Origin of the sequence: Mycobacterium sp. NPDC048908, assembly GCF_043197955.1 — a bacterium.
Classification (GTDB): Bacteria; Actinomycetota; Actinomycetes; order Mycobacteriales; family Mycobacteriaceae; genus Mycobacterium.
Map to the genome: position 1 here is coordinate 224716 of NZ_JBICUE010000008.1, position 56477 is coordinate 281192.

Annotated in this window: 52 protein-coding genes and 2 pseudogenes (2 of these 54 only partly in view); 30 read left to right on the forward strand and 24 right to left on the reverse strand. The window is 66.5% G+C overall.

Translation table 11 applies throughout. The features are described from left to right. The 3 genes in view from ACGFK1_RS21625 to ACGFK1_RS21635 are tightly spaced (at most 41 nt apart) and all read right to left on the reverse strand, a layout consistent with a single transcriptional unit that may run on beyond the window. Nucleotides 1-362, reverse strand: partial view of a phosphatidylserine decarboxylase gene (locus ACGFK1_RS21625; protein WP_393433855.1) — the 5' portion only. The gene continues 337 nt to the left of window position 1, outside the view; the window shows 362 of its 699 coding nt (coding positions 1-362); its start codon is at nt 360-362; its stop codon lies off the left edge, out of view. Nucleotides 363-403: 41 nt separating this feature from the next. Beyond that, complete coding sequence (glp, locus tag ACGFK1_RS21630; protein ID WP_393433858.1) at nt 404-1627, reverse strand: gephyrin-like molybdotransferase Glp; 1224 nt, start codon at nt 1625-1627, stop codon at nt 404-406. Then, complete coding sequence (locus ACGFK1_RS21635; protein WP_393433860.1) at nt 1627-2547, reverse strand: SDR family NAD(P)-dependent oxidoreductase; 921 nt, start codon at nt 2545-2547, stop codon at nt 1627-1629. Before ACGFK1_RS21635 ends, glp begins: the two co-directional genes overlap by 1 nt. A 47-nt stretch (nt 2548-2594) precedes the next feature. Between ACGFK1_RS21635 and ACGFK1_RS21640 the strand changes: the two genes are divergently transcribed. The 3 genes from ACGFK1_RS21640 to ACGFK1_RS21650 are packed head-to-tail and all read left to right on the forward strand — an operon-like array spanning nt 2595 to nt 4986. After that, nucleotides 2595-3068 carry a nitroreductase family deazaflavin-dependent oxidoreductase gene (locus ACGFK1_RS21640; RefSeq protein ID WP_393434106.1) on the forward strand — a complete coding sequence of 158 codons (474 nt, stop codon included), beginning with the start codon at nt 2595-2597 and terminating at the stop codon, nt 3066-3068. Continuing rightward, nucleotides 3065-3547: a PH domain-containing protein gene (locus tag ACGFK1_RS21645; protein WP_393433863.1), complete on the forward strand. Its 483-nt coding sequence runs from the start codon at nt 3065-3067 to the stop codon at nt 3545-3547. Before ACGFK1_RS21640 ends, ACGFK1_RS21645 begins: the two co-directional genes overlap by 4 nt. Beyond that, the gene (locus ACGFK1_RS21650) at nt 3544-4986 is read left to right on the forward strand and encodes a PH domain-containing protein (protein WP_393433865.1); all 1443 of its coding nucleotides are present in this window, start codon (nt 3544-3546) and stop codon (nt 4984-4986) included. Before ACGFK1_RS21645 ends, ACGFK1_RS21650 begins: the two co-directional genes overlap by 4 nt. Here ACGFK1_RS21650 and ACGFK1_RS21655 read toward each other — a convergent pair. Continuing rightward, a complete protein-coding gene (locus tag ACGFK1_RS21655; protein ID WP_393433868.1) occupies nt 4893-6323 on the reverse strand; it encodes an FAD-dependent oxidoreductase in 1431 nt (476 codons plus the stop codon). The genes ACGFK1_RS21650 and ACGFK1_RS21655 overlap by 94 nt on opposite strands. Before the next feature lie 146 nt (nt 6324-6469). Here ACGFK1_RS21655 and ACGFK1_RS21660 point away from each other — a divergent pair, with 146 nt between their 5' ends. Both ACGFK1_RS21660 and ACGFK1_RS21665 read left to right on the forward strand, forming a co-directional pair. Then, nucleotides 6470-7285 carry an HAD-IIA family hydrolase gene (locus tag ACGFK1_RS21660; protein WP_393433871.1) on the forward strand — a complete coding sequence of 272 codons (816 nt, stop codon included), beginning with the start codon at nt 6470-6472 and terminating at the stop codon, nt 7283-7285. A 48-nt stretch (nt 7286-7333) separates the two neighbouring features. Next, complete coding sequence (locus ACGFK1_RS21665; RefSeq protein ID WP_393433874.1) at nt 7334-7813, forward strand: SRPBCC family protein; 480 nt, start codon at nt 7334-7336, stop codon at nt 7811-7813. On the opposite strand, the gene ACGFK1_RS21670 is transcribed toward ACGFK1_RS21665, so the two are convergent. Further along, the gene (locus ACGFK1_RS21670) at nt 7810-9750 is read right to left on the reverse strand and encodes an Hsp70 family protein (protein ID WP_393433877.1); all 1941 of its coding nucleotides are present in this window, start codon (nt 9748-9750) and stop codon (nt 7810-7812) included. The genes ACGFK1_RS21665 and ACGFK1_RS21670 overlap by 4 nt on opposite strands. Nucleotides 9751-9874: 124 nt before the next feature. Here ACGFK1_RS21670 and ACGFK1_RS21675 point away from each other — a divergent pair, with 124 nt between their 5' ends. Genes ACGFK1_RS21675 through ACGFK1_RS21685 form a run of 3 tightly spaced genes read left to right on the forward strand, consistent with a single transcriptional unit; the run spans nt 9875 to nt 13937 of the window. Next, the gene (locus tag ACGFK1_RS21675) at nt 9875-10933 is read left to right on the forward strand and encodes an IniB N-terminal domain-containing protein (protein WP_393433880.1); all 1059 of its coding nucleotides are present in this window, start codon (nt 9875-9877) and stop codon (nt 10931-10933) included. A 27-nt stretch (nt 10934-10960) separates the two neighbouring features. Then, on the forward strand, nt 10961-12844 hold the full coding sequence (locus ACGFK1_RS21680) for a dynamin family protein (protein WP_393433883.1): 1884 nt from the start codon (nt 10961-10963) through the stop codon (nt 12842-12844). Nucleotides 12845-12875: 31 nt separating this feature from the next. After that, entirely contained in the window at nt 12876-13937 is a 1062-nt protein-coding gene (locus ACGFK1_RS21685; protein ID WP_393433886.1) for a hypothetical protein, read from the forward strand. Here ACGFK1_RS21685 and ACGFK1_RS21690 read toward each other — a convergent pair. Together ACGFK1_RS21690 and ACGFK1_RS21695 are read right to left on the reverse strand one after the other, a co-directional pair. Beyond that, the gene (locus ACGFK1_RS21690; protein ID WP_393433888.1) at nt 13934-15616 is read right to left on the reverse strand and encodes a DEAD/DEAH box helicase; all 1683 of its coding nucleotides are present in this window, start codon (nt 15614-15616) and stop codon (nt 13934-13936) included. The two genes, ACGFK1_RS21685 and ACGFK1_RS21690, sit on opposite strands and share 4 nt — an antisense overlap. Nucleotides 15617-15695: 79 nt before the next feature. Next, complete coding sequence (locus tag ACGFK1_RS21695; RefSeq protein ID WP_393433891.1) at nt 15696-16193, reverse strand: cupin domain-containing protein; 498 nt, start codon at nt 16191-16193, stop codon at nt 15696-15698. A gap of 85 nt (nt 16194-16278) precedes the next feature. On the opposite strand from ACGFK1_RS21695, the gene ACGFK1_RS21700 reads away from it, so the two are divergent. Both ACGFK1_RS21700 and ACGFK1_RS21705 read left to right on the forward strand, forming a co-directional pair. Next, nucleotides 16279-17151 carry a cytochrome c oxidase assembly protein gene (locus tag ACGFK1_RS21700; protein WP_393433894.1) on the forward strand — a complete coding sequence of 291 codons (873 nt, stop codon included), beginning with the start codon at nt 16279-16281 and terminating at the stop codon, nt 17149-17151. Further along, nucleotides 17148-18155, forward strand: coding sequence for a VWA domain-containing protein (locus tag ACGFK1_RS21705; RefSeq protein WP_393433897.1), 1008 nt, complete (start codon nt 17148-17150; stop codon nt 18153-18155). The genes ACGFK1_RS21700 and ACGFK1_RS21705 overlap by 4 nt, the downstream gene beginning before the upstream one ends. Here ACGFK1_RS21705 and ACGFK1_RS21710 read toward each other — a convergent pair. Together ACGFK1_RS21710 and ACGFK1_RS21715 are read right to left on the reverse strand one after the other, a co-directional pair. Further along, nucleotides 18152-19147 (reverse strand): VWA domain-containing protein, encoded by a 996-nt coding sequence (locus ACGFK1_RS21710; protein WP_393433900.1) that lies wholly within the window; start codon nt 19145-19147, stop codon nt 18152-18154. The genes ACGFK1_RS21705 and ACGFK1_RS21710 overlap by 4 nt on opposite strands. Before the next feature lie 50 nt (nt 19148-19197). Continuing rightward, nucleotides 19198-20109, reverse strand: coding sequence for an SDR family NAD(P)-dependent oxidoreductase (locus ACGFK1_RS21715; protein WP_393433903.1), 912 nt, complete (start codon nt 20107-20109; stop codon nt 19198-19200). Between the two features lie 97 nt (nt 20110-20206). On the opposite strand from ACGFK1_RS21715, the gene ACGFK1_RS21720 reads away from it, so the two are divergent. The 3 genes and pseudogenes from ACGFK1_RS21720 to groL all read left to right on the forward strand — a co-directional run bounded on the left by ACGFK1_RS21720 (nt 20207) and on the right by groL (nt 23609). After that, nucleotides 20207-20767: a TetR/AcrR family transcriptional regulator gene (locus tag ACGFK1_RS21720; protein WP_393433905.1), complete on the forward strand. Its 561-nt coding sequence runs from the start codon at nt 20207-20209 to the stop codon at nt 20765-20767. Between the two features lie 69 nt (nt 20768-20836). Beyond that, a pseudogene (locus ACGFK1_RS21725) lies at nt 20837-21806 on the forward strand (PE-PPE domain-containing protein). A 177-nt stretch (nt 21807-21983) separates the two neighbouring features. Further along, entirely contained in the window at nt 21984-23609 is a 1626-nt protein-coding gene (gene groL, locus ACGFK1_RS21730) for a chaperonin GroEL (protein ID WP_393433908.1), read from the forward strand. Here groL and ACGFK1_RS21735 read toward each other — a convergent pair. Further along, a complete protein-coding gene (locus ACGFK1_RS21735) occupies nt 23606-24517 on the reverse strand; it encodes a class I SAM-dependent methyltransferase (protein WP_393433910.1) in 912 nt (303 codons plus the stop codon). The genes groL and ACGFK1_RS21735 overlap by 4 nt on opposite strands. Nucleotides 24518-24906: 389 nt before the next feature. Between ACGFK1_RS21735 and ACGFK1_RS21740 the strand changes: the two genes are divergently transcribed. Further along, nucleotides 24907-25671, forward strand: a complete 765-nt coding sequence (locus ACGFK1_RS21740) for a hypothetical protein (protein WP_393433913.1) — start codon at nt 24907-24909, stop codon at nt 25669-25671. Between the two features lie 76 nt (nt 25672-25747). Here the strand turns inward: ACGFK1_RS21740 and ACGFK1_RS21745 are convergent, their stop codons facing one another. Together ACGFK1_RS21745 and ACGFK1_RS21750 are read right to left on the reverse strand one after the other, a co-directional pair. Further along, nucleotides 25748-26122, reverse strand: a complete 375-nt coding sequence (locus ACGFK1_RS21745) for a pyridoxamine 5'-phosphate oxidase family protein (RefSeq protein ID WP_393433915.1) — start codon at nt 26120-26122, stop codon at nt 25748-25750. Continuing rightward, a complete protein-coding gene (locus tag ACGFK1_RS21750; protein ID WP_393433918.1) occupies nt 26119-27879 on the reverse strand; it encodes an amidohydrolase family protein in 1761 nt (586 codons plus the stop codon). The genes ACGFK1_RS21745 and ACGFK1_RS21750 overlap by 4 nt, the downstream gene beginning before the upstream one ends. 63 nt (nt 27880-27942) lie before the next feature. On the opposite strand from ACGFK1_RS21750, the gene ACGFK1_RS21755 reads away from it, so the two are divergent. The 6 genes from ACGFK1_RS21755 to ACGFK1_RS21780 all read left to right on the forward strand — a co-directional run bounded on the left by ACGFK1_RS21755 (nt 27943) and on the right by ACGFK1_RS21780 (nt 33246). Further along, a complete protein-coding gene (locus tag ACGFK1_RS21755) occupies nt 27943-28761 on the forward strand; it encodes an enoyl-CoA hydratase/isomerase family protein (protein WP_393433921.1) in 819 nt (272 codons plus the stop codon). A gap of 36 nt (nt 28762-28797) precedes the next feature. Continuing rightward, complete coding sequence (locus ACGFK1_RS21760; protein ID WP_393433924.1) at nt 28798-29187, forward strand: VOC family protein; 390 nt, start codon at nt 28798-28800, stop codon at nt 29185-29187. A gap of 18 nt (nt 29188-29205) precedes the next feature. Beyond that, nucleotides 29206-29721, forward strand: a complete 516-nt coding sequence (locus ACGFK1_RS21765; protein WP_393433927.1) for a mycothiol transferase — start codon at nt 29206-29208, stop codon at nt 29719-29721. A 210-nt stretch (nt 29722-29931) separates the two neighbouring features. Beyond that, on the forward strand, nt 29932-31449 hold the full coding sequence (locus ACGFK1_RS21770; protein WP_393433930.1) for an aldehyde dehydrogenase family protein: 1518 nt from the start codon (nt 29932-29934) through the stop codon (nt 31447-31449). A gap of 58 nt (nt 31450-31507) precedes the next feature. Beyond that, nucleotides 31508-32362, forward strand: coding sequence for a polyphosphate kinase 2 (gene ppk2 / locus ACGFK1_RS21775; protein ID WP_393433933.1), 855 nt, complete (start codon nt 31508-31510; stop codon nt 32360-32362). Nucleotides 32363-32394: 32 nt separating this feature from the next. Further along, entirely contained in the window at nt 32395-33246 is an 852-nt protein-coding gene (locus ACGFK1_RS21780; protein ID WP_393433935.1) for a hypothetical protein, read from the forward strand. Nucleotides 33247-33250: 4 nt separating this feature from the next. On the opposite strand, the pseudogene ACGFK1_RS21785 reads toward ACGFK1_RS21780, so the two are convergent. Next, nucleotides 33251-34150: pseudogene (locus ACGFK1_RS21785) on the reverse strand (crotonase/enoyl-CoA hydratase family protein). A gap of 41 nt (nt 34151-34191) precedes the next feature. Here ACGFK1_RS21785 and ACGFK1_RS21790 point away from each other — a divergent pair. Next, nucleotides 34192-35523: a cytochrome P450 gene (locus ACGFK1_RS21790; RefSeq protein ID WP_393433938.1), complete on the forward strand. Its 1332-nt coding sequence runs from the start codon at nt 34192-34194 to the stop codon at nt 35521-35523. Between the two features lie 104 nt (nt 35524-35627). Beyond that, nucleotides 35628-37043 carry a purine-cytosine permease family protein gene (locus ACGFK1_RS21795; RefSeq protein ID WP_393433941.1) on the forward strand — a complete coding sequence of 472 codons (1416 nt, stop codon included), beginning with the start codon at nt 35628-35630 and terminating at the stop codon, nt 37041-37043. Here ACGFK1_RS21795 and ACGFK1_RS21800 read toward each other — a convergent pair. Both ACGFK1_RS21800 and ACGFK1_RS21805 read right to left on the reverse strand, forming a co-directional pair. Continuing rightward, nucleotides 37001-39046, reverse strand: a complete 2046-nt coding sequence (locus ACGFK1_RS21800; protein ID WP_393433944.1) for a prolyl oligopeptidase family protein — start codon at nt 39044-39046, stop codon at nt 37001-37003. The two genes, ACGFK1_RS21795 and ACGFK1_RS21800, sit on opposite strands and share 43 nt — an antisense overlap. A 25-nt stretch (nt 39047-39071) precedes the next feature. Next, nucleotides 39072-40886 carry a flavin-containing monooxygenase gene (locus tag ACGFK1_RS21805; protein WP_393433947.1) on the reverse strand — a complete coding sequence of 605 codons (1815 nt, stop codon included), beginning with the start codon at nt 40884-40886 and terminating at the stop codon, nt 39072-39074. 105 nt (nt 40887-40991) lie between these two features. Between ACGFK1_RS21805 and ACGFK1_RS21810 the strand changes: the two genes are divergently transcribed. Beyond that, nucleotides 40992-42281 (forward strand): GAF domain-containing protein, encoded by a 1290-nt coding sequence (locus ACGFK1_RS21810; RefSeq protein WP_393433950.1) that lies wholly within the window; start codon nt 40992-40994, stop codon nt 42279-42281. On the opposite strand, the gene ACGFK1_RS21815 is transcribed toward ACGFK1_RS21810, so the two are convergent. The 6 genes from ACGFK1_RS21815 to ACGFK1_RS21840 all read right to left on the reverse strand — a co-directional run bounded on the left by ACGFK1_RS21815 (nt 42273) and on the right by ACGFK1_RS21840 (nt 48639). Beyond that, nucleotides 42273-42887 (reverse strand): SRPBCC family protein, encoded by a 615-nt coding sequence (locus ACGFK1_RS21815; protein WP_393433953.1) that lies wholly within the window; start codon nt 42885-42887, stop codon nt 42273-42275. The genes ACGFK1_RS21810 and ACGFK1_RS21815 overlap by 9 nt on opposite strands. Nucleotides 42888-42889: 2 nt before the next feature. After that, nucleotides 42890-43744 (reverse strand): FAD binding domain-containing protein, encoded by an 855-nt coding sequence (locus ACGFK1_RS21820; protein ID WP_393433956.1) that lies wholly within the window; start codon nt 43742-43744, stop codon nt 42890-42892. After that, nucleotides 43741-46104 carry a xanthine dehydrogenase family protein molybdopterin-binding subunit gene (locus ACGFK1_RS21825; protein WP_393433958.1) on the reverse strand — a complete coding sequence of 788 codons (2364 nt, stop codon included), beginning with the start codon at nt 46102-46104 and terminating at the stop codon, nt 43741-43743. The genes ACGFK1_RS21820 and ACGFK1_RS21825 overlap by 4 nt, the downstream gene beginning before the upstream one ends. Further along, on the reverse strand, nt 46101-46607 hold the full coding sequence (locus ACGFK1_RS21830; RefSeq protein ID WP_393433960.1) for a 2Fe-2S iron-sulfur cluster-binding protein: 507 nt from the start codon (nt 46605-46607) through the stop codon (nt 46101-46103). The genes ACGFK1_RS21825 and ACGFK1_RS21830 overlap by 4 nt, the downstream gene beginning before the upstream one ends. 69 nt (nt 46608-46676) lie before the next feature. Beyond that, nucleotides 46677-47762 (reverse strand): VWA domain-containing protein, encoded by a 1086-nt coding sequence (locus ACGFK1_RS21835; protein ID WP_393433963.1) that lies wholly within the window; start codon nt 47760-47762, stop codon nt 46677-46679. Between the two features lies 1 nt (nt 47763). Beyond that, nucleotides 47764-48639, reverse strand: coding sequence for an AAA family ATPase (locus tag ACGFK1_RS21840; protein WP_393434110.1), 876 nt, complete (start codon nt 48637-48639; stop codon nt 47764-47766). Between the two features lie 115 nt (nt 48640-48754). Here ACGFK1_RS21840 and ACGFK1_RS21845 point away from each other — a divergent pair, with 115 nt between their 5' ends. The 5 genes from ACGFK1_RS21845 (at nt 48755) to ACGFK1_RS21865 (ending at nt 51627) form a co-directional block, all read left to right on the forward strand. Continuing rightward, on the forward strand, nt 48755-49033 hold the full coding sequence (locus ACGFK1_RS21845) for a putative holin (RefSeq protein ID WP_393433966.1): 279 nt from the start codon (nt 48755-48757) through the stop codon (nt 49031-49033). Continuing rightward, the gene (locus tag ACGFK1_RS21850; RefSeq protein ID WP_393433969.1) at nt 49026-49544 is read left to right on the forward strand and encodes a hypothetical protein; all 519 of its coding nucleotides are present in this window, start codon (nt 49026-49028) and stop codon (nt 49542-49544) included. The genes ACGFK1_RS21845 and ACGFK1_RS21850 overlap by 8 nt, the downstream gene beginning before the upstream one ends. A gap of 10 nt (nt 49545-49554) precedes the next feature. Then, nucleotides 49555-50949: a dihydrolipoyl dehydrogenase gene (gene lpdA / locus ACGFK1_RS21855; protein ID WP_393433972.1), complete on the forward strand. Its 1395-nt coding sequence runs from the start codon at nt 49555-49557 to the stop codon at nt 50947-50949. 32 nt (nt 50950-50981) lie between these two features. Next, nucleotides 50982-51242: a hypothetical protein gene (locus tag ACGFK1_RS21860; protein WP_393434113.1), complete on the forward strand. Its 261-nt coding sequence runs from the start codon at nt 50982-50984 to the stop codon at nt 51240-51242. Between the two features lie 130 nt (nt 51243-51372). Continuing rightward, entirely contained in the window at nt 51373-51627 is a 255-nt protein-coding gene (locus ACGFK1_RS21865) for a hypothetical protein (protein WP_393433975.1), read from the forward strand. An 85-nt stretch (nt 51628-51712) separates the two neighbouring features. Here the strand turns inward: ACGFK1_RS21865 and ACGFK1_RS21870 are convergent, their stop codons facing one another. The 3 genes from ACGFK1_RS21870 to ramB form a co-directional block, all read right to left on the reverse strand. Then, entirely contained in the window at nt 51713-52009 is a 297-nt protein-coding gene (locus ACGFK1_RS21870) for a DUF4193 domain-containing protein (protein ID WP_393433977.1), read from the reverse strand. Nucleotides 52010-52077: 68 nt separating this feature from the next. Beyond that, nucleotides 52078-52653, reverse strand: a complete 576-nt coding sequence (locus ACGFK1_RS21875) for a carboxymuconolactone decarboxylase family protein (RefSeq protein WP_393433980.1) — start codon at nt 52651-52653, stop codon at nt 52078-52080. Beyond that, the gene (ramB, locus tag ACGFK1_RS21880; protein WP_393433983.1) at nt 52650-54065 is read right to left on the reverse strand and encodes an acetate metabolism transcriptional regulator RamB; all 1416 of its coding nucleotides are present in this window, start codon (nt 54063-54065) and stop codon (nt 52650-52652) included. Before ramB ends, ACGFK1_RS21875 begins: the two co-directional genes overlap by 4 nt. Before the next feature lie 101 nt (nt 54066-54166). Here ramB and ACGFK1_RS21885 point away from each other — a divergent pair, with 101 nt between their 5' ends. Then, a complete protein-coding gene (locus ACGFK1_RS21885; protein ID WP_393433986.1) occupies nt 54167-54997 on the forward strand; it encodes an acyl-ACP thioesterase domain-containing protein in 831 nt (276 codons plus the stop codon). 250 nt (nt 54998-55247) lie between these two features. Beyond that, on the forward strand, nt 55248-56477 hold the 5' portion of the coding sequence (gene aceA, locus ACGFK1_RS21890; protein WP_393433989.1) for an isocitrate lyase. It continues 57 nt past the right edge of the window; only the first 1230 of its 1287 coding nucleotides appear in the window; the start codon lies at nt 55248-55250; the stop codon falls past the right edge of the window.

Genomic DNA, 56477 nt, shown 5'->3' on the forward strand with positions numbered 1-56477 from the left:
CGCTGCACGTGTGCGTCGAAGATCGAAAGAAAGATGCTGATGCGTGGCAATGGCGTTGCGGGCAGGCCGAGTTCGGCCGGCGGTGCGGCCTCCTCGATGAGGCAGATCAGGCCATCCGCAGGTGCGACGATGACGCCGGGCCGGGTGGGTGGCACCCGAGGCGGATGCCGGAAGAACGCCGCGTTGGCGGCGGCCGACGCCAGACCGGCACGGCGCAGCCATCGCCGGTTGCGGCCAACCGCGGCGAGCGCAAGGCTGGCGCCGACGAACGGAAGGCCCGCCGAGTGCATCGGCGGAATGGTGGTGCGCACCAGCGCCGCGAGCCGCTCGGGGCCGGATCTGAGGTCGGGGCGTCTGGCCATCGTGCGCCGATTCTACGGGCGTGCTCTTTCGCCGATAGGCCTTAGGCCAAGTCCCACACGTGCACCGGCGAACCCGCGGACAACTCGGTGACGTCCTCGTCGATCTCGAGCAGGCAGTCCGCCGACGCCAGCCAGCGCAGATGGTGCGAGGCCGGTGGACCGTAGCTGGTGACCGTGCCCGTGTCGCGGTCCAGCACGCCGCGCCGGAACTGACGCTTGCCCGCAGGTGACGTCAGGTCCTCGGCGAGCACCGCGGTGCGGCGCGGCCGGTCTGGATGCGGCAGCCCCATTGCGGTGCGCAGGGGCGTCCTGACGAACACCTCGAACGACACGAGCGCGCTGACCGGGTTGCCCGGCAGTGTGATGATCGGCGTGCCGTTCACCGCGCCCGCGCCTTGCGGCATCCCGGGTTGCATGGCCACCTTGACGAACTCGACCTCACCGCCCTGGCTGGATGTCGCCTGCCTTCCGGCTCCGAGCGAATCCTTGACGACCTCGTACGCCCCTGCGCTGACGCCGCCGGTGGTGATGATCAGGTCGGCGTCGCGGCTGTGAGCTGTCAATGCCTCCCGAAACGCCGCGACGTCGTCACCGACCATCGGCGCGGCCACCACCACGGCCCCCGCATCGCGCACGGCCGCCGCGAGCATCACCGCATTGGACTCGTAGATCTGGCCCGGCTGCAATGGTGTGCCCGGCGCGACCAGCTCAGTGCCCGTCGACATCACCAGAACACGTTGACGTGGAAGCACTTTCAGCTCACCGAGCCCCAAGGCGGCCGCCAAACCGAGCGCGGCGGGGGTGAGTACCTGACCGGCGCGCAGCACCGTCGTGCCCGCGGTGACGTCCTCACCGGCACGGCGAACGTGTTGGCCCGACCGCGCGCTCGCGCGGATGGACACGGTGTCGGTGGCACCATCGGTGGCCTCGACCGGCACCACCGCAGTAGCTCCCGCAGGCAGCGGCGCACCGGTCATGATGCGATGTGCGGTACCGGGTTTCAGCGTGAGCGGGTCGGTGCGGCCCGCCGGGATGTCCTCGGCGACGGGCAGCATGACAGGTTGCTCCTGCGATGCGCTTGCGATGTCGTCGGCCAGCACGGCGTAGCCGTCCATCGCCGAGTTGTCGAAGCCAGGCAGCGACAAGGGCGCCACCACGTCGGAGGCAAGCACCAGGCCGAGCGCCTCGGCGAGCGGCAGCGCGACGGACGGCTTCGCGGTGATCAGTCCGGCGACCACGCGCCGGTGTTCGTCGACGGTGCGCATCAGACCGGGAAGGTGACGCCGGTGAGTTCTTCGGACACAGCCCACAGTCGGCGTGCGACGTCCTCATCATGCGACTGTGCGCTCGAGGCAACGACTTTCGGGTGGCCCCTCTGTTCGCCGAAGCCGCCTGGCCCGTAGTACTGACCGTTTCGCGCGTTCGGATCGGTAGCGGCGCGCAGCGTCGGCTCGGCGCCCATCTCCGGACCCTGTGCGATGAAGTTCGACCAGAAGAATTGGCTGACCTGTCGAATGCCCGCAGGCATGTTGCGTAGCAAGTCCGTATCGGCGGCGCCCGGGTGCGCCGCCAGCGCCACCGTCGGGGTGCCCTTGGCCGTCAGCCGGCGGGCGAGCTCGTAGGTGAACAACAGATTGGCGAGCTTGGACTGCCCGTATGCGACGACGCGGTTGTAGTTGCGGTCCAGGTTCAGGTCATCGAAGTGGATCTTGGCGCGGATGCGGTGGCCAACGCTGCTGACCGTCACGACGCGCGACCCCTCGACGGGCAGCAGATTGTCGAGCAGTTGACCGGTGAGCGCGAAGTGGCCGAGGTGGTTGGTGCCGAACTGCAACTCGAAGCCGTCTTTGGTGGCGGCCTTGTCGGTGTACATCACGCCCGCGTTGTTGATCAGCAGGTCGATGCGCGGATGGTCGGCGCGCAACTGGTCCGCGGCCGTGCGGACGCTGTCCAGTGACGTCAGGTCGAGCTCCTGGACGGCGACCACGGCGTTCGGGCTGGCCGCCCTGATCCGGTCGGCGGCTTGGTTGCCTTTGTCGAGGTTGCGCACGGCCAGCACGGTGTGCGCGCCCTTGTCTGCGAGTACCGCGGCGGCGGCGTAACCGATGCCGGTGTTCGCCCCCGTCACGATGGCCACCCGGTCGGACTGATCCGGCACGTCGGCCGCGGTCCACTTGCTGCTCATGGGCTCAACATACTCAGGCATCACCGGTTAGTTTCGATGTCGTGGGGATGCGAGCGGTCGCGGTGGTGGTCGGCACGCTGCTCGGCGCCGTCGTGATGCTCTTCGGCGTGCTGCTGGCCGGGCTGCGATGGCAGGTGGGGCCCGCGCTGGACGCGGTAAGACGGATGAATCGGTCGGTGACCAATCCGCGGGTGATGCGCACCGCGGGCACCCCGCAGACGCAGACCTCGGTCATGGAGCATGTCGGGCGCAACTCCGGCCGCAGTTATCAGACGCCGATCGACGTCATCGAAAGCCCGACCACGCTTCTGATCGCGCTGCCGTACGGCACCCGCGCCGATTGGTTGCGCAACGTGCAGGCCGCGGGTTCGGCCACCGTGGTCGTGCAGGGCAGGCGCATCGACGTCACGCGGCCGTCCATCGTCGCGACCGCGGAGGTGGCGGATCGGATCCCGAAGCGCACGATGCGGATGTTGCGGCTGTTCGGCGTCGGGCAGTTCCTCCAACTCGAGAAGTCATGAACCTGCGCGAGCCAGCCAACCCGCCCAGCCGCAAGGCTCCGCTGGTGTGGGCGATCGGCGCGGCGATTCCGTGGCTGACGCTGGCGGCGGCCCAGGCGGTGTGGTTCGCGATCAGCCCCCGACTGCCGTGGGGGCACGGGGTCGTTGCGCTGGCAACCGGGGTCGGCATCGTGGTGTTCGTCATGGTCGTTCCGCTGTGGCGATATCGCGTACACCGCTGGGACATCGACCCCAAAGCGGTGTACACCCGGACGGGTTGGCTGGTGCAGGAACGCCGCATCGCGCCGATCTCCAGGGTGCAGACCGTCGACACCGAACGTGGCCCGCTCAACCAACTGTTCGGGCTGGCGAACGTGACGGTGACGACGGCCTCGTCGGCGGGCGCCGTGCGCATCGTCGCGCTGGATTCCGAGGTCGCCGATCGCGTTGTGGCACAACTGACCGACATCGCCGCGCTCGGCGCCGAGGATGCGACGTGACCGGGCCCCCCGGCCCGGAGTGGCAGCGGCTCAGCCCGCGGATGCTGCTGGTGCATCCGGTCCACGAGGTGCTGCGTCAGATACCGCTGTTGGTCGGGTCGGTGGTGCTGGGATCGGCGACGGGCAATCCGATGTGGACGCTGTTCGGCCTCGTTCTGATCGTCGGCTACGGTGTGGCCCGGTGGTTCACCACCAGCTACCGGATCGACTCCGATGAGGTCCTGCTGCGCACGGGTGTCCTGCAACGCAAGGTTCTTTCTGTGCCGCGCAACAGGATTCGTTCGGTGTCGACGGACGCCCGGCTGTTGCACCGGCTGCTCGGCTTGACGGTGCTGCGATTGAGCACCGGCCAGGAAGCGCGGGGAGACACCGTGTTCGCGCTGGATGCGGTCGAGGCGGACCAGGTGCCGCGGTTGAGGGCGATCCTGCTGGCCGACTCGCTGGTTGCCGTCGAAGAGCAGACGACGGGCCGCGAGTTGGCGCGTTGGCAGCCGTCGTGGCTGCGCTACAGCCCACTGAGCTTCACCGGCCTGGCGATGATCGCGGCCGCTGTGGGTGTGGTGTATCAGGCGGGAGCCGGTGCGGCACTGCAAGATTCACGGTTGGCGCGGTCCGGGCTGGACGCCGCCGAGAGGTTCGGGGTCGCCGCAAGTGTGGTGGTGGCGGTCGCGCTGATTGTGGTGGCATCGGTGGTGTTGTCGGTGCTGAGGTCGCTGGTGACGTACGGGAATCTGGTGCTGCGCCGCGACGCCGAGGTACTGCACCTCGAGCACGGCCTGCTGCGACTGCGCGAGCACACGTTCGACATGCGCAGGCTGCGCGGTGGAACGTTGCGAGAACCGTTGTTGGTGCGGCTGTTCGGCGGTGCACGGCTGGATGCCGTGATGACGGGGGTGGGCGGGGCAGGGGAGGCGTCGGTGTTGTTACCGCCGTGCCCGCGGTCGACGGCCGAGACGGTGCTGTCAGAGCTGATCGAACGGCCCGACGTCGTCACCGGTCCGCTGCGCCGCCACGGTTCGCCGGCGACGCGCAGGCGATGGACGCGGGCACTGGCGTTGCCGGCGCTATTACTCGTCGCGATGGCGCTGCTGCCAACGCCCGTTTGGCTGTGGCCGCTGTGGGGTGTGCTGACCGGATGTTGTGTGTTCCTGGCGGCCGACCGATCGAGGGCGCTCGGCCATCGGGTGGACGCCGACTGGCTGGTGGCGCGGGCAGGCAGCCTGGACCGACGCCGGGACTGCATCGCCGCGGCAGGCATCATCGGGTGGACGGTGCGCCAGACGCTACTGCAACGCCGCGCGGGGGTGGCGACGCTGGTGGCCGCCACCGCGGCCGGGGTGAAGACCTATCGGGTGGTCGACGTACCGGCCGAGCTCGCCTGGACGATCGCGGGATCCGCGTCGCCATGGGTCGCCGAAAGCAGTTGGGCGGTCGGTTGACGGGTTCGACCTACACGAAAGACCCGCAACATGAACCGCGGCAACAGCAGTCGCGTCGGCGGGTCCATCATTCCCATCACCCGCAGGAACGTCAGCATCACGTCGGGATCGCGCTCAGCCGCCGTCATCACCCGGCCCAGATAGCTGTTGCTGAGTCGCATCGACAACGGTGCCTGCCCCTCCACTTCCGGCAGCGCGAGATCAGAACCCGCTGCGCTCTGCCACGCGATGCGGACCTTCTTCGCGCTCGCGCGGAAGAACCGCCGCGGAAGATCCTTCTCACCCCGCTGCAGGCAGTCCCGCAGCACGAGCGCTTCGAGCGCCGCGACCGTCATGCCTTGCCCATAGATCGGGTTGAAGCTGCAGACCGCGTCACCGACCACGATCAGCCCGGCTGGTACCCGCCGCATCTTGTCGTAACGCCGCCAACGGTTGGACGGCACACGGTAATGCGTGACCTCGCCAAGCGGCTCTGCCGCCGCGAACGCGGCGAGCACGCCGTCGGGCGCTAAACCGGTTGCGAAGGACAGCATTTCGTCGGCTGTGCTCGGTGGTTCGGCACCGGCCATCGCACCCACGGCGAACATGGCGGTGTCGTTCTCATAGCGGATGGCGCCGAACATCTTGGTCCTGCCCGGTTCGGGCATGACGGCGAGGAAGTTCTCCTTGACCGACCCGGGTGCAAGTCGGACCGATTGGCACGCGTACGCGAGGTGGACGATCACCTCGTCCTCTGCGGGCCGGTCGTATCCGAGTTGCTCGAGGAACACAGGAGTCCGAGAACCACGCCCGGTGGCGTCGACGACGAGATCGGCGGTCAGCGTGGTCCGGTGCTGGTTGTCGCGGTCGACCACCTCGACCCCCGTGACACGGCTGCGGTCTGACGTCGACGTCAGCGCCACCACGTCGTGGTGTTCGAGGATCGTCACATTCGCAATGTCTCGGATCCGCTGCAACACTTGCCATTCGAGCAGCGGCCTGCTCTGGAAGTAGAAGGGCATCGATTCTGGGTCCGGCGTGCGGCCAACTCGCAGGAATTGATGGCCACCGACAGAGAAGCACAGGTTGGCGTAGTCGCCGTCCCACTTCGTCGCCCCGTTGGCCACCAGTTCGTCGAGGACTCCCGGCAGCAGTTCGTCGAGGATCTGCGCGCCTCGCGCGAGTAGAGCGTGGATCAGCCGGCCCTGCGGAACCCCGCGGCGCGACACCGGATCGCTGGGCAGTACGTCGCGTTCCACCACCGTGACGGTGCGGTAACTTTCCGACAGCACCCTGGCCGCCAGCAGTCCGCCCATGCTTGCACCAAGAACTATTGCTCGCTCACCCAGCACCGGCATCGCCGCCCCCTATCGTCTGAATTCGGATCAGGCCTGGTGAGACCAGCTTCAGGGGATGCGCGGCGGGCCGATAGCGTAGCCGGGTACTCGAGTTTCGGCGCGACCACGACTTGCGCTGGTTGATGTGCCGTTTACTGTCGGGGGCCATGGCGATTGGTGGCGTGCTCTTCGACATCGACGGTGTTCTGGTGACGTCGTGGAAGCCGATCGAGGGCGCTGCGAGGACGTTGCAGACGTTGTCGCAGCATCAGATCGCCTGCTCGTATCTGACCAACACCACGACGCGGACCCGGGTGCAGATCGCCGAGTTGCTCACCGAGGCGGGCATGGCGGTGCGGGCCGACGAGGTGATCACCGCGGCCGTGCTGACCGCCGAATACGTGCGCAACCGCTATCCGGACGCCCGCTGTTTCCTGGTCAACAGCGGGCAGATCGCCGAAGACATGCCAGGAATAGACATCGTCTACTCGAGCGAGTTCAGCGGGCCCCGCGCGCCGGAAACCCCGGATGTGGTGCTGCTCGGCGGCGCCGGGCCGGAATACAGCCACCTGACACTGTCGTGGGTGTACGACTGGATGGCGCGGGGCGTGCCGGTGGTCGCCATGCACCGCAGCACCGCGTGGACCACCGCCGACGGGTTGCGCGTCGACACCGGCATGTACCTGATCGGGATGGAGGAGACGTCGGGACGCAGGGCCACCGCGGTCGGAAAGCCGGCGCCCGAAGGGTTTCTCGCGGCGGCAAGTCGTCTCGGCGTCGACGCCGACGAGATGTACATGGTTGGCGACGACCTCAACAACGACGTGCTGGCAGCACAGGTGGTCGGCATGACCGGAGTGCTGGTGCGTACCGGCAAGTTCCGCCAGGACACGCTGGACCGTTGGGCGGCAGACGAATTCGCGATGCAACCCAACCACGTCATCGATTCGGTGGCCGATCTGCCCGAGCTGCTGGAACTGTAGCCCGCCACGCACCGATTAGTTGTCACGTCGCCGACGGTCTGTATTCACATGACAGATGAAGCCATGACGGCAACCCTGACGATTGACGCACCCGCCGAGGCCGTGTTCGACGCGCTGGCGGATCCGAGGACGCACCAGGCGATCGACGGCACCGGCTGGGTGCGGGAGTCGCTCGACGGCAAGACGCTGACCAAAGTCGGGCAGGTCTTCCGGATGGCGATGTATCACAAGAACTTCGGCGGCATGCACTACGAGATGGCGAACCGGGTGGAGGTCTTCGAACCACCGCGCGCCATCGCGTGGCAGCCCGGGCAAGGCGATGACGACGCCAATCTCGACTTCGGCGGCTGGATTTGGCGCTACGACCTCAAGCCGATCGGTCCCCGCCGGACCGAGGTCGTGTTGACGTACGACTGGTCGAAGGTGCCACCCGCCACCCGCGAGCACATCACCTTCCCGCCGTTCGAGATGTCGCATCTGGACAACTCGCTGAAGAACCTCGTCGAGTTGGCCCAGGCGCGCGCCTAGAGGCCAGGCAATTGCGGCAGGGTGAACTGCGGGATGGTGATCTGCGGGGTATCGGCAGGCGCCTGAGTGTCGGCAGGAGCTTGCGTGGGTGCCTGCGGCGTCGGCACCTCCGTCGGCACCTGGGTCGGCGTGTTCATCGGCGTCTGGATCGCCGTCGACCCGGTGCTCGACGATTGCGACGAGGTGGGCGGCTGCGAAGACGTCGGTTCGGTGGTTGTCGGGGTCGCGCTGGTGGTGGTTCCGGTCGCCGTGGTCGTGGTCTCGGTCGTGGTGGGCGGTGCGGCGGGGGCTGTCGCTTCCGGCGGCGGCTGCCCGGCTTGCTGCGGTGCCCGCGGGGCCGCGGGCCGCTGCTGGACACGTGGCGGTGCCGGCGCCTGCCGCACGATCGCCGGCGCGGGGCCCTGCACCGCCCCCGGTGCGGGTGCGGCGGGCGGCGCCTCAGGTTGGACCGCAACGGGCACCGCCGATGTCGCAGGTACGGGCGCCGGGCTGGTGTGCCCGCTGCTGCTCGTCAACGTATAAGTCAGGCCGCCGCCTGCCAGCAGCACCGCCGCGGCGGCCGCCCCGAACAGCAGCGTCGGCCGCCGGTACCACGCCAGCGGGGCGGCCTCGCTGGCGCTGTCATCCTCGCGCAGGTACTCCAACTGAGGCCGTGCTCCACTGCTGGCACTGTCGGCGTCGCGGACGAAGTCGACCGCCGGGCGCGTGATGTGTCCGCTGGCAGGACCGTAGTCGTCGGGTTGACCCGAATACGGCGCCACGTCGTCGGGCATGACGTCCTCCGACCATGCCAGCGCCCTGAATGTCTGGCTCGAAGGGTTGTCGTCGGTGCCTGCGGCCGTCACCGCGCTCGCGGCAGCCACGCCCGCCGAAGGTGTCAACGCGGTCGCCGGCGCGGCAGGCCCCCGAGAAGCGATCAGCGCCGCACCCGCTGCCGCGGCGAGTTCCGGGCGGTGGCCGGTCACCACCGGAATCCGGAAGTGCTGCGACAAGCGTTGGGTGACCAGTGGGATGGTGGCGCCACCGCCCACGGTTGCGATGGCGACCATCGCGGCGACCGGAATCCTGTTGCGCTCCAACGTGTCTTCCAACGCCGCCAGGAGGCCGCCAAGCGGTTCTGCCATCAGGTCCTCGAGTTCGGTCCGAGTCAGCCTGACGTTGGATTGGAAGCCTGGCAGCTCGGCAGTCAGCGTCGCTACGGTCTGCGCCGACAGCACCTCCTTCGCATGGCGGCACTGATCACGGAGTCGGCTCAGTGAGAGCACGGCGCCGGTGTTGTCCCGGTCGATGTTGGCGGCCTCCGCGATGCCGGCGAGAACCCGCGCGAGGACGGCCTGGTCGATCTGCTGCCCGGCGAAATCGGTGTTGCGGACGGTGGCGCCGATCGGTGCCCAGCCAGATGCGGCGTCGGACAGCGTGATGCTCGTCCCGGTGCCACCCAGATCAAGCAGTGCGACGACGCCCCTGGACGGCAACCCCGGATTCTCGTGGACTGCCGACAGCGCGGCCGTTGCATCGGAAATCAGTTGCGCCGGAGAGCCGGCAGGGCACAGCCGGCCGTTCGCGGACACATCGGACCGGAACGCCGACACCACCCGCGGATCCCAATGCGCTGGAACAGCAACCGCGATATCGGCTGGCGGGCGGCCGTTTCCGGTGACTTGGGCAAGGCTGTCGAGCGCCTCGACAAGAAGGCGGCCGGGACGATGCGTCGAGCCGTCGGCGGCCACCAGCGGAATCGGGTCGCCCACCCGCTCCACGAAGCCGGCAAGCACCATGCCGTGTCCGCCGGATACCGCCGCATGGGGAGGCGCCCCGACTTCGGGTGGGCGGCCGGGGAAAAGGGTGAGAATCGAGCGCCGCAGCACCGGTGGCGCGCCGGACGGCACCGCCACCAGATTCGTCATGCCGACCGACAAACCCAACGAATGGCTCATCGGAACCCCCCTCGCCGCAGCGGTTCCCGGCGACAAGTGTGCACCCGGGGCACGTCAATGAGGACGGCGAAGCCACAAATAGAGGTAAACACCTTATTTCTTCGGCGCCGCGCGCGGTCATAGCGTGCCAACCAAGGGGCTGCGTCGCGGGGGCGCACAGCTTTGCCGTCCGATGGAAGGCATCATCATGGCCAATCTCGTCGACTACATCATGGACCTGTTCAAGGACCCGGCCAAAGCAGAGTCTTTCGTTGACAATCCGCAGGGCGCGTTGGCCTCGATCGGCCTCGGCAACGTGACCCCAGAGCAGATTCAGGCGGTCGCCGCGATGGCCGCCCCTACCGGTGCCGCGATGCCCGGCGGTCAGGGCGTGAGCGGCCTTCAACAAGCCGTCGCCAACCATCACGGCATGCCTGCGCCTGCCGCCGCCGGCCCGCAACACATCGAGCACACCCAGCAGGGCAATGTCGCCGCACCGATTTCGCACACGTCCGGCCCGTCCGGGCTTTCCGGGTCCACCCAGGGCGACGTCACCCACACCACCTTCGCTCCCCAAGCCAACGACTTGTCGAACCACGAAACCAACATCGACAGCCACAACAGCATGGGCGATTACATGAGCCCGACCATGGACGGCGTGCAGCAGAGCGGCAGCGGCTTCAACCTCGGCGTGGACGTCGGCGACGTCACCCTCGGCGACAAGAACGTCGCGTCAGGCGACGGCGCCGTGGCGATGAGCGGCGACAACTCTGGCAGCATCGTCAGCGGCGACGGTGCGGTACTCGGTGACGGCAACACGGTCGTCAACGGCAACATCGACGCGGGCGACGGCTCGCCCATCACGTTTGGCGACGGCAATGACACCGACGCCACATCGATGAAGGCCGGCGGCGACCTGATCACCGGCAACGACGGACCCGTCCTCAACGGGGTGGACACCGGCGGCGGCAGCCTCGGTCTCGACAACAGTCACACCGTTTACGGCGACGAGAACAACACGTCGATCGGCGGCGACATCGGTTCCATCGGTGGCGATCTGGACACCAGCCACCACGACAACAACTCGGTCGACAACAGCGAAAACGACTACTCCACCGGACACAACGTCGATAGCCACGACGACAACAGCCAGCACAATCCCAATGTGTCGACCACAGTCGAAGCGGATGTCGGCCTCATCTGATCGGCCGGTGGACCTGACAACACGCCGATGACCCAGCCGGCGGGCGATCCGCGCAACGTCAAGCTGATCGTTGAGCTCATCGACCACACCACGAAGATCGCCGACCTCAACGATCGCGGGGATCTCTCCGAACGCCTCGCCAGGGCGCGGGCCCGGATCAGCGATCCGCGAATCCGGGTGATCGTCGCCGGACAGCTCAAACAGGGTAAGAGCCAGCTGGTCAACTCCTTGCTGAACCTCAATGTCTGCAAGGTCGGTGATGACGAGTCCACGGCGGTCGCGACCGTGGTCGGCTATTCCGAAAAGCCGTGGGCGCGTTTGGTTGTGGCGCAACCGGACGGAGCCGAACCGGAGATCCTCGAAATTCCGACCAACGAGCTCGGCAGCGATCTCCGCCGCGCGCCCCAGGCGGGTGGCCGGGAGGTGATCCGCGTCGAGGTGGGTGCGCCGAGCCCGATGTTGAGGAGCGGCCTTGCCCTCGTCGACACACCCGGGGTCGGCGGATATGGTCAGCCGCATCTTGCGGCCACGCTGGGCCTGCTACCCGACGCCGACGCCGTGCTGATGGTCAGTGACCTGAGCCAGGAGTTCACCGAGCCCGAGATGACGTTCATGCGCCAAGCGTTCGAGATATGCCCGGTCGCAACGATCATCGCGACAAAGACCGACATCTATCCGCACTGGCGCGACATCGTGTACGCGAACACCACGCATCTGCAACGCGCACGCATCGCAACGCCGGTGATCCCCGTCTCCTCGATCCTGCGATCTCACGCCTGCGCCACCAACGACAATGAGTTGAACGAGGAGTCGAACTTCCCTGCCATCGTTCGATTCCTCGCCGATTCCGTGCTGTCCCGACAGAATGACCGCATCCGCGACCAGGTGCTTGCCGAAATATCCTCGGCGGCAGAGCATCTCACGTTGTCGTTGAGGCCGGAGCTCGAGGCGATCAACGATCCGGAGGCGCGCCAGAAGTTGACCGAAGATCTCGAACGGCGTAAGCGAGAAGCACAGGACGCCTTGGCGCAGACCGCGTTGTGGCAGCAGGTGCTCAACGACGGAATCGCCGACCTCACCGGCGATGTCGACCATGATCTGAGAAGCCGCTTCCGCGCCATCACCCAGCACACGGAGAAAGTCATCGACGGTTGCGATCCGACCGTGTGCTGGGTTCAACTCGCGACGGAACTGGAAGACGCGGTCGCCACCGCGGTCGGTGACAACTTCGTCTGGGCATACCAGCGCGCACAGGCACTGGCCGACGAAGTCGGCGTGACGTTCGCCGAGGCGGGCATCGAGTCGGTGGACGCGCCCTTGATCAACGCCGGCGACATCGGCGCGAGCTTCGGGGTGGTGAAGGCGGTCGGCAAGCTCGAAGCTAAGCCGGTCGGCAAGGGCCACAAGGTCATCACCGGGGTCCGGGGGTCGTACGGCGGAATGATGATGTTCGGCATGCTGACATCGCTCGCAGGGCTGCCGATGATGAACCCGCTTGCGGTCGGGGCCGGCTTGCTGCTCGGCCGGAAGGCCTACAAGGAGGACCAGGAGAACCGGCTGAACCGGGCCCGCGGCGAGGCGAAGATGAACATGCGCAGGTTCATCGATGACGTCTCGTTCGTGGTGAACAAGGAGTCGCGCGACCGACTCAAGGTGGTCCAGCGTCAGCTACGCGACCACTACCGTGAGATCGCCAACCAGGCCAACCGGTCCTTGAACGAATCGCTGCAGGCGACCATCGCCTCGGCCAGATTGAAAGAGGTCGAAAGCAACACGCGGGTAAAGGAACTCGAGCGACAGCTCAAGATTCTCCGCGCCGTTTCCGAGCACATATCGAAATTGTCGCCCGGTGCCGCGGCCAAGAGCCCGACATCACCCCAAGCAGCACCCGCGGTGGTGGCCGTCGGATGACTGACATAACCATCGTGAGAGGAGAGCGTGAATGTCCATAGGTGATTTCATCAACGATCCGTTCGGCGCGGCGGGCAAGGCGATGGCCGATTTGGCCCCGGACAGCGTGCGGGAAACCGTACACGAGGCGAAGGAGACGCTGAACGACATGGCGCAGTCGGTGGTCAATCCGACCATGCCGGACGCGAACTCGGTGAGGCAGACCTTCCCCGACGGACACACCGACACGATGTACGACGACGGTTCGCGTGCCACCGAATTCGCCGATGGCAGCAGCAGCGCCGTCTTCGCCGACGGCACCAGGACCACGACGTTCGCTGACGGCAGCACCAGCACGGTGAACCCGGACGGGTCCATCATCGAGACCGTCGCCTCCCATCCGGATAGCGGGGCGGCAGGCGATTTCACGGACCCCAACTTCGACCTCGGCTCCTACGCCAGCGAACACGGTGTCGCCGGGCCCGACCTCAAGTCGGCTGCCGGAATCATCTTGGACGACAAGGAGAACTGGGACACCAACGGCCCGACGGAGCAACCGCAGCCGAGCATGGATTCGCCATCGTCGGGCATCATTCATCCCGATCCATTCGCCGACGGGATAGCGCCGACGGCGGGTGAGCAGGCGGAAGGCTACGGCGCGGGCGGCGAGTACGGCGACGGTACTTCCGCAGACGTATTCAATGATGCCGGGACGCTCGGCGAGGTGACCGGGCCGGAAACCCACAGCCTCGGTGAGAACTCGATGCAGGACGACTACCAGGTCGACATCGGGCCGGCGCAGATCGAGGACCCGAATCCGATCGTCGTCGACATCGGGCCGGCGCAAGAAGAGGAGCCTGACCAGACAGCCGGGGAGCAGGCGCAGTACGCCGGTGCCGATGGATATTGGGGGACATCGGATTACGGCGGTTCGGCCGCAGAAGAGGCGGCGGGATCCGGGGTCAGCGCGTACGGTCCCGGTGCCGACCCCAATTACTCGCTGAATCCGGTGGGAGAGGATGGTCCGGCAGCACCGGACTATGGTCCTGGCGCTACGGGAGAGGTCGGCGGAGGCGCGGGCGGCGAAGTGACCACCGACGACAGCTTCTTCTAGGCCTGCAGTGTGCGCACCGCTTCGATGCGCGCCTTGAGCTGATCGGTCGTCGCGGCCGCGATCGGTGGGCCGCCGCACAGTCGGCGCAGCTCATTGTGGATCCAGCCGTGCGGCTTGCCGGTGCGGTGATGCGCGATGGACACCAGCGTGTTGAGTTCGCGCCGCAACTCACGCAGCTGCCCGTGCGTCGACGGCCGCGGCACCTCGCCCGTTGCGGTGCGCTTCGACAGTTGCTCATCTTGCCTGCGCCGCAACAGGTCTCGCATCTGGTTTGCATCGAGTAGGCCGGGGATGCCGAGGTAGTCGGCCTCCTCCTCGCTGCCCGCCGGGGTCGCGGTGCCGAACGACGAGCCGTCGAAGATCACCTGGTCGAGTTCGGCATCGGCGCCCAACGATTCAAAGCCGTTGTCCAGTTCGCTGGGCTCGGACTTGCGCCGCTCGACGTACTCCTCGTCGCCTTCGGACTCCCGGTGCGGTTTGCCGAGCACGTGGTTGCGCTGCGCCTCCATCTCGCTGGCCAGCATCAGCAGGTTGGGCACCGACGGCAGGAAGATGCTGGCCGTCTCACCCGGCCGTCGCGACCGAACGAACCGGCCGATCGCCTGGGCGAAGAACAGCGGCGTCGACGCGCTGGTCGCATACACCCCGACGGCAAGCCGGGGCACGTCGACACCTTCCGACACCATTCGCACGGCCACCAGCCACGGGCTGGTGCCCGCCGAGTACTCCGCGATGCGCGCCGATGACCCCGGGTCATCGGACAACACCACCGTCGGTGTCCGACCCGTCAGCGTCGTCAGCACCGCGGCGTATGCGCGGGCGGCGGTCTGATCCGAGGCGATCACCATCGCGCCCGCATCGGGCATGCCGCCCTCACGAAGCTGCGTCAGCCGGGTGTTGGCGGCCTGCAGCACGGCCGGGATCCATTCGCCCGCAGGGTTCAGCGCGGTGCGCCACGCACGCGCGGTCTGCTCGGCCGTCAGCGGTTCGCCGAGACGCGCCGCGTGTTCTTCGCCAGCGCTGTCCCGCCATCGCGCCTCGCCCGAGTACGCCAGGAACACCACGGGCCGGACCACGCCGTCGGCAAGCGCCTCGGCGTATCCGTAGGTGTGGTCGGCGCGCGAGCGCATCAGGCCGTCGCCATCGGGCTCGTAGTTGACGAACGGGATCGGGCTGTCGTCGCTGCGGAACGGCGTACCGGTCAGCGCCAGCCGCCGGGCCGCGTCGGCATAGGCCTCGCGGATCGCGTCGCCCCAACTCTTGGCGTCACCGCCGTGGTGGATCTCGTCGAAGACCACCAGGGTGCGGTAGTTCTCGGTGCGCACCCGGTGCCGGGTCGGGTGGCTGGCCACCTGCGCGTAGGTGACGACCACGCCGTGATACTCCGACGACGTCTGCGCCGACGAGTTGGAGAACTTCGGGTCGAGTGCGATGCCGACCCGCGCGGCGGCCTGGGCCCACTGCGTCTTGAGGTGCTCGGTGGGCACCACGACGGTGATTCGCTCGACGGTGCCGTCGGCCAGCAGCTCGCCGGCTATCCGCAAGGCAAACGTGGTCTTGCCCGCTCCAGGGGTGGCGACAGCAAGGAAATCACGCGGCTTGGCGCCCAGATAACGCACCAATGCCCGACGCTGCCAGCCCCGCAAAGCCTGGGTGTCGGGCGCAGCATATGCCCGCACCCAAGACTCCTCACTGATCGGACAGCAGCCTAGCGCAAGGGTTTACGGGTGCGCACCTTCCTGAGCGTGTCATGGCGTGTCACTCGACGAAGAAGTTGTCGTTGGCGATGAACCATTCGCGGCGCTCATCCTCGGACATGTCGCCGAGCTGGGCCAGGCCCTCGAAGTAGTGCTCGCGCGGCGCACCAGGAGCAAACAGCATCAGGATCGATGTCGGCTCGTCGGCCTCGTTGCGGAAGCCGTGGATGCCGCCGGGCGGAACGTAGAGGAAGTCGTTCGGCTTCCCGTCGATCCAGTCGTTGCCGTCGTACAACTTGACCGTTCCCGACAGCACGAAGAACGCCTCGGACATCGCCCGGTGAAAGTGTGGCCCCGGCCCGCCGGCCTTCGGCGCGATGTCGACGCGATACAGGCCGTAATCGCCGTCGGTCGCCTGCTGGTTGGCCAGATAGTGGTACTTGACCAAGCCGAAGGAGTCGTAGTCGGGCGGTTGATCAGCGGTGCGCAGCCACGCGCTGACCTCGGGTCGGTCCTTGGTGTATCGGGCTGGCGGGTACGGCGGCACGATCAGTGACATCACCGCCAGCCTAGCGATGCGCTGTCGGCGACTGCGCACCACGGACACAGGGGGCGCACAGGTCCCACCCGCATAGTGGCGTGCTATGGAACCGGCGCCGTTGACGTGGTCGTCGGCCCTGACCAGTTGGCAGTGGGACAGCGGGGCGGTCGTCCTGATCGTCGCGGCAGGCGTCGGCTACGGCGTGGCATGGCGGCGCCGAGCAGTGACGATCAGGGATGCATCGTGTTTCGCGGCCGGACTGGCTTTGCTGGCCGTGGCGACGATGAGCTTCATCGGCGTCTACGACCGGACGCTGTTCTGGGTGCGCGCACTGCAGGTGCTGATGCTGCTCTTCGTCGTGCCGTTCTTCGTGGCGATGGGCCGGCCCGTCACCGCGTGGCGGTTGGATCGTTGGGTCGCGACGCCGGCGGCCCGAGTCGCCTTTCATCCGGCGACCACGTCGGTGGCGATGCTGGCCACGCCGTGGCTGCTGTATCTGACCCCGTGGTATCCGGCCACGCTGCACAACCAGGCAATCGCCGCTGCGACCCGAGTCCTGTTGCTGCTGGTGGGTTTTGCCTATTACTACGCACGGTTGCAGACCGATCCTGTCCCGCGCAGGTATTCCCAGCTGATCTCGCTGGTGATCAGCATCGTGGAGTCGATCGGCGACGGTCTGTTGGGCATCGTGTTGTGGCTCGGGCCCGTGATCGCGGCGGACCACTACGCGCAACGGCCGTGGGGACCGAGCACACACGTCGATCAGGCGGTCGGGGCGGGCATCCTCTGGCTCGTCGGTGATGCGCTCGGGGTGGTGTTCATCATCGTGTTGATGCGGTTCTTCTCCGCGGACGAGCGACAGCGGGCGGCCATTCTCGATGCAGAAGTCGACGCTGAGCCGCAAACCGACGATGCGCCGACGGGGCTGTGGTGGCACAACGATCCACAACTGCGGGACCGACTGGGGCGGGCATGACGGTGCCGCTGCTGGGCACGCTTGGGGTGTCGGGCTTTTCCAACGCGTGGTTCCTGTTGTTCTTCGTCATAATCGGCGCGCTGCTCGTCGGTTACGTCGTGGCGCAGCGGGTGCGACGGCGACGAGTTCTGCGGTTCGCCAATCTCGAATTGCTGCAATCGGTGGCACCGCGCCGACAGCGCCGGTGGCGTCATCTGCCCGCCGCGCTGCTCGTGGCGTCACTGGCCCTGCTCACCACGGCGATGGCGGGCCCGACGCACGACGTCCGCGTCCCGCGCAATCGCGCGGTGGTGATGCTTGTCATCGACGTCTCCGAGTCGATGGTCGCCACCGACGTGGCGCCGGACCGGTTGACGGCGGCCAAGGAGGCAGGCAAACGTTTCGCCGACGAGCTGACGCCGGGAATCAATCTCGGACTCGTCGAGTTTGCCGGCACCGCAACGCTTCTGATGGCACCGACAACGGACCGCGGCGCGGTCAAGGCCGCGATCGACACCCTCAAGGCCGCCGAACGCACGGCGACCGGTGAGGGCATCTTCACCGCACTGCAGGCGATCGCGGCCACCACCGCGGTTCTGGGCGGCGGCGACGGGCCGCCACCGGCACGCATCGTGTTGGAATCCGACGGCAAGGAGACCGTGCCGAGTGAGCCTGACGCCCCACGCGGCGCATTCACCGCTGCACACGCCGCCAAGGAACAAGGCGTCGGGATCTCGACGATTTCATTCGGAACTCCCGACGGCACAGTCAAACTCGACGACCAAGACATTCCCGTTCCTGTCGACGACTCGACTTTGACGAAGATCAGCGACATCTCGGGCGGCGAGACGTTTCACGCCGACAGCCTGGACAGGCTGAACAGTGTGTACGCGTCCTTGCAACGCATCATCGGCTACCAAGTGGTCCAAGGCGACGCGAGTGCCGGGTGGATTCGTTTGGGCGCCTTGGCCTTGATCGCCGCGTTGGCGGCGGCCGCGCTCGTCAACAGGCGCTTGCCGGACTAAGTGGGCAGCCTGCGGTTGAACACAAGGCCCAGCACCGCGCCGACGCTGAGCAGAATGACCGCGAGGCGCAACCATCCGGCGCTGGCCGGGCCGCGTTCGGTCTGGTACCCGAGTTGGTCCTCGGCGGCGCGCAACCTGGAGTCGAGTTCATCAATTGTTGCGGCAGTTGACGTCTGGCCACCTGAGAGGTGCGCGATCATCTTCATCATGTCGTCGTCCACCGGCACGGGCACGGTCTCGTTCTCGAGCTCGACATGTCCGGCCTTGGTGCCGAACGCGATGGTGGAGATGCTGACGCCTTGCTGGCCGGCGGCACGCGCCGCGGTGTAGGCCCCTTCGGGGTTGTTGGGATTGTCGGGCTTGTTCTCCTTGCCGTCGGACAGCAGCAGGATCGTCGCAGGCGCCGGCTTGTCCCCGGGGCCCTTGAGCACCGCGTTGACTGTTGTAATCGATTGCAGCGCAGAGAAAATCGCCTCGCCGGTGGCGGTGCTGTCGGCGAGGCGCAACTTGTCGAGGGCGTCGATGGTGAGCTGGTGATCCGGACTGGGCGCGACCAGCACATTGGGTGTTCCCGCGAATGCGATCAGGCCCAGATTCACACCGGGGGTGACCTGCTTCGCGAACTGTTGCGCAGCGTGTTCGGCGGCCACCAACCGCGTGGGCGCGACATCGGTCGCCATCATGGACTGGGATACATCTACCAGAAGCATGATGACGGCGCGGTTACGTGGCACGCGGACATCTCGCGTCGGCTGGGCCAGCGCGAGAGTCAGCGGCACGAGCGCAGCAAGCAGCACGGCCATCGGCACATGCCGCCACCGCGACGTCGTCGTTGCACTCGCATTGGCGAACCTGCGCAACCGCCGCCGGCGGCGCTCCTGGGCCGCGACATAGATCCCAAAAAGCGCCGCCGGAGCGATCAGCAGCAGCAGCAGCCATGCGGGGTCGTCGAACCCCGACAGCGGCAGTGGGCCCAGTCCTGCAACGCTCACCGCCTCACTGTGGCGCGCCGGGCTGGGAATCCCCTGTGGCTCAGCTGCCCTCAGCCGATGGGGGCCATCACCGAGGTCAGTTCCTCCGACACCGTCCACAGCCTGCGCTGCGCGTCGGTGTCGTGCGAGGCGGCACTGGAGGCCACCACTTTCGGATAGCCCCGTTGCTCGGCGAATCCGTCAGGTCCGAAGTACTGTCCGCCGATCACGCCGGGATCGGTGGCCGCGCGCAGCGCCGGCAGTGCACCCATGTCGGCGCCCTGCATCACCGGTTCGAGGAGCCTTGTCGCGGCGGCAACGATCGGTGGCAGGTTGCGGATCAGTTCCGTCCTCGACCCGCCAGGGTGCGACGCGACGGCGATGGTGTTGGTGCCTTGCAGGCGGCGCTGCAGTTCGTAGGTGAACATCAGGTTCGCCAATTTGGACTGCCCGTAGGCGCGCACCCGGTTGTATTCGCGGTCGGACTGCAGATCATCGAAGCGGATACCGCCGCTGGCGAAGCGATGGCCGACGCTGCTGACCGTCACGACGCGGGAGCCGGGCGTCGCGACAATGCGATCCAGCAACAGGTTGGTCAGCGCGAAATGGCCCAGATGATTGGTGCCGAACTGCAATTCGAAGCCGTCCTCAGTGGTGGACTTGGGGGGCATCATCACCCCGGCGTTGTTGATGAGCAGGTCTATCGACGAGAAATCGGAGCGCAATTGATCCGCCGCTGAGCGGATGGACGCCAGCGACCCCAGGTCGAGCTTCTGAACGGACACGCTGGCGCCTGCGTTGGCCCGCCTGATGAGATCGGCTGCGGCGTTGCCCTTGTCGAGATTGCGGACGGCGAGCACCACATGTGCCCCCTTCGCGGCCAGCGCGTTCGCGGTCTCGTAGCCGAGGCCGGTGTTGGCGCCGGTGACGACGGCGGTGCGACCCGTCTGGTCGGGAATGTCGTTGGTGGTCCACTTGGACATGGCGATCTCCTAGAATAGGGGTAAACGGGGCGGCGGCTCCGTTTGATGTCGAATATACGGAACGCGCGCCCCGCTTAACTATTCCCGAGGTGGTGAGATGACCGAAACGGCCCGCCCGTTGCGTGCCGACGCGGCGCGCAACCGCGCGCGCGTGTTGGAGGTCGCCTACCAGACTTTCGCCGCCGAAGGGCTTGGGGTACCGATCGACGAGATCGCCCGTCGGGCCGGTGTCGGAGCGGGGACGGTCTACCGGCATTTCCCCACCAAGGAGGATCTGTACCGGGCAGTCATCGAGGACCGTATCGACCGCATCGTCGCCGACGGTCGCGATCTTTTGGCCTCTGCGGATCCTGGCGAGGCGCTGTACGCGTTCCTGCGGTCGATGGTGCTGCAGTGGGGCGCGACCGACCGGGGACTCGCCGAGGCGCTGGCCGGACTGGGCGTCGACGTCAAGACCGCGGTGCCCGACGCAGAGGAGTCGTTTCTCGGACTGCTCGGGGATTTGCTGCGCGCCGCGCAGAAGGCCGGCACGGTGCGCCGTGATCTAGACGTGCGTGACGTGAAGGCGCTGATGGTCGGGGCGCAAGCGATCCAGGCGTACAACGCCGAGGCGGCCGACCGGCTGACCGAAGTGGTGCTCGACGGGTTGCGGGCGTAACGCTGCGCGACGGAAGGCGGCGCCGGTACGGTACCGGTTGATATTGACGCTGACGTCACGGGGGGTCCGATGGTCACTTGGCGGAAACGGATACTGCCCGCTGTCGCAGCCGCCGTCCTGCTGTTGGGTGGCGGCACGGCAACGAGTGCTGTCAGCCAAGCCGAGGAAGCGGTGCAGATTCCGGGTGCCACTGTCTTCAAGCAGATCAACCCGCTCTACCCGATCGTCGCGACAACCTATCCCGCCATCGGCATTCACTTCCACGATGACGACCACCCGCGTTTGGTCGACTACTCGCAGAATGCGCTTGCCGCTGACCGGGCACTCGTCAACGGGGTCCAACAGGCGGCAATCGTCGTACGCGAAACCGACGGCCCGGTGGTGGTGATCGGTGAATCGATGGGAGGCATGGTTGCCGCCAGGCTGGCCTCGAAGCTCGCGAACAGCGCCGATGCGCCGGGCAAAGACGACATCCGGCGAGTACGACGGCTGGGCCGACCCGCCTGATCGCCCGTGGAACCTGGTCGCACTCGCCAATGCGGTGATGGGAATGGCCTTTGTCCATGGACCGCCGATATCGGCCGCTGATCCGGCGAACGTGCCCAAGGAGAACACCACTGTCACCACGAACAGCGTCGGCGGGACGGTCGTCACACATCTCGTCCCGACCGAGAATCTGCCGCTGACCCAGGTGTTTCGCCTCATCGGGATCCCCGACAGGATTGTGGATCAGGCCGATCGCGTGCTTCGTCCGATCGTCGATGCGGGATACCGTCGCCACGACAAGCCCGGCGATACTCGGCCCTACCTGGCTGGTGGCGAGCTTCATCGCAACGTCCAGAGTCCGCAGTTGGCACGCGACGGGGACGCGGTGGAGAAGAAGTCGGCGGACCGTCAGCCACGGCGGAAAGGCCTGCGCGATCGGGTGGAGCGCGGCTTGCACCAGCTGACTACCCGGGTCGCGGAACGTCGCGAGGAACGTCGCGAGGAACCAGTGAGCGGCGAATCGGATGAAGGGCCATCGGACCGGCCCGAGTGACCTTGCACTCGCCCTGGTCGAGTGCTAAGAATGCAGTTGGCACTCGCGACCGGTGAGTGCTAGGTCGGGACGGTGAGGCCGGGGCCGCGCATGCGGGGCACATCCCCAGCCGTCCGTCGCGGGCACTGCGCCCGACCAACAAGACGTGCATCCCCAATCCGGAGGAAACACTTCGCAATGGCCAAGACAATTGCGTATGACGAAGAGGCCCGCCGGGGCCTCGAGCGGGGCCTGAACAGCCTCGCCGACGCGGTAAAGGTCACGTTGGGCCCCAAGGGTCGCAACGTCGTCCTCGAGAAGAAGTGGGGCGCCCCCACGATCACCAACGATGGCGTTTCCATCGCCAAGGAGATCGAGCTGGAGGACCCGTACGAGAAGATCGGCGCTGAGCTGGTCAAGGAAGTCGCGAAGAAGACCGACGACGTCGCGGGCGACGGCACCACCACCGCCACCGTGCTGGCCCAGGCGCTTGTGCGCGAGGGTCTGCGCAACGTCGCGGCGGGTGCCAACCCGATGGCGCTGAAGCGCGGCATCGAGAAGGCCGTCGAGAAGGTGACCGAGACGCTGCTGAAGTCGGCCAAGGAGGTCGAGACCAAGGAGCAGATCGCTGCGACCGCCGCGATCTCCGCCGCCGACACCCAGATCGGCGAGCTCATCGCCGAGGCGATGGACAAGGTCGGTAACGAGGGCGTCATCACCGTCGAGGAGTCCAACACCTTCGGCCTGCAGCTCGAGCTGACCGAGGGCATGCGGTTCGACAAGGGCTACATCTCGGGGTACTTCGTCACCGACGCCGAGCGTCAGGAAGCGGTCCTCGAGGACCCGTACATCCTGCTGGTCTCGTCGAAGGTGTCGACGGTCAAGGACCTGCTGCCGCTGCTGGAGAAGGTCATCCAGTCGGGCAAGCCGCTGCTGATCATCGCTGAGGATGTCGAGGGCGAGGCGCTGTCCACGCTCGTCGTCAACAAGATCCGCGGCACCTTCAAGTCCGTCGCCGTCAAGGCGCCCGGCTTCGGTGACCGTCGCAAGGCGATGCTGCAGGACATGGCGATCCTCACCGGTGGTCAGGTCATCAGCGAAGAGGTCGGCCTCTCGCTGGAGAACGCCGACGTCTCACTGCTGGGCCGCGCCCGCAAGGTCGTCGTGACCAAGGACGAGACCACCATCGTCGAGGGTGCTGGTGACAGCGAGGCCATCGCAGGCCGCGTCGCGCAGATCCGCAGCGAGATCGAGAACAGCGACTCCGATTACGACCGGGAGAAGCTGCAGGAGCGCCTGGCCAAGCTGGCAGGCGGTGTTGCGGTGATCAAGGCCGGCGCTGCCACCGAGGTCGAGCTCAAGGAGCGCAAGCACCGTATCGAGGACGCGGTCCGCAACGCCAAGGCTGCGGTCGAGGAGGGCATCGTCAGCGGTGGCGGTGTGGCGCTGCTGCAGGCCGCCCCGGCGCTGGACGAGCTCAAGCTCACCGGTGACGAGGCCACGGGCGCCAACATCGTCCGCGTGGCGCTGTCGGCTCCGCTGAAGCAGATCGCTTTCAACGGTGGGCTCGAGCCCGGCGTTGTCGCCGAGAAGGTCACCAACTCGCCCGCAGGCACCGGCCTGAACGCCGCGACCGGCGAGTACGAGGACCTGCTCAAGGCGGGTGTGGCTGACCCGGTCAAGGTGACGCGTTCGGCGCTGCAGAACGCGGCGTCCATCGCGGCGCTGTTCCTGACCACCGAGGCGGTCGTCGCCGACAAGCCGGAGAAGGCTCCGGCTGGTGCGGCCGACCCGACCGGCGGCATGGGCGGCATGGACTTCTAAGTCCCTTTACGAAAGGGCCCGGGTGTGCTTCGGCACCCCGGGCCTTTTCGTGTCTCCAGGCCGTCGATTGGCCAGTTGTGGCGCGGCTTTTCGTCGAAAGCGTGCACTAAGTGGCCACTGCGCGGGCGACGCCCTGGATCGCGCAGCCGGCCGTCGGCGAGCGCAGTGGTGAGGTTCCTGGCCTTCGCTTCGAAGTTCGAGACGAAGGCGTGTAGCCCCAGGGGGCTCGCAGGCAGCGCCAGCACGGCCTGCATCAGACTGGCCGCCTGCTCGGTGAGATCGGTCCAGTGGTCGACCGCGAAGCCCGCAGATTCGATGACGAAGCGCAACTGGTCGGGCGGGGCGAGGTGGCTCTGCGCGGGATGATCGGCCCAGGGCAGCGGAAAGTCGAGTTCTTCGCGGTCACCAGAGGTGATGTCCCACAAAGCAAGTCGGCCACCCTCACGCAGGATCCGTCGCGCTTCGGCATAAAGTCGGGGCTTGTCGGCGATGTTCATCTGCACGTGCTGGCTGAAGATGACGTCGAAAGAGGCATCGGTGAAGGGCAACGCCGTCACGTCGGCCTGCCGCACGGAAATGCGATCGTCCAACCCGACGAGCTGATTGAGCCAGCGGGCTATTTCGCAATATTCGTCGGTCAAATCGACTGCGGTGACCCGGGAATCGCGTGTGTCGGCGACGAAGCGGGCCGTCCCACCGACGCCGCTGCCGGCATCGAGCACATGCTGGTCGCTGGTCAGTTCTAGGAGTTCTACCAGTTGATGGGTGGCGATGCGGCCCATGGTGTGGAAGTCCTCGAGCGGCGCGAGGTCAGCAGGCTTCAGCGCGTCGAGACGCAACCCAGCGGTGATGAGCGCTTGCTCGATGCCCTGCCGCGATACGCCCGTCGAGTACTGCGCGTCGATCATGACCCCAGCATGCGACATCAAGACAATTAAACCAAGTGGATCTAGTGAGCAATTTGCTGCGGCGCCACCGCCGTCGTGACCAATCTGTTTGCGCGCAAGCCTTTTTCGTTTCTAAACCTGTTGACCGCCTTTTGTGACCTTTCACTCAGAGCGGCCGAAATCCGTTGTGGCAGTGGTTAACACAACATGTCGGCCGAGACAGCGCGGTGCGGTCGGCGGACAGGGAGTGTGCAGTCAGCCCTATGCACATCCACAGTTAAAACCAAGGATCTAGGAGATATATGAAACACGCTCTTTTGTGGGGGTTCACTGGTGCAGCTTCGGTTGCCGCCACTCTCGGCTTGTCTGCGATCGCTCACGCTGATGAGCCGGGCAGCGACGTGCCGCAGGTGACCGGCCCACAAGTGACCGGGCCACAAGCACCCGGGCCGGAGATTCCGCCTGCGCCGCAGGTGCCACAGGTGACCGGGCCGCAGACGGTGGGACTGCAGGCGCCCGGGCCTGCGATCCCGCCTGGGTCGTACGTGCCACAGGTGACCGGGCCGCAGACGGTGGGACTGCAGGCGCCCGGTCCCGAGATTCCTCCCGCGCCACAGGTGCCGGTGCCGCCGACGACGGGGCCGGTCGTGACGGGGCCGCAGGCGCCGGGGCCGGTGATTCCGGTGGGTTCGCCGACGACGGGGCCGGTTGTGACGGGTCCTCACGCGCCGGGTCCGGTGATTCCGGCGGGTTCTGATGTGCCGGTGCCGCCGACGACGGGGCCGGTTGTGACGGGGCCGCAGGCGCCGGGGCCGGTGATTCCGGTGGGTTCGCCGACGACGGGCCCGGTTGTGACGGGTCCTCACGCGCCGGGTCCGGTGATTCCGGCGGGTTCTGATGTGCCGGTGCCGCCGACGACGGGCCCGGTTGTGACGGGCCCCCACGCGCCGGGGCCGGTGGTCCCTCCGTCGCAACCCACCCAACCGGGCAACGGTCAGGGGTCGGACCACGGCAACCATGGCCAGGGCTCGAACCAGGGCGGCAACGGCCAGGGGGCGGACCACGGCAACCACGGCCAGGGCTCGAACCAGGGCGGCAACGGTCAGGGGTCGAACCACGGCCAGGGCGGCAACGGTCGCGGGTCAGACCACTCGCACCACGGTAAAGGGCACTAGAACTGCCCGATAGTTCACCGATGAGACAGGGCCCCTTGGTGGTTGACACCCCATCGACCACCGAGGGGACCTGCGCTCAGCCGTCGAGTGGCACGCAATCGTGAAGGCAGCCGGGGTTCGTCGCGGGAGTGTCCGGGGTGGCGGGCCGGTGCAGCACCGCACGGGTGGGCTCGACTTCGAGTGCGTCATCAACCGGTCGTCCCCGGCCGTCGACGATCAGCGTGTAACCGCCCGGGTCCCGTGGCGGCCATACCAGCGTCACGCCGTCACGCGCGGTGACGTTCTTGCGCGTGGTGTTGCCGATCGAGCCGACATCGAGGACGCCGTCGGCGAGCGCGGGTGCGACCGCGACGGTGTGTGCTCGGTGATCGTCACCAACAGTGATCAGATAAGCGAAGGTGAAATCGGCCAGCGCATCAGCGAGCTGGCCGAGATCGACCTTGACGCTCATGCGACCACCGGTGCCTGCTGACGACCCCGCACCAGGCGGCCAGGACGGGCCTCGGTCGGTACACCGTTCTCCGCGATCACCTGACCGGAAACGACTGTCGCGACATAACCATCGGCGGTCTGGTCCAGCCGTCGGCCGCCGGCGGGCAGGTCGTGCGTGATCACCGGCTTGTGCAGGCGCAGCGCCGCATGGTCGATCACATTGAGATCCGCCTTGTAGCCCAGCGCAATTCGACCGCGATCGGCCAGCCCCGCGACCCGCGCAGGTACCGACGTCATCATCCTGATCGCATCAGCGATGTCCAGCCGGCCCTTGGCCCGGTCGCGTGCCCAGTGCGCCAGCACAAACGTGGGATAGCTTGCATCGCAGATCATTCCGTAATGTGCCCCGCCGTCGCCGAGGCCCAGCACGACGTCATCACGACGGATCAGCTCCCCGACGGTATCCAGGGAGTTGTTCTCGAAGTTTGCCATCGCGACCAGCAGCATGGCGTGCCCGTCATCGTCGAGCAGCCGGTCGTAAGCCTCCTCCATCGGGCTGACGCCGCGGGCCTGTGCGCGTGCCGCAATGGACGTCGAGGCATCCGGCTCGTAGTTCGGCTTGTCGGTCAGCGGGAAGATCCAGTTCCACGCCTGCGCCAGATACAGCAGCGGGTGCCCTCCGTCGGACGGCCTGTCGGCGAGGATGCGGGCCCGCACCTCGGGCTTGCGCATCTCCGCGACGCGCTCGGCCAACGGCAGGCCGGCGATCTCCTGGTAGCTCGGATAGAACACGAACGGATTGCCGGTCAACTCCAGCCCGATCACCAAACCTATTGGGCGCGGAAACATTTGCGCAGTGATGGCGGTATCCGGACCGCCGACGGCGTTGTACTTCTCGATCAGCGTGATCGCGTCGGGCCAGATCGGGTCGCCTGAGTTGCCGGTGGCCAGCGTGAACGTCACCGGCAATCCATTGTCCTGGGCGGCCTCGAAAACCTGTTGCAGCACATTGGCATAACCGCCCGCCGCGATGTCGGGCACGAACTGGATGAGCCCGCCACCACCCTCGGCCACGCCCGATGCGATCGCGTCGATCTCGGCCTGCGCGGCGTTGTAGGTCGGGATCAGCTCACCGCTCGCGGTTTTGTGGAAGGAGAACCGCGACGACGCGAATCCCAGCGCACCGACCTCGACGGCCTCCTTGGCAAGCAATCGCATCTGCTTGAGGTCGTCGTCGGTTGCGGGCTCGCGGTCGGCGCCGCGCTGACCCATCACATACACCCGCAGGGGGGAGTGCGGCAGATACGCCGCCACATCGATATCACGGGCGCGCGAGTCCAGCGCGTCGAGGTATTCGGGGAATGTCTCCCAATCCCATGGCAGTCCGTCGACCATCACCACACCAGGAATGTCTTCGACGCCTGCCATCACATCGACCAGTACGTCGTGGTCCTCGCGGCGGCAGGGCGCGAACCCGACACCGCAGTTGCCCATCACCGCCGTGGTGACCCCGTGCGCCGAGGACGGCGTCATGCGGTCCGACCAGATGGCCTGTCCGTCGTAATGCGTGTGCAGATCGACGAAGCCAGGGGTGACGAGTAGACCCGTCGCGTCGATCTCGCGGACGCCCCGTCCTTCGAAGGCGCCGACCGCCGCTATCACACCGTCCGAGACCGCGACGTCGCCGACGAACGGCGCCCCACCGAGCCCGTCGACGATGGTGCCGTTGCGGATGCACAGATCGAAGGTCGCCGTCGCCTTTGAGTCATACGCCATGAGCCGAATCTACGTCTGTCTCGGTGCGCCATGCCAGGATGCCGGGACAGGAAGGATGAACCTGTGAACAAGTGGACCCACTTTTCCGTGACTGCCGAAAGCGAACGGCTGTGGCGGGTCGCGTTCGACAACCCGCCGATCAATCTGGTCACCCCCGAGATGCTCGTCGACTTGCCTGCGCTGATCGACAAGATGGAGGCGGCGACCGAGTTGCGGGTGGTCGTCTTCGAGTCGGCGAATCCGGACTACTTCCTGAATCACTACGACACCTCGCGGGTGGCCGAGACCCCGAAAGAGCTTGGCGTGACCGGCTATCCGCCGGTCATCGACATCAGCGTCCGGCTGTCTCGGCTGCCTGTGGTTTCGATCGCCAAGATCCGAGGCCGGCTGCGGGGCGTTGGCAACGAGTTCACCCAGGCAATGGACATGCGCTTCGCCAGTCGGCTCGCGTTGCTCGGCCAGCCGGAAACCGCGAACGGAAACCTGCCTGGCGGCGGTGGTCTGGAGCATCTGCCCCGCCTGCTCGGCCGGGCGCGGGCCCTGGAGGTGGCGCTGTCCAGCGACGACTACTCAGGCGAGTTGGCCGAACGATACGGGTGGGTCAACCGCGCGGTCGAAGACGGCGAGCTCGACGGGCTGGTGGACACGCTGGCGCGCCGGATCGCCTCGTTCGACAAGGAATCCGTCGCAGCAGTGAAACAACAGATCGACCGATACACCCTGCCGTCCGCAGACGACATCAAGTCGTCCTCGGACATTTACTTCGAATCCTTTGGCTGGCCTGGCTCGAGGCGACGGCTGCCCGCCGCGCTGGCCGCCGGACGCAACCAGCCGGGCGACTACGAGATGCGTCTCGGGTACTACCTGGGCCGCCAGGAATGACGACGGGGTGCCGGCAGTACGTGCCAGGATGAGCCAGTGATCGATCACCTTGGAATCAACTGTGCGGACTGGGACAAATCGAAGGCGTTCTACGACAAGGTTTTAGCGGTGCTGGGCTACACCAGGCAGACGGACTTCCAGGTCGCCATCGGATACGGCAAGGACGGCAAGCCTGATTTCTGGATCGCCGATATGAGCGCGGGCGACGCGACCGGGCCCAACCGTGAGAACCACGTCGCGTTTCAGGCCGCAGACACCGAAGCGGTCAAGGCGTTCTACGACGCGGCGCTGGAGGTGGGCGCCGAACCTCTGCACGCGCCCCGGCTGTGGCCGGAGTACCACCCCGGTTATTTCGGCGCATTCGTCCGCGATCCCGACGGAAACAACGTTGAGGCGGTGTTCCACGGCGCGCAGCCAAACGGTTGATCTGGGTACGGTCAAGGCATGGCTGACTCTGATCTGGCGGCGGTGCGAGAACTGCTGCGTGATGCGTTCACCCGGCTCATCGAACACGTCGAGGACCTGACTGACGGTTTGACCGACGAAGTCGCGTTCTTCCGCCCGACCGGCACCGCGAACAGCATCGCCTGGCTGATCTGGCATGCCGCCCGCCAGCACGACGCCCAACTGTGCGCGATCGCGGGCACCGAGCAGGTGTGGACGCGCGACGGCTGGGCGGACCGGTTCGGTCTCGACCTGCCCCGAGATGCGCACGGATACGGCCACACGCCCGACGAGGTCGGCAAGGTGCGCGCGTCGGCCGACCTGCTCGCCGGCTACTACCACGCGGTGCACAAGGTGACGCTGGAATACATCGCATCGGTGACCGCAGAGGAGTTGAACCGAGTGGTGGACCAGAATTGGAATCCGCCTGTGACGGCCAGCGTCCGCCTTGTCAGCATCATCGACGACTCAGCGCAGCATCTGGGTCAGGCTGCCTACGTGCGGGGGATTGCCTGAACGCGCACACCGCGATGCGCGCATGGCCACCAGTCGCACTGGTGGCCATGGTGTTGCTTTTCATTAATTCACCGACACAGTCGGTGCGGTATTGCTTGGCACGGCGATCGTGTGCACAGCAGCCCTCATGTTGAGACGCCAACCTCACTGAACTTGACACCTGTCAACCCTGCTGCGAGCTGGGTCACAGCCGGTGGCTACCATGAGGGCATGACGGCGACTCCTGACGTTGATGTGCCCGACACCAGCACAATCCGCAATCCCGCGACCGGCGCGGTGGCAGGAAAGGTGCGCTGGACCGACCCCGCCGACGTACCACGCATCGCGGCTGGCCTACGTGAGGCGCAGAAGCAATGGGAGGCGCGGGGCGCCAAGGGCCGTGCCAAGGTGCTGGCCCGCTACGCGGTCTGGATGGGCAAGCACCGCGACGAGATCGAGGCGCTGCTGATCAAGGAGACCGGCAAGTCGGCCGCCGACGCCGCGCAAGAAGTGCCGCTGCTGATCATGATCGCGTCGTACTACGTCAAAACCATGGAGAAGGCGCTGGCGCCCGAAACTCGCCCGGCGTCGCTGCCGTTTCTGGCCATCAAGACGGTCGAGGTGCACTACCGGCCCCGACCGGTGGTGGGCATCATCGCGCCGTGGAACTATCCCGTGGCCAATCTGCTGATGGACGGCATCGGGGCGCTTGCCGCGGGATGCGCGGTGTTGCTCAAGCCGTCGGAACGCACACCGCTGACCGCTGAGTTGCTGCAGCGCGGCTGGCTGGATTCCGGTGCGCCGGAGGTCATGGCGATCGTCCAGGGCGCCCGCGAGGCCGTCGAGGCTGTCGTCGACAACTCCGACTACGTCCAGTTCACCGGGTCCAGCGCGACCGGTGCCAAGGTGATGGAGCGCGCCGCGCGCAAGCTCACGCCCGTCAGTCTGGAACTCGGCGGCAAGGACCCGATGATCGTGCTGGAGGACGCCGACGTCGACCTTGCCGCGCACGCCGCGGTATGGGGCGCCTTCTTCAATGCCGGGCAGACGTGTGTGTCCGTGGAACGGGTCTACGTGCTGGCACCGGTGTACGACCAGTTCGTCAAGGCGGTCGTGCGCGACGTCAACAACCTGAAGATGGGTGCGGGTGACGGCTATGACTTCGGCGCGCAGATCGACGACAGCCAGGTCGCGGTGACCGACCGCCACGTCCGCGAAGCGGTGGCCGCCGGCGCCAGGGCGCTCACCGGCGGCAAGCGGCCGGACGGCCCCGGCAGCTTCTACCCGCCGACGGTATTGGTCGACGTCGACCACTCGATGGCCTGCATGACCGAAGAGACCTTCGGCCCGACGCTGCCGATCATGAAGGTCGCAACCGTCGACGAGGCGATCCGGCTGGCCAACGACAGCCCGTACGGCCTGTCCGCATCGGTGTTCTCCCGAGACCTCGACCGTGCCAAAGCCATTGCTGTGCAACTTGATTGCGGTGCGGTCAACATCAACGACGTGATATCGAACCTGATGTGCACGACGGCCCCGATGGGCGGCTGGAAGTCCTCGGGGATCGGTGCGCGGTTCGGCGGTGCGGAGGGGTTGCGCAAGTTCTGCCGCCAGGAGGCGGTGGTGGCGCCGCGCACCAACATCGGCGCGGGCGGCAACTACTACAACAATTCGCAGAAGGCGTTGAAGCGGATGAACAAGCTGATGACGAAGCTGGCGCTGATCACCCCTCGCCGCGTCGCCAAGTAGCACCAGCCGTTCATCCACGCGTCACCCGGGCGTACATCCGCGTCGATAGCTTCGGCCGGTGACCCTGGACTCACCCGGCTACCGCGTGCACGACGACGACGATGACGACCCGGTGCTGCTCGACAGCCAGGGCATTCCCGTCGACACCTGGCGGGAGAACTACCCGTACGACGAGCGGATGTCGCGCAGCGAGTACGAGGAGCAGAAGAGGCTGCTGCAGATCGAATTGCTGAAGCTGCAGAAGTGGAGTCAGGCCAACGGGCACCGGCACGTGATCGTGTTCGAGGGCCGCGACGCGGCGGGCAAGGGCGGCACCATCAAGCGGTTCATGGAGCACCTCAACCCCCGCGGCGCCCGCGTCGTCGCGCTGGAGAAGCCGACGGACCGCGAACGCACCCAATGGTATTTCCAGCGCTACGTCCACCATCTGCCCGCGCACGGCGAGATCGTGCTGTTCGACCGGTCCTGGTACAACCGGGCGGGCGTCGAGCGGGTGATGGGCTTCTGCACGCCCAAGCAGCACGCCGAGTTCATCAGGCAGGTACCGCTGTTCGAACAGATGCTGGTCAACGACGGCATCAGCCTGACCAAACTGTGGTTCTCGGTGTCATCTGCCGAACAGCGGACGCGGTTCACCATCCGCCAGGTGGACCCGGTACGGCAATGGAAGCTGTCGCCGACGGACCTGGCGTCGCTGGACAAGTGGGACGACTACACCGCGGCCAAGGAAGACATGTTCGCGTGGACGGACACCGAAATCGCGCCATGGACAGTGGTCAAGAGCAACGACAAGAAGCGCGCGCGGGTGAACGCCATGCGCTACGTGTTGAGTAAGTTCGACTACGACAACAAGGACCATGAGGTGGTCGGCAGGCCGGACCCCCTCATCGTGGGACGCGCCCTGGCCGACTGAGTCGACGCGTCCTGCCCGCAGAAGGAGGACGCGTGCGGTTCGTGGCGACCGTGTTCCTGTGGCTTGTCACGACGGTCGCGCTGGCGCTGGCACTACCCGCTATGTGGGCGCAGAAGAACATCGTCGACGCCGACGGTTATGCGTCGTTTGCCCGATCGGCGGCCAAGGATCCGAACCTGCAGCAAGCGATGGCCTCGGAACTCACCACGCAGATCGTCTCGCTGGGTGCCGAGGAAGGGTATGACCTCAACCCGGACCTGGTCCGCGGGGTCACCACCCAGTACACCCAGAACGCCGGATTCCCCGGACAATTCGCGCAGGCCAACCGGATCGTGCACACCTGGATGTTCACCGACGAGATCCACCGGCAGGAAGGCACCGACGACCGGTGGTTGATCGACATCGCGCCGATGCTCTCGGACCCGTCGCTGAAGGAGACGTTGGGAAACCTCAACCTCGACGTGCCTTCGAACTTGACGGTGCCCATCACGGTGCCCGAATCGTCGGGGATGCAGCCGGGGCAGTTACGTGGGCTGTCGACGTGGGGTGCGTGGGTGAGCATCGGCGCGACGGTGCTGACGGGAATATTCGCGCTGCTGACGCTCGCGGCCGCCAGGACTCGCGGGAAAGCCCTTGCCGCGCTTGGTGTTTCGGCGTTGATCGTGGGCGCAGCCGGGTGGGCGGGACTGGAGGTGGCGCGCAGATTCGTCAACGGCGCGCTGGACCGCACGACCGGTGACATTCGTCAGGTGGCCGAGGCGATGGTCAGCCACGCCGAGGACGGCATGCATCAGTGGCTGAATTTGACGCTGGCCGCGGGCGGGGTGCTGGTGGTGTTCGGTGTGCTGATCTCGATGCTGGGCGGGCTGCGCCGCCGCGACTAGTACCTCAGGGCTCGATGATGTGCGACGGGTCCGGTCTGCGGTCCGGAGGCGCTTGACTGTAGTCGCCCCACGGCCCGTCTCGGCGCTCGATGGCGTTGCGTACCCCCTGAGTCGCGGCTGTGTCGATGAATTGCAGCGCTTCGGGAGTGTTGCGCATCAGCCCGTCCAGGATGCCGCCGAGCGTCTGCGTGGACGCCAGCCCCATGTTCTCGTAGGCCTGGTTGACGATGAGCTTCTGCGCCTGCAGTTGGGACAGCGGGATGCTGGCGAGCTTCGCGGCGATCTCGGCGACACGGGCCTCGAGGTTTTCGAAGGGCACCGACTCGTTGATCAGTTCGACTGCGGCAGCTTGGGTGCCAGTCAGCGGCTCACCGGTCAGCGAGTGCCATTTGACCTTGGCCAGTGACAGGCGGTAGAGCTACATACCGGTCAGATACGCGCCCCACATCCGGGCATACGGCGTGCCGATGACGGCGTCGTCGCTGGCGATCACGATGTCGGCACACAACGCGTAGTCGCTTGCGCCACCGACACACCAGCCATGCACCTGGGCGATCACCGGTTTCGACGCGCGCCAGATCGCCATGAACTTCTGCGTCGGGCCCGTCTCGCGGGCACTGACCATCGCGAAGTCCTTGCCGGGGTCCCAGCGTCCGTCCGTGTTCATCGCCTCGCCCCAGTGCTGGAAGCCGCCACCGAAGTCATACCCGCCGGAGAAGGCTCGGCCCGCACCGCGCAGCACGATCACCTTGACGGCCGGATCGCGCTCGGCCAGTCCGATCGCGCTCTCGATCTCGTCAGGCATCGGCGGAACGATGGTGTTGAGGTGCTCCGGTCGGTTCAGCGTGATGGTGGCGATGGCGCCGTCGGTCTTGTAGAGCAGCGTCTCGAACTGTGTCGGCATGGGTGAAGTTTGGCAGAGTTGGCTGCGGGAACTCGGCGACCATGACCGATCGCCTCACCGGAACCAGGGCCGTCAGAACGTTGACCGACCTGGGATTCGCCTCGATCGCCGCGGGAGTGCTGGCGCGGCGGCGTCCGGTCGTGCGGGCGCTGGAGAAGATGCAGGCCGACGGCAGGGCGATCAGTCGGATGAAACGACTGCGCGACGAGTTCGGCCGCGGGCCCGTCGAGGTGGTGGTGCCGGGCAGGCGGATGGTGGTGGTGCTCGACCCCTTGGACGTCGGGCGCGTTCTTGCGGAGGCCCCGGTGCCGTTCCATCCAGCGAATCGCGAGAAGCGCAAGGCGCTCGAGTGGTTCCAACCGCACGGCGTGTTGATATCCCAAGGCCCGATCCGCCAGCAACGCCGTGCGTTCAACGATGTGGCGTTGGAGTCGGGTTGGGAGTTGCACAGCATGGCGGGCGCGTTCGTCGGCGTCATCGGTGACGAGGCGCGCGAGTTGGTGGCAGGCACGGCGGCGCAGGGCCATCTCGATTCCGCCACCTTCATGCGGGCCTGGTGGGCGCTGGTTCGTCGAATCACGTTGGGCGATCGGGCACGTGACGATGATGCGATCACCGACAAGCTGTTGCGGCTGCGCAAGGCTGGCAACTGGTCGTTTCTGTCGATGCCGCACTACCGGGCACGTGCGAGGTTTTTCGAACATCTCTACACCTACCTGGAGGACCCGCAGCCGGGCACACTGGCGGCCGCGGTGGCCGACGCGCCGGCCAGCGGGGCGGTCGATCCGGTGGGCCAAATACCCCAGTGGCTCTTCGCTTTTGACGCGGCCGGAATGGCGTCGCTGCGCGCCCTGGCGCTGCTCGCCACCCATCCCGATCGGCTGGCCATGGCGCTCGACGACGTCGGCGACCCGGAACAGGTTTCGCTGCGGCCGTATTTACGAAGCGTGGTACTCGAATCCGTGCGGCTGTGGCCGACGACGCCGACGATCCTGCGCGACACCACCGAGGACACGCAGTGGCGCAACGGCAGCATCGCCAAGGGTGTCGGTCTGATGATCGTCGTTCCTGCGTTCCATCGCGATGATCAGCTGCTGCCGTTCGCGCACACCTTCGTGCCCGATATCTGGCTCGACGGGACAGCGCCGCAATATCCGCAGTTGGTGCCGTTCTCCGCGGGTCCCGCCGAGTGCCCAGGACGAAATCTCGTGTTGTTCGTCACCAGCACATTGCTAGCACATCTGTTGCATGCGCTGAGTTTCGAGCTGACATCGAACCCGCGGCTGGTGCCGGACCAGCCTCTGCCGATGACGTTGAACCAGTTGACGCTCGACTTCGCCGTCAAGTCGTTGCTGCACAAATCCGCGGTCTGAACCCGCCGGTGTCCCGCTGCGCGACACACCTCGTAAGTCAACAGAACGACTGCAGTAAGTGGCAGGCTGTAACCGCATCAGGCGGTCGACCCACGAGGATTCCCATGGCAGTTGAGGTGGAACGCCGAACCATCGACGTGGTTCCCGACAACGAGCGGCACGGGAAACCACGCGACCAGTTCACGCTGTGGTTCGGCGCCAACATGCAGATCACCGCGATCGTCGACGGTGCTCTGGCCGTAGTGTTCGGCGCCGACCCGCTGTGGGCAATCATCGGCTTGCTGATCGGCAACGTCTGCGGCGGTGTCGTGATGGCTTTACACTCGGCGCAGGGTCCGAAAATGGGTATCCCGCAGATGATTTCCAGCCGGGCCCAGTTCGGGGTGTGGGGAGCGTGTCTTCCGTTGGTGTTGGTGGTGCTCATGTATCTGGGCTTCGCCGCGACCGGAACGGTGCTGTCTGGTCAAGCGATCAACGAGATCCTCGGCATCGACACGCCATCGGTCGGCATCGTCATCTTCGGATTGCTGACACTGATCGTCGCCGTCATCGGCTACCGCATGATTCACCGGTTGGGCCGGTTGGCCACCGTCGTGTGCGCCGTCGGATTCACCTACATCGGCATCCGCATGCTGATGGAATACGACGTGCCCGCATTGCTCGGGGCCAAGCCGTTCGACGTCGCTACTTTCCTGTTGGCGGTGTCGCTCGGCGCGGGATGGCAACTGACCTTCGGTCCCTACGTTGCGGATTACTCTCGCTACCTGCCCCGGTCGACGCCCGAATCGAGCACGTTCTGGAGCACCTTCCTCGGCTCGGTGATCGGATCGCAGTGGTCGATGACGCTCGGTGCGATCGTCGCCGCGGGGGCGGGCGATGAGTTCCTCGCGTCCCAGGTCACCTTCATCGGAGATCTGGCAGGCGGCGTGGTGGTCGCAACGGCGATATACGTCGTGATCGTCACCGGCAAGCTCGCGGTCAACTGTCTGAATGCATACGGCGGCCTGATGACCATCCTGACCACGGCGACGGCCTTCACCAGGACCGCGCGTGTGCCCCAATGGATCCGAACGGCGTGCGTGGCGGCGTTCATTGTGATCTCCGTGATCATCGCGCTGATCGCCACGAAAGACTTCCTCGACAATTTCCGCAACTTCGTCCTGTTGATACTGATGGCCTTCACCCCGTGGAGCGCGGTCAACCTTGTCGACTATTACCTGATCTCGAAGGAACGGGTCGACATCCCCGCTTTGTACGATCCGAACGGGCGTTACGGCCGCATGAACGTCACCGCGTTGGTGAGTTACGTGATCGGCATCCTGATTCAGGTGCCGTTCTTGTCCCAATCGCTCTACACCGGTCCACTGGTGGACGATCTCGGAGGCGCCGACATCTCCTGGATCGTCGGTTTACTGGGAACCGCTGCGCTGTACTACTTGTGGGCGAGAAGAACCGCCCGCCCGCCGTCGCAGATGATCTATCCCGGTGAGGTGAGCGCCGTTTCTGGTGAGCTGGGTTGATCGCTCAGCATCCGGTGCAGGAACTCGAAGACCAACGCCGACCGGAACGCGATCTGGGCATTGTCGGCCGCCCCCGCGTGGCCGCCCTCGATGTTCTCGTAGTACCGCACCGGCTGGCCCGCCGCCTCGAGCGCCGCGGTCATCTTTCTGGCGTGCCCTGGATGCACCCGGTCATCCCGGGTCGAGGTGGTGATCAATACGGGCGGATAGCTCCGTTCGGACGAAATGTTCTGATACGGCGAGTATTTGGAGATGAACGCCCAGTCGTCGGGGTTGTCGGGATCGCCGTACTCGGCCACCCACGACGCCCCGGCGAGCAGTAGGTGGAACCGCCGCATGTCGAGCAGCGGCACACTGCACACCAGAGCGCCGAACAACTCCGGGTACTTCGTGAGCATGATGCCCATCAGCAGTCCGCCGTTGCTTCCACCCTGAGCGCCCAATTGCTCGAAGGTGGTGATGCCGCGCCGGACCAAATCCGCCGCCACCGCGGCGAAGTCCTCGTCGACCAGATGCCTACCCTCACGCATCGCCTGGGTGTGCCAGGCGGGGCCGTATTCACCACCGCCGCGGATGTTGGCCAACACGTAGGTGCCGCCCCTGGAAAGCCACAGCCGCCCGAGTACCCCGGCGTAACCTGGCGTGCTCGAGCTCTCGAATCCGCCGTATCCGTTCAACAGGGTCTTCGTCGGACCTGTCGAACTGCGGTGTGCCACAACGAAATACGGGATCATCGTGCCGTCGGCCGAAGCGACGAAGTTCTGTGTGACCTCGATGTCGGACGCGTCGAAGAATGCCGGGGCGCTCTTGATCTGAGTCACCTCGCCGCCGGCATGGCCCCACAGCAGTCGGGACGGCAGGTCGAAGCCGCTGGAGTCGAGGAACATCTCGTCGCCGTATTCGTCGACGTCGACAAGAACGGTGTGGGTATTGGGCGGGATGCCAGGGATCGGTGTGGCCCGCCACTCACCGGGGGTGACCAACTCGACCTTGCTGGCCACGTCGACGAGGCTGAGCAGGACCAGGTGGTCGCGGGTCCACGCGTAGTTCTCCAGGCTGGAGTGTTCGTCGGGTTCGAACACCACGCTCAGTTCCGCTGTGCCGGCGAGGAATTGCTCGTAGTTCGTGGCCAGTAGACATCCCGCGGGGTAGATCGTCGTGCCGACCGCCCAATCGGTGCGGGGCCGGATCAACAACCACTGACGGTGCAGCGAGATGTTGGCGTCGGTGGGAACGTCGATGCGAATCAATTCGTTGCCACGCAACTCGTAGCGCTCGCGGTTGAAGAAGTCGAGGGATCGGGTGATCAGCAACCGCTCGTAGCAGGGCGTCCGGTCGTAGCCGGCGCCGACGCTGACGTCCGACGGGTCGCCGGTGAACAGCGTTTGGGCCTCCTCGAGTGGCTGTCCGCGCCGCCAGCGCTTGACGATGCGTGGGTAGCCGGATTCGGTCATCGACCCCTCGCCGAAGTCGGTGCCGACCAGCACGGTGTCGGAGTCTTCCCATGACATGCCCGACTTCGCTTCTGGCAGCTGGAAGCCGTCGGTGACGAATTCCCGCTTGACCATGTCGAATTCGCGCACGACGGTGGCGTCGGCGCCGCCTCGTGACAGTTCGATCAGCGCCAGCGTGTATTCGGGCTCGATGACCTCGGCACCGGCCCACACCCAGTTCTCGCCATCGGCGCGCGCCAGTTGGTCGATGTCGAGGATGACATCCCAGTCGGGCCGTTCGCTGCGGTAGCTATCCAGCGTGGTGCGCCGCCACAGCCCGCGTGTGTTCTTCGCGTCGCGCCAGAAGTTGTACAGGTACTCACCGCGACGCCGGACATAGGGGATGCGGGCATCGGTGTCGAGGATCTCCAGCGCTTCGACGCGCATCTGCTCGAATCTTTCGCCCGCCAGTTCCGCGACGGTCGGCTCGTTGTGCCTGCGCACCCAGGCCAGCGCGTCGTCGCCGGTGATGTCCTCGAGCCACAGGTACGGGTCGTCGCGTTCGTCCACGCACCCATCTTGCCGGGCCGCCCGATCAGCTCAGGTGGTGCACCTCCTGCAGGCCGTACACCGGCGTCGCCAGCCCGACGTGTCGGGCCTTGAGTTGCAGTGCCAGGTACAGCGAATAGTGTCGCGATTGGTGCAGGTTGCCGCCGTGGAACCACAGGTTCTCCTGCTGCGTCGGCTTCCACATGTTGCGCTGTTCGCCCTCCCACGGACCGGGGTCTTTGGTGGTGTCGCTGCCAAGGCCCCACACCTTGCCGACCGTGTCGGCAACGTCCTGGCCGATCAGGTCGGCCGCCCAACCGTTCATCGACCCGTAGCCCGTCGCATACACCACCAGGTCCGCAGGCAGTTCCGTCCCGTCGGCCAGGATCACCGCGTCCTCGGTCAGCCGGTCGACCTGGCCGTGGGCCAGTTTGATCCTGCCGTCGGCGACCAGGTCGCATGCGCCGACGTCGATGTAGTAACCCGACCCCCGCCGCAGATACTTCATGAACAGACCGGAATCGTCGTCGCCCCAATCGAGTTCGAAGCCGGCCGCGGTCAGCCGGTCGTAGAACTCCTTGTCGCGTTCGCGCATCGCGTCGTAGAGCGGGATCTGGAATTCGTGCAGGATGCGGTACGGCAGCGACGCGAACGTCAGATCGGCCTTCTCAGTTGTCATTCCGGCGGCCACGGCGCGCTCGGAGTACAGATCACCGAGACCGATGTCCATCAGGGTGTCGGACTTCACGATGTGGGTCGAGGACCGCTGCACCATCGTCACGTCGACGCCGTTCTCGTAGAGCGCCTTGCAGATGTCGTGGGCTGAGTTGTTCGACCCGACGACAACGGCTTTCTTACCGACGTAGGGATCTGGACCGGGGTGCGCACTGGAGTGATGCTGATCCCCACGGAACACGTCCTGGCCCGGCAGCGTAGGCACGTTCGGCTTGCCCGACATTCCCGTCGCGAGCACGAGGTGTGTCGGTCGCAGCGTGAGCCGTTCGCCGTCACGATCCACCTCGACGGTCCAGCGGCCCGCCTCGGCGTCGAACGACGCCGACACACACGCGGTCTTCGACCAATACGGGACTTCCATCACGCGGGTGTAGAACTCCAGCCAGTCCCCGATCTTGTCCTTGGGGGAGAAGACAGGCCAGTTCGGCGGGAACGGCAAGTAGGGCAGGTGGTCGTACCACACCGGGTCGTGCAGGCACAGCGACTTGTAGCGCTTGCGCCACTGATCTCCCGGCCGCTCATGCTTGTCGAGCACCAGCGCGGGAACGCGCAGTTGACGCAACCGGGCGCCGAGGGCGATCCCGCCTTGCCCGCCTCCGACCACGACCACATAGGGCTGCACCGTGCGCCCCAGTGAGGCGTCCTCTTCGGCGCGCTTCTCGGCCCAGGATCGCGGATCGGGGTCGTCTCCGTGCACGGCGCCCAGTACGCGCGTCGGTCCCTTGCGTTCCTCGTGGCCCTTCAGTTCCTGAAGCGCGGTCAACAGCGTCCAGGCCTGATCGCCTTTGAGGCGCAGATGGCCAACGCCGCTGCCCACCGCGGTCTCGAACTCGATGAACGCCGATGTGACGCCGCCGTCTTCGGTCGGTTCCTCCCGGGTCCGAAAGCCCGACGGGGCGGTATCGGCCAACCGGGCCCCGAGCATGTCGGCCACGCCGTCGCGACCTTCGACGGTCTTGATGTTCCAGGTGAACGCGACAAGGTCGCGCCAGAAGCTGTCGATGGCGAACTTCTGCGTCACCCGGTCGATGTCCCGTTCCGCCATCGCGGCCTCGAAATCGGCGAGCCATGCGTCCACCCGCTGCTGGGGCGTCGTGGCGGCCGCGGGATCCAGAATCTGTGTCATGTGACCCAGAACACACCGTGGGCGTGTTGGTGCACAAGAGTTGCAGCACGTTGCATGGCCTCGCCTGCATGCCTTGCGGTGTGATCAGGAGCACAATCGGCTCTGATGCCTCGTTCCCTCGTCCCCGAGCCCGCTGTCGCGGTGGGTGAGGATCCACGGCGCTACGCCCGGTTGATGTCGGCGGTATATGAGGCCACGATGGCCGGTGATCGCGCCCCGGCGCGGCCACGCAAGGTGATCGAAGACTCCTGGCACCGATTGATGGCGCGCGGCGTCGACCCGGACGCGCTGCCGGCGCCCGAAGTCGAGGACACCACGCTCGACTTGCTGCGCCAGTCGTCCGGCTTACTCGCGGTGCTCGACGAGATCACCCGCGGTCTGGAATCGTTGGTCGCCGAAGGCGACAACATACTGGTCATCGCCGACGCGCAGGGACGCGTGCTGTGGCGGTCCGGATCCCGGTCGGTACTCGGGGAGGCCGACCGGCTGGGGTTCGTCGAAGGCGCGCACTGGGGCGAGCACGCGGTCGGGACGAACGCCATCGGCACCGCGTTGATGTCCAACACAGCGGTGCAGGTGTTCTCCGCCGAGCACTACGCACGCAGCCATCACGCCTGGACCTGTGCCGGTGCACCGATCAGAGACCCGAGAACCGGCCAGGCGATCGGCGTCGTGGACCTGTCCGGCCCGGCGGCGACGGTGCACCCGACGACCGTCGCACTGGTCGACGCGGTGGCTCGGCTGGCCGAGGCCCATCTGCGTGAAGAACACGACCGCGTACTCAACCGGCTCCGGACGGTGGCCGCGCCCATCCTGGCCCGGATCGCCAGCCCCGCCCTCGCCGTTGACCCGCAGGGCTGGGTGGCCGCGGTGGATTCGTTGCCGCCGCACAACAGGATCGCCATGCCGCGCGAAATCTCGCCTGGGCGACTGTGGTTCCCGACGCTGGGCGCGTGCGACGTCGAACCACTGCCGGGCGGGTGGTTGGTCCGGCTGCTGCCCGAGGTCGCCGAGGCGGACGGCCAGCTCGTCTGCGCCACGCTGGACCTGCACGCCCCGGACGCCCCCTCCTTGCAGCTGGACGGCCGATTCGGCTGCTGGCGACGGCAATTGTCACTACGGCACGCCGAGATCCTGCTCGCGCTCGCGCTGTTCCCCGAAGGTCGATCCGCTCCGGAACTGGCGAGCGACCTGTACGGCGACCCGTCGCGCGTGGTCACTGTGCGCGCCGAAATGTCGCGGCTACGAAAGCAATACGCCAGTCTGCTCGCTGCCCAGCCGTACCGCATCGCCGGGTCGGTCAGCTTCAGCGTCGAGTACCCGGACGATAGGGCCGCGCTGTTGCCGTCCTCGACTGCTCCGTTTGTCTGTGCCGCGCGGCGTCTTTCAGGCTGACCGCGACCGCAACCGTCGCACCAGGGCGCCGAACACCAGGATCACCACCGCGGCCGCCGCCAGCGGGCCGACCCGCTTAAGCGCCGAGCGCTGCGCGAAGTGGACCAGGTTCAGCGGTTCGACATCCGCGGGCTCGGGCGCCGGTGCGGTTACCGCCGCGGGTGCCACCGCGAGCTTGTCCGACAGACACGCGGTGAACTGCTCGATGATCTTTCCGCCGACGTCGGCGATCATGCCGCGACCGAACTGGGCGGGCTTACCGGTGATCGACAGATCTGTGGCCACCAGCCCTGCTGTGCGCTCCCCGTCCGCGGTCAACGTGAGGGTGACGGTGGCCTTGACGGTGCCGTTGCCGCGGGTGTCCTTGGCGTCCGCCCTGAGCACGGCGCGGCGGGCCTGTTCGTCGGTCTCGACGAACGCGCCGCTGCCCTTGTACAGCAACATGATCGGGCCGACCTTGACCTTTACGGTGCCGGTGAAGGAGTCGCCGTCGACGCCGGTGAGCGTCGCACCCGGCACGCAGGGCGCCACCTGCTCGGGATCCAGCACCGCGGGCCACACCACATCGATCGGCGCAGGGACCGACAACCGGTGCTCGAGCTGCATGCTCAGGCGCCGATCGCCGTCGCAACGGCCCTGCGGGTCAACACCTTCGCCAGGTGGGTGCGATATTCCGCGTCGGCGTTGCCGTCGGACATCGGGTCCATGCCCTCTGCCGCGTGTTCGGCGGCCGCAAGAATCGACTCCACGCTGGCGCGCTGGCCGATCAGCGCCTCTTCGACGGCGCGGGCGCGCATCGGCACCGGGGCCATGTTCGTCAGCGCGACTTTGGCCTGCCCGATCACCCCGTCGTCGATTGCGACGGTCGCCGCGACGGCGACGATCGACCACGCCTGCGCCACCCGGTGCAGCTTCTCGTAGTGCGCCGCCCAGTCGGTGTGCTTGGGAATCCTGATGTCCGTGAGGATTTCGTCGGGGCCCAGTGCGGTGGTGAAGTAGTCGACGAAGAACTCCGCTGCGCTGACGCTGCGCCTGCCCGACGGACCTGTCACCGTCATCGTCGCGTCCAACGCCAGCACCGGCGCGGCGAGGTCACCGGCAGGATCGGCGTGCGCCAGGTTTCCGCCAAGGGTGCCGCGGTGCCGGATCTGCGGGTCGGCGACGGTACGGGTGGCGTCGGCAAGCAGAAGCGCGTGCTTGCTGACGAGCGGATTGCCCAGCAGGCCGTAATAGGTGGTCATCGCGCCGATCACCAGGGCGTCGCCGTCGTCGCGCACGCCGCGGAGTTCGTCGATTCGGTTCAGGTCGATGAGCACCGAGGGCGCGGCCAACCGCAGTCGCAGCACCGGCATCAGGCTCTGCCCGCCCGCGATCACCTTGGCGTCTTCGCCCGCCTCCGCCAGCGCTGCCACCGCATCGTCGACGGTCGTCGGGGCGACGTAGTCGAAGTTCGCCGGAATCATCGGGCTCCTCCCTTGATTGCGTGCCAGACTCTCAGTGGGCTGCAGGGCATTTCGATGTCGTTCACGCCCAGATGACGTACCGCGTCGATGACGGCGTTGACCACCGCAGGTGTCGACGCGATGGTGCCCGCCTCACCGACCCCCTTGACCCCCAACGGGTTCGTGGTGGCCGGTGTCTCGGTCCGCCCGGTGATGAACTTCGGCAGGTCGACCGCCGACGGCACCAGGTATTCCGAGAACGAGGCGTTGATCAGCGTGCCGGACTCGTCGTGGACGGCCTCCTCGTACAGTGCCTGCGCAATGCCCTGAGCCAGTCCGCCGTGCACCTGCCCGTCCACGATCAGCGGGTTGACCACGTGGCCGATGTCGTCGACACAGACATAGCGACGGATCCCCACCCGGCCGGTCTCGGTGTCCACTTCCGTTGCGCACAAATGGGTTCCGTGCGGGAACGAGAAGTTGTCGGGGTCGTAGGTGGCCTCGGCGTCCAGGTTCGGTTCCAGCCCATCGGGCAGGTCGTGCGCGGCGAATACGGCCAGCGCGACTTCGGCGAGCGTGACGGCCTTCTCGGTGCCCGCAACGCGGAACCGGCCATCGGTGAACTCGAGGTCGTCTTCGGCGCACTCCATCATGTGGGCCGCAAAGGGTTTCGCCTTGGCGATGACCTTGTCGGCGGCCTTCACCACCGCGATCGCACCGACAGCCAGCGAACGCGACCCGTAGGTGTCCAGGCCCCGCGGCGAGCTCTGCGTGTCGCCGTGGATCACCTCGACGTCCTCGAACGGGACGCCGAGTTGGTCGGCGACGATCTGGCTCCACGCCGTCTCGTGACCCTGGCCGTGCGGCGACGAGCCGGTGACCACCTCGACCTTGCCGGTGGGCAGCATCCGGATGGCCGCATGCTCCCAGCCGCCGGCCCCGTACGACAGCGACCCGAGCACCCGCGACGGCGCCAACCCGCACATCTCGGTGAATGTCGAGACTCCGATGCCCAACTGCACGGGGTCGTTGCGCTCACGGCGCTCGGCCTGCTCGCGCCGCAGCCCGTCGTAGTCGAACAACTCGCGGGCTTGGGCGGTGGCGGCCTCGTAATTGCCGGAGTCGTAGGTCAACCCGGCGACGGTGTCGAAGGGGAACTCGTCGTGGGCGATCCAGTTCTGCGCGCGCAGCTCGAGCGGATCGCGGCCCAACTCGGCGGCGAGTTCGTCCATCATCCGTTCGATCGCGAACGTCGCCTCCGGACGTCCGGCGCCGCGGTAGGCGTCGGTGGGCGTCTTGTTGGTGAAGACGTTGGTACACCTGAAGTGATACGACGGGAACTTGTAGATGCCGTTGAACATGAACGCGCCGAGGATCGGGATGCCGGAGGTGACCAGCCGCAGGTAGGCGCCCATGTCAGCGAGCAGTTCCACCTTCAAGCCGGTGACCGTGCCGTCGCGCCGGGCGGCCAGCGTCAGCTTCTGGATCTGATCGCGGCCGTGGTGGGCGGCGAGCATCGATTCGCTGCGGGATTCGGTGTACTTGACCGGCTTGCCGATCCGCCGCGCGACCAGCAGGGCGATCACCTCTTCCGGCGTCACCTGCAGCTTGCCGCCGAACCCGCCGCCGACGTCGGGGGCGATCACCCGGACCTTGTGCTCGGGGATCTCCAGCGTCATCGCCAGCATCAGCTTCAGGATGTGCGGGATCTGCGTGGCCGACCACACGGTCAGCTGGGGGCCGGTCGGATCGACGACCACCGAACGGGGTTCCATGAACGCCGGAATCAGCCGTTGCTGGCGGAAAGTGCGCTCCAGCACCACTTCACCGTCGCGGATGGCGTCCTCGACGTCGCCACCGGTGCCCGCCTCCGCGGAGTCGAAGGTCCAGACCGCGCTGACGTTGGTGCCGAGGTGGGGGTAGATCACCTCCGCGTCGGCGGCCGCGGCGGCCAGATCGAGCACGACGGGCAGGTCGTCGTAGTCCACGTCGATGTGTTCGAGCGCGTCCTGGGCCTCGTACGGGGTGCGGGCCACCACGACGGCGACGGCTTCGCCCGCGAAGTTCACGGTGTCCACCGCCAGCGAGGGCGCGCCGGGCGCCTTCATGTCCTCGGTGATCTGCCACGCGTTCGGCAGGCTGCCTTGTTCGGCGGCCAGATCGCTTCCGGTGAACACGGCGATGACCCCCGGCATGCTGCGCGCGGCACTGATGTCGATGCCGGTGATGCGCGCATGTGCGACAGGGCTACGCAATATCGCCAGATGCTGCATCCCCGGCAACACGATGTTGTCGGTCCAGCGGGTGCGCCCGGTGATCAGATGCTCGTCTTCTTTACGAACGCGCGCCTTACCGATTTCGGGTTCAGCTGTCGCGGTCATCGCAGCGCCTCCGCCGAATCAGATGTGGGCGCAGCTGTTTCCGCGTCCAGCCGATTGGCCGCGTCCTGGACGGCGCTGACGATGTTCTGGTAGCCGGTGCAGCGGCACAGGTTTCCTTCCAGGCCATGCCGCACCGCGTGTTCGTCTGGGTGGGGGTCCTCGGCGAGCAGGTCGATGGTCTGCATGATCATGCCCGGCGTGCAGAAGCCGCACTGCAACGCGTGGTTGTCACGGAAGGCTTCCTGGACGGGATGCAGCTTGCCGTCTCGAGACAGCCCTTCGACGGTGGTCACATCGCCGCCGTCGGCCTGTACGGCCAGCACCGAGCACGACTTGACGCTGTACCCGTTCAAATGGACCGTGCACGCTCCGCAGTTGCTGGTGTCGCAGCCGATCACTGTGCCGACCTTGCCGAGCCGGTCACGAAGGTAGTGGACGAGAAGGAGCCGAGGTTCCACGTCGTCGGTGTAGGTGGTTCCGTCGACGGTGACAGAGATGCGCATATGCATACTCTGCTCTGGCTTGCGGCTGAGAACTCGCGGAATCGCGAAACCGGTTATGCGCCAGCGCGATCAAGCGCAGCGAATCTCGTCGAGCAAATCCTGCAGCGTCGCGAGGCTGTGGCCGGCGAGCAATCGGTCGACGTAAGGCAGCGCCGCGGCGATGCCCGACTGCACTGGCTGGTAACCGTCCACACCTGCGTGCGGGTTCACCCACAGCACCGCGTGGGCGAGTCGGCGCAGCGCCGCCATCTGCTCGGTGAGCAGCGCGGGGTCGCCGCGCTCCCAGCCGTCGGAGAAGATCACCACCACCGCACCGCGGGCCATGCCGCGCCTGCCCCAGCGGTCGAGGAACGCGCGCATGGTCTCGCCGAGTCGGGTGCCCCCGGCCCAGTCGGGCACCGCGCGGCCCGCGGCGGCCAGCGCCACTTCGGGATCACGGGTCCGCAGTGCGCGCGACAGCCTTGTCATCCGGGTGCCGAGCGAAAAGACTTCGGCGGCAGGGTTTTTGCGCGCGACGACGTGTGCGAAACGGAGCAGCGCGTCGGCGTACGGGTTCATCGAGCCGGATACGTCGATCAGCATCACGATGCGCCGCGGCCTGGTGGCCTTGCGATGGTGGCGTGGTCGCACGGGTTCGCCGCCGGCGGCGAGCATGCGCCGAAGCGTGCGCCGCGCGTCGATGCGGCCCCGGCGCGACGGCCGCAGCCTCAGCGCGGGCCGGGTCGCGGGCCGCGGGTGCAGGGTGGCGAGTAGCTCGGCGAGGTGCGCCCGCTCGGCCGCGGTCAGCTCGGCCATGTCGCGATGTCGCAGGATCTCGGTGTCGGCCGCCGCGACCCGCAGGTGCGGTGGCTCACCGTCGGTGTCGGTCGCACCGGCGGCCTCCAGCGCAGCGATGCGCGCGCGGCGCTGGTGCTGGCGGCGCTGCGGCGCACGGACGGGCACCGTGCCGCCGAACCAGTTCTCGAACACCAGGTCGTAGCGCGGGATGTCGTCGGGGTCGCGGCACAGCGTCGCGCGGCCAGCCCAGTACACCTGCCGCGGGTCGGCGAGATCGACCTCGCGCAGCGCCCGGGTGTACGTGTCGACGGCGTCGGCAGGCAGTCCCGCGACCGCGAGCGCGTGCGTGAATCCGGCGAATCCGACCAGCTCCGGCATGTCAGCCTGCCAGCAGCCGGTCCAGCCCTGCCCGTGCGACGCGCTCTGCGTCCTCGTGGTACTTGACCACCGCGCCGAGGGTCGCCGCGGCGGTCTGCGCGTCGAGCACATCGCGGTCGAGTTCGCGCAGCGCGCGCGCCCAATCCAGCGATTCGGCGACACCTGGCGGCTTGACCAGTTCCATGCCGCGCAGGGTGTGCACGGCGCGGGCCACCTGACCGGCGAGGGTTTCGTCGATGCCTGGGATGCGGCGACGCAAGATCGCGATCTCGCGCGCCAGGTCGGGATGCTCGAGCCAGTGGTACAGGCAACGCCGCTTGAGCGCGTCGTGCACGTCGCGGGTGCGGTTGGACGTCAGCACCACCAGCGGCGGCGTGGCGGCCCGTATCTCGCCGAGTTCGGGAATGGTGACCGCGTTCTCGTCGAGCACCTCGAGCAGAAACGCCTCGAATTCGTCGTCTGCCCTGTCGATTTCGTCGACCAGCAGCACGCACGGCGCCTCGGTGAGCGCCCGCAGCAACGGCCGCGCCAGTAGGAACCGCTCGGTGTAGAGCGAGCGTTCCGCGGACTCGGCGTCGAGATGTCCCGCCGCCTCGAGCGTCCGAAGATGCAGCAGTTGCCGCGGGAAGTCCCAGTCGTAGAGCGCCTGCGCGGCATCGATGCCCTCGTGGCACTGCAACCGGATCAACGGCAGCCGCAGCGCCTCGGCCAACGCGGTGGCGAGCGACGTCTTGCCGGTGCCGGGCTCACCTTCGCAGAACAGCGGCCGCCCCATCCGCAACGCCAGGTAGGCGGCCGTGGCGATGCCCTCGTCGGCCAGGTAGCCGGTGGCGTCGAGCGCGTCTGCCAATTGCGTCGGCGACCCGACATCGGGCATGGAATCGCTCACTACGCGAGCGTAGGTCAGCGGTTGATCACAGCTGCGCAACTTCGGCCGTGACCCTGCGTGGCGGACAGTCCGGACGTGCAGCGGCGGACTTATCGTTCCAAGCGTGATAGCCCTACCACGCGCGTGGCTGCTGGCCGGCGCAATGCTCGTGGGTCTCGCGGTCGGGCAGGTCGCGGGTATCGCGTCGACCCTGCTTGTGAAGGCGAGCGTCCGGCCGGACATCGTGATCGCGCTGGTGATCGGGGTGCCCAGCGTGGTCGGCATGCTGATGATCCTGCTGTCGGGCCGGCGCTGGGTGACCGCGCTCGGCGCGTTCATCCTGGCCATCGCACCGGGCTGGTTCGGTGTCCTCGTCACGATTCAGGTGGTGCACGGTGCCTAACCCGACCGAACAAGAGACGCTGCCCGGCGACCCGACGCAGCCGTATTCGCCGATCTTCACCGGGGAGTTTTCGGCCATGGCCGATCCGGTGCAGCCGTTGGTCGCCGACCGCGACGCCGGCAACAGCGCTGAGCCGCCGACGGGTCTGTTGCTCCCCGTGGTTCATCCAGAAGTCGTCGCGGGCACCTACCAACACCTCAAGCGCTGGACCTTTGTCCTCGTGGTGGCGGGGGTGTGGATCGCCGGTGCTGCCTGCGGGTGGGGGCTGTACTACTGGTGGTTTCACTCGCTGGACAAGACGCCGCCGGTATTCGTGGTGCTGATCTTTGTGATCTTGTGCACCCTCGGCGGCGTGCTGGCCGCGATGGTGGTCGACAAACCGCTCGTCGCGGCGTTGGCGATCGGGCTGATGTCGGCGCCACTGGCCGCGCTCGGCGCCGCGGCGGTGCTGCACGGCACCTACTTCTGCCAACACGTGAGCCGCTGTCTGGTGGGGTTGATCCCCTACTAAGGTTGGGCGGGTGACTCACTATGACGTCGTCGTTCTCGGAGCAGGCCCCGGCGGGTACGTCGCGGCCATTCGCGCCGCCCAGCTCGGACTGAACACCGCAATCGTCGAACCCAAGTACTGGGGCGGGGTGTGCCTCAACGTCGGCTGCATCCCGTCCAAGGCGCTGCTGCGCAACGCGGAGCTCGCGCACATCTTCACCAAGGACGCCAAGCAGTTCGGCATCAGCGGTGAGGCGACGTTCGACTACGGGGTGGCGTTCGACCGCAGCCGCAAGGTCGCCGAGGGCCGCGTCGCCGGTGTGCACTTCCTGATGAAGAAGAACAAGATCACCGAGATTCACGGGTACGGCTCGTTCACCGATCCGAACACGTTGTCGGTCAAGCTCAATGAGGGCGGAACCGAAACGGTGACGTTCGACAACATCATCATCGCCACCGGCAGCAGCACCCAGTTGGTGCCGGGCACGTCGCTGTCGGAGAACGTGGTCACCTACGAAAAGCTGATCATGACGCGGGAACTGCCCAAGTCGATCATCATCGCCGGCTGTGGTGCCATCGGCGTCGAGTTCGCCTACGTGCTCAAGAACTACGGCGTGGATGTGACCATCGTCGAGTTCGTGCCGCGCGCGCTGCCCAACGAAGACGCCGAGGTTTCCAAGGAGATCGAGAAGCAGTTCAAGAAGCTCGGTGTCGTGATCCGCACCGGCACCAAGGTCGAGGGAATCAAGGACGAGGGCGGCGAGGTCACCGTCATGGTGAGCAAGGACGGCAAGTCCGAGGAACTGAAGGCCGAGAAGGTGTTGCAGGCCATCGGTTTCGCGCCCAACATCGAGGGCTACGGCCTCGACAAGGCGGGGGTGCAGATCACCGAGCGCAAGGCCATCGGCATCGACGACTACATGCGCACCAACGTGCCCCACATCTACGCCATCGGCGACGTCACCGGGCTGCTGCAGCTGGCTCACGTGGCCGAGGCGCAGGGCGTGATCGCGGCCGAAACCATCGCAGGCGCAGAGACTTTGCCGCTCGGTGACTACCGGATGCTGCCGCGTGCGACGTTCTGCCAACCGCAGGTGGCCAGCTTCGGACTCACCGAGGAGCAGGCCCGTGCGGAGGGGTACGACGTGAAGGTCGCCAAGTTCCCGTTCACCGCCAACGGCAAGGCGCACGGCGTCGGCGATCCGAGCGGCTTCGTGAAGCTGATCGCCGACGCCAAGTACGGCGAGCTGCTCGGCGGACACTTGGTCGGGCATGACGTCTCCGAGTTGCTGCCCGAACTGACCCTGGCGCAGAAGTGGGATCTGACCGCCACTGAGCTGGCCCGAAACGTGCACACCCATCCGACGATGTCCGAGGCGCTGCAGGAGTGCTTCCACGGTCTCGTCGGCCACATGATCAATTTCTGAACGTGGCCCAGCCCGCCAGCCCGGCGAGGGCGATGTGGGTCGCCGGCATCGGCGGTTTGGTGGTCGGCCACATCCTGTGGCTGGCCGGGATCTCCATCGCGATCGCGACGAGTTCGATCAGCACGTGGGTATTGGTGGTCGCCGCGGTGTCCTTCGTGGCGGGCGCGGCTGCGGCGTATGTCGGCTGGCGGTGTTATCAGCGAAAGTCGGAGATTTGGGCGGTGTTCCTGTGGTTGTTGCCGGTGTCCCCGGTGTTGCTCTCTCTGAGCGTGCTCGGGGTCACCTACCTATAGTCAGACCATGACTGTGCTGCGATTGCCCGCCAATGGTTTTGAAGCTTGCGAGCAGTTCGAAGTCGGCTAGCGGTCGGCAGCTCACTGCATTATCGTCTGGGGCACCGCAGACGATCTCGGAGGAACCAACGTGGCAGCATCGAAGTACGCCGGAATGACCTTTGTCGGCGCAGTCTTGGCCGCATCAGCGTTGGGGTTGGCCGCCAATGCTCAGGCGGACAACTGCGACCCATTCCTGTTGTCGATGACTCCGCAACCCGTTCTCGCGTGCCAGGCTCCCGACGTCGCTCCGCCGCCCGACCAACCTGCAGTCGCTCCTGTCAACGACGTCGCGGCCCCACTTCCCGCCGAGGTGCCACCGCCCGTCCCGGAGCCAGTCGGGTAGCAGCCCGCAAGTCGCTGCACACGCTAAAGCCCTGTGCCGCAGCGGGTTTGCTGGCGTCGACGCCGAAGGCGGGTGGGTTACAGGATCACACGCACTCGGTGCAGAACTGCTCGCCGTCTTTGCGCAGCGCCAACCGGCTGGTGTGTTGCACCAGGAAGCAACTGGAGCAAACGAATTCGTCTGCTTGTTTGGGAACCACACGCACGGTGAGTTCCTCGCCGGTGAGATCGGCGTCGGGTAGCTCGAACGAGTCGGCCGAGTCGCCGTCGTCGACGTCGATGACCGCGGTCGCGGCGTCGTTCTTGCGACGGCTGGTGATCTCCTCCAGCGACTCGTCGCCTTCGGTTTCGGTGACGCGGGGTGCGTCGTAGTCAGTGGCCATGCGACATCCCCTTCCTAACAAGTCTGATAAAGCGCCAAACGCGGCGAGGAAGCGGATTGTTCCCTATCTCAGTCCGGAAAGTCCAGCGGAATTTTCAGTGTCGCCATGGTCGCCGCCAGCGCATCGTATTGCCCTGCCAGCGTGCAGAATTCGATCAGCTGCGCGCGGCTGAGCAGGCCGGAAAGCGTGGACCAGGTCTCCGGCGACATCGAGCGGGTGATGACGAACTCGTCGGTGGCGGTGATCAATACCCGTTGCCGGTCGGTCAGCCCTTGGGCGTCGGGCCCCTCGAAGATCCTGGCCTGCAGGTCAGCGTCGACGCCGCGACTGCGGGCGAGCCTGCGGTGCTGCTGCAGTTCGTACTCGCAGTCGCGCAGGTGGCCCACCCGCAGGATGACCAGTTCGGCGTCCTCGCGGGACAGCTTGCCGGCGTACAGCAGGTAGGCCGAGAACGGCAGCCAGGCGAGGAAAAGCAGCTTGTGCTGCCCGAGCACGTTGAACAGGTGGAACTTCGGCGCGCGGATGCCGCGGGCGCCGAGCTTCGCGATCGCCCAGTTGACGGGGCCCAGTTCCTTGAACCCGCCAGGCGGGATCCGTGCCAACGTTGTCTGCTCTTCGCGCGAGCGCTCATCGCCGCAGCTCATAACTGCTTCACCAGATAGGGCGACACCGTGCTTCGGTGCTCGTCGATGTCCAACGCGCGGCCCAACGCGGGGAAGGCCCGCTGCGGACAGTTGTCGCGTTCACAGACCCGACAGCCCGCACCGATCGGTGTCGCGTTGTCACCGGACAAGTCCAGTCCCTCCGAGTAGACCAGCCGGTGCGCATGCCGGAGTTCACAGCCAAGGCCGATCGCGAACGTCTTACCTGGCTGACCATAGCGCGATGCGCGCCGCTCCACCGTGCGCGCCACCCACATGTAATTGCGCCCGTCGGGCATCTGCGCGATCTGCACCAGAATCTTGCCGGGGTTGGCGAACGTCTCGTACACGTTCCACAGCGGGCAGGTGCCGCCCGACGAGGAGAAGTGAAAGCCGGTGGCGGATTGCCGTTTCGACATGTTGCCCGCGCGGTCGACCCTGACGAAGGACAGCGGCACCCCGCGCATCGAGGGACGCTGCAGCGTGGACAGCCGGTGCGCGATGGTTTCGTAGCTGACGGAGTAGAACGCGGACAGCCGTTCGATGTCGTAGCGGAAGTTCTCGGCGACGTCGTGGAACTGTCCGTACGGCAGCACGGTCGCGGCGGCAAAGTAGTTGGCCAGGCCCAGCCGGGCCAACGTCGTCGACTCCTGGCTGGTGAACTTGCCCTCGGCGACCAACTTGTCGATCAGGTCGCCGAATTCGAGGTAGGCCAGCTCGGCCGCCATCTTCAGCACGGTCTGGCCCGACGAAAGGTGGCTGCTGATCTCGAGGGTCTTCGTGGCCGGATCGAAGCGGTGCAGCACGGTGTCACCGATGTCGATGCGACGCACGATGTGCACGCCGTGGACCCGGGTCAGCCGGTCGGACAGCTCGCGGGCCAACTCGGCGCGATGCATGCGCATCCGGATGGTGAGGTCCTCGGCTGCGGTGTCCAGCTCATGCAGGTAGTTCTGCCGTTGATAGAAGTAGTCGCGGACTTCCTCATGCGGCATGGTGATCGCCCCGGTTCCGCTGCCGTCGGAATTCCGGTCCTCGGTCGCGTTGGCGAGTTGCGCGGCGGTCAGCCGGTATCGGCTGTGCAGGTTCACCATCGCGCGCGCCAATGCCGGGTGCGAGCCGACCATGTCGGCGACCTCGGTGAGATCGACGTCGACGTCGAGGTCGCGATCCATCAGAACCTCGCGGAGCTCGGCGACGAGCCGGGTGTCGTCCTGGGAGGCGAAGAACGTCGCGTCGACCCCGAACACCTCGGTGATCCTGAGCAGCACCGCGACGGTCAGCGGTCGGACGTCGTGTTCGATCTGGTTGAGATAGCTCGGCGAGATGCCCAGCATTTGCGCCAGTGCCGCCTGGTTGAACCCGCGTTCGCTGCGGAGTTGCCGAACCCTGGAGCCGACGAACGTTCTGGCCACGTCAGCCAGCCTAACAATGTTGCGAAGGCCAACTTCGCATTGTTGGCAGATTGCTGGCTGTGGCAGTATCGGGCCGGTTGGAGCGACAGGGAGAACCACGAATGGCGGGAATAGCGGGCAGCACCGGTCTGGCGAAGGTGATGATGCCGGTGCCCGATCCACACCCCGACGTCTTCGACCGGCAATGGCCGCTGCGGGTGGCCGACATCGACCGCGAGGGCAGGCTGCGGTTCGACGCCGCCACCCGGCACATCCAGGACATCGGCTCCGATCAGCTGCGCGAAATGGGCTTCGAGGAAACCCACCCGCTGTGGATCGTGCGGCGCACGATGATCGACCTGATCAAGCCGATCGAGTTCCAGGACATGCTGAGGATGCGGCGCTGGTGTTCGGGCACCTCGAACCGGTGGTGCGAGATGCGGGTCCGGATCGACGGCCGCAAGGGCGGGTTGATGGAATCCGAGGCGTTCTGGATCAACATCAACCGGGAAACCCAGGGCCCTGCGCGGATCTCTGACGACTTCATCGAGGGATTGCAGCGCACCACCTCGGTGGACAGGCTGCGGTGGAAGCCGTATCTGAAGGCGGGCAGCCGTGAGGATGCCGCTCAGATCCGCGACTTCCTCGTGCGCGTCAGCGACATCGACATCTTCGACCACATGAACAACTCCGTGTACTGGAGCGTGATCGAGGACTACCTCTTCAACACACCGGAGCTGTTGCACAAGCCGATCCGGGTGACCATCGAACACGATGCGGCGGTGGCGCTCGGCGACAAGCTCGAGATCATCTCGCACGTGCACCCCCCCGGGTCGACCGAGCAGTTCGGCCCAGAGCTTTCCGATCGCACTGTTAGAACGCTCACATATGCCGTCGGCGATGAGACAAAGGCGGTCGCGGCGATCTTCGCCCTCGAGCCCGCCGAGCTTTAACAGTACAAGCGTACTGACCAGCGGAAACCACACTACCGGTGAGTAGCTACTGAACCGGTACAGCCATTGCCGTCTTCGCAGACTTAGCAAGTTCATCTGGCCTGTTGGCGAAAGTTTACAAACGTAACGGGTGGACCTGCGCTTATGCCGTAGTGCATCCTCGAATTAGCACAACAGTTGAAGGTGCTGGAGGGTTAACAAACCGTCTGGTTGGGAACCGCTCCAGCGACTTGCAAGAAAAGGAGCACCAATGTCGACCGTTGGCAAGCCGAGGTCTGCCGAAGAGATCCAGAAGGATTGGGACACCAACCCGCGGTGGAAGGGCATCACCCGCACGTACACCGCTGACGATGTGGTGGCTCTGCAGGGCTCGGTGGTCGAGGAGGCCACGCTGGCCCGCCGCGGCGCAGAGGTGCTCTGGGAGCAGCTGCACGACATGGAGTTCGTCAACGCGCTGGGCGCGCTCACGGGCAACATGGCCGTGCAGCAGGTCCGCGCCGGCCTGAAGGCCATCTACCTGTCGGGTTGGCAGGTCGCGGGTGACGCGAACCTGTCCGGCCACACCTACCCCGACCAGAGCCTCTACCCGGCCAACTCGGTGCCGCAGGTGGTGCGCCGCATCAACAACGCGCTGCTGCGCGCCGACGAGATCGCCAAGGTCGAGGGCGACACCTCGGTGGAGAACTGGCTGGCGCCGATCGTGGCCGACGGCGAGGCGGGCTTCGGTGGCGCGCTGAACGTCTACGAGCTGCAGAAGGCGATGATCGCCGCCGGTGTCGCAGGATCTCACTGGGAGGACCAGCTGGCGTCGGAGAAGAAGTGCGGCCACCTCGGCGGCAAGGTGCTGATCCCGACTCAGCAGCACATCCGCACGCTGACCTCGGCTCGCCTCGCGTCCGACGTCGCCGACGTGCCGACCGTGGTCATCGCCCGCACCGACGCCGAGGCCGCGACGCTGATCACCTCCGACGTGGACGAGCGTGATCAGCCGTTCATCACCGGTGAGCGCACTGCCGAGGGCTTCTACCGGGTCAAGAACGGCCTCGAGCCGTGCATCGCCAGGGCCAAGGCGTACGCACCGTACTCGGACCTGATCTGGATGGAGACCGGTACGCCGGACCTTGAGTTGGCCCGCAAGTTCGCCGAGGGCGTCAAGAGCGAGTTCCCGGACCAGATGCTGGCCTACAACTGCTCGCCGTCGTTCAACTGGCGCAAGCACCTCGACGACGCGACGATCGCCCGGTTCCAGAAGGAGCTCGGCGCGATGGGCTTCAAGTTCCAGTTCATCACGCTGGCCGGCTTCCACGCCCTGAACTACTCGATGTTCGATCTGGCCTACGGCTACGCCCGCAACCAGATGACCGCCTACGTCGAGCTGCAGGAGCGCGAGTTCGCCGCCGAGGAGCGGGGTTACACCGCGACCAAGCACCAGCGCGAGGTCGGCGCGGGCTACTTCGACCGGATCGCCACCACGGTGGAC

Bases quoted from the DNA above. Each gene is read 5' to 3' on its own strand.
- glp (WP_393433858.1), bottom strand. From the start codon at position 1,627: ATGCGCACCGTCGACGAACACCGGCGCGTGGTCGCCGGACTGATCACC.
- ACGFK1_RS21635 (WP_393433860.1), bottom strand. From the start codon at position 2,547: ATGAGCAGCAAGTGGACCGCGGCCGACGTGCCGGATCAGTCCGACCGG.
- ACGFK1_RS21640 (WP_393434106.1), top strand. From the start codon at position 2,595: ATGCGAGCGGTCGCGGTGGTGGTCGGCACGCTGCTCGGCGCCGTCGTG.
- ACGFK1_RS21645 (WP_393433863.1), top strand. From the start codon at position 3,065: ATGAACCTGCGCGAGCCAGCCAACCCGCCCAGCCGCAAGGCTCCGCTG.
- ACGFK1_RS21655 (WP_393433868.1), bottom strand. From the start codon at position 6,323: ATGCCGGTGCTGGGTGAGCGAGCAATAGTTCTTGGTGCAAGCATGGGC.
- ACGFK1_RS21660 (WP_393433871.1), top strand. From the start codon at position 6,470: ATGGCGATTGGTGGCGTGCTCTTCGACATCGACGGTGTTCTGGTGACG.
- ACGFK1_RS21665 (WP_393433874.1), top strand. From the start codon at position 7,334: ATGACAGATGAAGCCATGACGGCAACCCTGACGATTGACGCACCCGCC.
- ACGFK1_RS21670 (WP_393433877.1), bottom strand. From the start codon at position 9,750: ATGAGCCATTCGTTGGGTTTGTCGGTCGGCATGACGAATCTGGTGGCG.
- ACGFK1_RS21680 (WP_393433883.1), top strand. From the start codon at position 10,961: ATGACCCAGCCGGCGGGCGATCCGCGCAACGTCAAGCTGATCGTTGAG.
- ACGFK1_RS21685 (WP_393433886.1), top strand. From the start codon at position 12,876: ATGTCCATAGGTGATTTCATCAACGATCCGTTCGGCGCGGCGGGCAAG.
- ACGFK1_RS21695 (WP_393433891.1), bottom strand. From the start codon at position 16,193: ATGTCACTGATCGTGCCGCCGTACCCGCCAGCCCGATACACCAAGGAC.
- ACGFK1_RS21700 (WP_393433894.1), top strand. From the start codon at position 16,279: ATGGAACCGGCGCCGTTGACGTGGTCGTCGGCCCTGACCAGTTGGCAG.
- ACGFK1_RS21705 (WP_393433897.1), top strand. From the start codon at position 17,148: ATGACGGTGCCGCTGCTGGGCACGCTTGGGGTGTCGGGCTTTTCCAAC.
- ACGFK1_RS21715 (WP_393433903.1), bottom strand. From the start codon at position 20,109: ATGTCCAAGTGGACCACCAACGACATTCCCGACCAGACGGGTCGCACC.
- ACGFK1_RS21720 (WP_393433905.1), top strand. From the start codon at position 20,207: ATGACCGAAACGGCCCGCCCGTTGCGTGCCGACGCGGCGCGCAACCGC.
- groL (WP_393433908.1), top strand. From the start codon at position 21,984: ATGGCCAAGACAATTGCGTATGACGAAGAGGCCCGCCGGGGCCTCGAG.
- ACGFK1_RS21735 (WP_393433910.1), bottom strand. From the start codon at position 24,517: ATGATCGACGCGCAGTACTCGACGGGCGTATCGCGGCAGGGCATCGAG.
- ACGFK1_RS21745 (WP_393433915.1), bottom strand. From the start codon at position 26,122: ATGAGCGTCAAGGTCGATCTCGGCCAGCTCGCTGATGCGCTGGCCGAT.
- ACGFK1_RS21750 (WP_393433918.1), bottom strand. From the start codon at position 27,879: ATGGCGTATGACTCAAAGGCGACGGCGACCTTCGATCTGTGCATCCGC.
- ACGFK1_RS21765 (WP_393433927.1), top strand. From the start codon at position 29,206: ATGGCTGACTCTGATCTGGCGGCGGTGCGAGAACTGCTGCGTGATGCG.
- ACGFK1_RS21770 (WP_393433930.1), top strand. From the start codon at position 29,932: ATGACGGCGACTCCTGACGTTGATGTGCCCGACACCAGCACAATCCGC.
- ACGFK1_RS21790 (WP_393433938.1), top strand. From the start codon at position 34,192: ATGACCGATCGCCTCACCGGAACCAGGGCCGTCAGAACGTTGACCGAC.
- ACGFK1_RS21795 (WP_393433941.1), top strand. From the start codon at position 35,628: ATGGCAGTTGAGGTGGAACGCCGAACCATCGACGTGGTTCCCGACAAC.
- ACGFK1_RS21805 (WP_393433947.1), bottom strand. From the start codon at position 40,886: ATGACACAGATTCTGGATCCCGCGGCCGCCACGACGCCCCAGCAGCGG.
- ACGFK1_RS21810 (WP_393433950.1), top strand. From the start codon at position 40,992: ATGCCTCGTTCCCTCGTCCCCGAGCCCGCTGTCGCGGTGGGTGAGGAT.
- ACGFK1_RS21815 (WP_393433953.1), bottom strand. From the start codon at position 42,887: ATGCAGCTCGAGCACCGGTTGTCGGTCCCTGCGCCGATCGATGTGGTG.
- ACGFK1_RS21820 (WP_393433956.1), bottom strand. From the start codon at position 43,744: ATGATTCCGGCGAACTTCGACTACGTCGCCCCGACGACCGTCGACGAT.
- ACGFK1_RS21825 (WP_393433958.1), bottom strand. From the start codon at position 46,104: ATGACCGCGACAGCTGAACCCGAAATCGGTAAGGCGCGCGTTCGTAAA.
- ACGFK1_RS21830 (WP_393433960.1), bottom strand. From the start codon at position 46,607: ATGCGCATCTCTGTCACCGTCGACGGAACCACCTACACCGACGACGTG.
- ACGFK1_RS21835 (WP_393433963.1), bottom strand. From the start codon at position 47,762: ATGCCGGAGCTGGTCGGATTCGCCGGATTCACGCACGCGCTCGCGGTC.
- ACGFK1_RS21840 (WP_393434110.1), bottom strand. From the start codon at position 48,639: ATGCCCGATGTCGGGTCGCCGACGCAATTGGCAGACGCGCTCGACGCC.
- ACGFK1_RS21860 (WP_393434113.1), top strand. From the start codon at position 50,982: ATGTGGGTCGCCGGCATCGGCGGTTTGGTGGTCGGCCACATCCTGTGG.
- ACGFK1_RS21870 (WP_393433977.1), bottom strand. From the start codon at position 52,009: ATGGCCACTGACTACGACGCACCCCGCGTCACCGAAACCGAAGGCGAC.
- ACGFK1_RS21875 (WP_393433980.1), bottom strand. From the start codon at position 52,653: ATGAGCTGCGGCGATGAGCGCTCGCGCGAAGAGCAGACAACGTTGGCA.
- ACGFK1_RS21885 (WP_393433986.1), top strand. From the start codon at position 54,167: ATGGCGGGAATAGCGGGCAGCACCGGTCTGGCGAAGGTGATGATGCCG.